This is a genomic window from Actinocorallia sp. A-T 12471 (assembly GCF_033875155.1).
Lineage (GTDB): Bacteria > Actinomycetota > Actinomycetes > Streptosporangiales > Streptosporangiaceae > Actinocorallia.
In genome coordinates this window covers 1-57,671 of sequence record NZ_JAWZTE010000017.1, presented here as the reverse complement: position 1 = coordinate 57,671, position 57,671 = coordinate 1, and the positions used below count along the sequence as shown (strand labels likewise).

Annotated in this window: 47 protein-coding genes and 1 other RNA gene; 31 read left to right on the top strand and 17 right to left on the bottom strand. The window is 71.2% G+C overall.

Annotation, left to right across the window (positions count from 1 at the left end; all coding sequences use genetic code 11):
* Window positions 1-1,205 precede the first annotated feature (1,205 nt).
* The 6 genes from R9X44_RS32690 to mtrA form a co-directional block, all read right to left on the bottom strand.
* The gene (locus R9X44_RS32690) at window positions 1,206-1,895 is read right to left on the bottom strand and encodes a response regulator transcription factor (protein ID WP_319818232.1); all 690 of its coding nucleotides are present in this window, start codon (window positions 1,893-1,895) and stop codon (window positions 1,206-1,208) included.
* Between the two features lie 69 nt (window positions 1,896-1,964).
* On the bottom strand, window positions 1,965-2,669 hold the full coding sequence (gene hpf, locus R9X44_RS32685) for a ribosome hibernation-promoting factor, HPF/YfiA family (protein ID WP_319818231.1): 705 nt from the start codon (window positions 2,667-2,669) through the stop codon (window positions 1,965-1,967).
* A 398-nt stretch (window positions 2,670-3,067) separates the two neighbouring features.
* Window positions 3,068-4,039 (bottom strand): ComF family protein, encoded by a 972-nt coding sequence (locus R9X44_RS32680; protein ID WP_319818230.1) that lies wholly within the window; start codon window positions 4,037-4,039, stop codon window positions 3,068-3,070.
* Window positions 4,040-4,190: 151 nt separating this feature from the next.
* On the bottom strand, window positions 4,191-5,966 hold the full coding sequence (locus tag R9X44_RS32675) for an LpqB family beta-propeller domain-containing protein (protein ID WP_319818229.1): 1,776 nt from the start codon (window positions 5,964-5,966) through the stop codon (window positions 4,191-4,193).
* Window positions 5,963-7,540, bottom strand: a complete 1,578-nt coding sequence (gene mtrB, locus R9X44_RS32670; protein ID WP_319818228.1) for an MtrAB system histidine kinase MtrB — start codon at window positions 7,538-7,540, stop codon at window positions 5,963-5,965. Before mtrB ends, R9X44_RS32675 begins: the two co-directional genes overlap by 4 nt.
* A gap of 31 nt (window positions 7,541-7,571) precedes the next feature.
* The gene (gene mtrA, locus R9X44_RS32665) at window positions 7,572-8,249 is read right to left on the bottom strand and encodes an MtrAB system response regulator MtrA (RefSeq protein ID WP_344838804.1); all 678 of its coding nucleotides are present in this window, start codon (window positions 8,247-8,249) and stop codon (window positions 7,572-7,574) included.
* Between the two features lie 249 nt (window positions 8,250-8,498).
* Here mtrA and R9X44_RS32660 point away from each other — a divergent pair, with 249 nt between their 5' ends.
* From R9X44_RS32660 to secA, 6 genes are all read left to right on the top strand, one after another.
* Window positions 8,499-9,470, top strand: coding sequence for a hypothetical protein (locus R9X44_RS32660; RefSeq protein WP_319818226.1), 972 nt, complete (start codon window positions 8,499-8,501; stop codon window positions 9,468-9,470).
* The gene (locus R9X44_RS32655; RefSeq protein WP_319818225.1) at window positions 9,467-10,087 is read left to right on the top strand and encodes a DUF4129 domain-containing protein; all 621 of its coding nucleotides are present in this window, start codon (window positions 9,467-9,469) and stop codon (window positions 10,085-10,087) included. Before R9X44_RS32660 ends, R9X44_RS32655 begins: the two co-directional genes overlap by 4 nt.
* Window positions 10,084-11,256, top strand: a complete 1,173-nt coding sequence (locus R9X44_RS32650; protein ID WP_319818224.1) for a DUF4350 domain-containing protein — start codon at window positions 10,084-10,086, stop codon at window positions 11,254-11,256. The genes R9X44_RS32655 and R9X44_RS32650 overlap by 4 nt, the downstream gene beginning before the upstream one ends.
* Window positions 11,253-12,260 (top strand): MoxR family ATPase, encoded by a 1,008-nt coding sequence (locus R9X44_RS32645; RefSeq protein WP_319818223.1) that lies wholly within the window; start codon window positions 11,253-11,255, stop codon window positions 12,258-12,260. The genes R9X44_RS32650 and R9X44_RS32645 overlap by 4 nt, the downstream gene beginning before the upstream one ends.
* On the top strand, window positions 12,260-13,552 hold the full coding sequence (locus R9X44_RS32640) for a DUF58 domain-containing protein (protein WP_319818222.1): 1,293 nt from the start codon (window positions 12,260-12,262) through the stop codon (window positions 13,550-13,552). Before R9X44_RS32645 ends, R9X44_RS32640 begins: the two co-directional genes overlap by 1 nt.
* Window positions 13,553-13,796: 244 nt before the next feature.
* Window positions 13,797-16,541: a preprotein translocase subunit SecA gene (gene secA / locus R9X44_RS32635; RefSeq protein WP_319818221.1), complete on the top strand. Its 2,745-nt coding sequence runs from the start codon at window positions 13,797-13,799 to the stop codon at window positions 16,539-16,541.
* A 59-nt stretch (window positions 16,542-16,600) separates the two neighbouring features.
* Here the strand turns inward: secA and R9X44_RS32630 are convergent, their stop codons facing one another.
* Together R9X44_RS32630 and R9X44_RS32625 are read right to left on the bottom strand one after the other, a co-directional pair.
* Window positions 16,601-17,026, bottom strand: a complete 426-nt coding sequence (locus R9X44_RS32630; protein ID WP_319818220.1) for an Rv3235 family protein — start codon at window positions 17,024-17,026, stop codon at window positions 16,601-16,603.
* Window positions 17,027-17,113: 87 nt separating this feature from the next.
* Window positions 17,114-17,869, bottom strand: coding sequence for a GntR family transcriptional regulator (locus R9X44_RS32625; RefSeq protein WP_319818219.1), 756 nt, complete (start codon window positions 17,867-17,869; stop codon window positions 17,114-17,116).
* 194 nt (window positions 17,870-18,063) lie between these two features.
* Here R9X44_RS32625 and R9X44_RS32620 point away from each other — a divergent pair, with 194 nt between their 5' ends.
* From R9X44_RS32620 to R9X44_RS32600, 5 genes are all read left to right on the top strand, one after another.
* Complete coding sequence (locus R9X44_RS32620) at window positions 18,064-19,107, top strand: SIS domain-containing protein (protein ID WP_319818218.1); 1,044 nt, start codon at window positions 18,064-18,066, stop codon at window positions 19,105-19,107.
* A gap of 190 nt (window positions 19,108-19,297) precedes the next feature.
* The gene (locus R9X44_RS32615; RefSeq protein WP_319818217.1) at window positions 19,298-19,627 is read left to right on the top strand and encodes an HPr family phosphocarrier protein; all 330 of its coding nucleotides are present in this window, start codon (window positions 19,298-19,300) and stop codon (window positions 19,625-19,627) included.
* Complete coding sequence (gene ptsP, locus R9X44_RS32610) at window positions 19,620-21,296, top strand: phosphoenolpyruvate--protein phosphotransferase (protein ID WP_319818216.1); 1,677 nt, start codon at window positions 19,620-19,622, stop codon at window positions 21,294-21,296. The genes R9X44_RS32615 and ptsP overlap by 8 nt, the downstream gene beginning before the upstream one ends.
* Window positions 21,297-21,617: 321 nt before the next feature.
* Window positions 21,618-22,160 carry an RNA polymerase sigma factor gene (locus R9X44_RS32605; protein WP_319818215.1) on the top strand — a complete coding sequence of 181 codons (543 nt, stop codon included), beginning with the start codon at window positions 21,618-21,620 and terminating at the stop codon, window positions 22,158-22,160.
* Between the two features lie 2 nt (window positions 22,161-22,162).
* Window positions 22,163-22,918, top strand: a complete 756-nt coding sequence (locus R9X44_RS32600) for a hypothetical protein (RefSeq protein WP_319818214.1) — start codon at window positions 22,163-22,165, stop codon at window positions 22,916-22,918.
* 310 nt (window positions 22,919-23,228) lie between these two features.
* On the opposite strand, the gene R9X44_RS32595 is transcribed toward R9X44_RS32600, so the two are convergent.
* Entirely contained in the window at window positions 23,229-24,521 is a 1,293-nt protein-coding gene (locus R9X44_RS32595; RefSeq protein ID WP_319818213.1) for a helix-turn-helix domain-containing protein, read from the bottom strand.
* A 137-nt stretch (window positions 24,522-24,658) separates the two neighbouring features.
* Between R9X44_RS32595 and R9X44_RS32590 the strand changes: the two genes are divergently transcribed.
* Genes R9X44_RS32590 through R9X44_RS32575 form a run of 4 tightly spaced genes read left to right on the top strand, consistent with a single transcriptional unit; the run spans window position 24,659 to window position 27,920 of the window.
* The gene (locus tag R9X44_RS32590; protein ID WP_319818212.1) at window positions 24,659-24,793 is read left to right on the top strand and encodes an albusnodin family lasso peptide; all 135 of its coding nucleotides are present in this window, start codon (window positions 24,659-24,661) and stop codon (window positions 24,791-24,793) included.
* A 48-nt stretch (window positions 24,794-24,841) separates the two neighbouring features.
* Complete coding sequence (locus R9X44_RS32585; RefSeq protein ID WP_319818211.1) at window positions 24,842-26,698, top strand: albusnodin/ikarugamycin family macrolactam cyclase; 1,857 nt, start codon at window positions 24,842-24,844, stop codon at window positions 26,696-26,698.
* Entirely contained in the window at window positions 26,695-27,417 is a 723-nt protein-coding gene (locus tag R9X44_RS32580; protein ID WP_319818210.1) for a lasso peptide biosynthesis B2 protein, read from the top strand. Before R9X44_RS32585 ends, R9X44_RS32580 begins: the two co-directional genes overlap by 4 nt.
* Window positions 27,414-27,920, top strand: coding sequence for a GNAT family protein (locus R9X44_RS32575; RefSeq protein ID WP_319818209.1), 507 nt, complete (start codon window positions 27,414-27,416; stop codon window positions 27,918-27,920). Before R9X44_RS32580 ends, R9X44_RS32575 begins: the two co-directional genes overlap by 4 nt.
* Before the next feature lie 138 nt (window positions 27,921-28,058).
* Here R9X44_RS32575 and R9X44_RS32570 read toward each other — a convergent pair whose 3' ends face one another.
* Together R9X44_RS32570 and R9X44_RS32565 are read right to left on the bottom strand one after the other, a co-directional pair.
* Entirely contained in the window at window positions 28,059-28,841 is a 783-nt protein-coding gene (locus R9X44_RS32570) for a DUF6912 family protein (protein ID WP_319818208.1), read from the bottom strand.
* Between the two features lie 59 nt (window positions 28,842-28,900).
* Window positions 28,901-29,806: a LysR family transcriptional regulator gene (locus R9X44_RS32565; RefSeq protein WP_319818207.1), complete on the bottom strand. Its 906-nt coding sequence runs from the start codon at window positions 29,804-29,806 to the stop codon at window positions 28,901-28,903.
* Between the two features lie 334 nt (window positions 29,807-30,140).
* Here R9X44_RS32565 and R9X44_RS32560 point away from each other — a divergent pair, with 334 nt between their 5' ends.
* Window positions 30,141-31,007 carry a sulfotransferase gene (locus tag R9X44_RS32560; protein WP_319818206.1) on the top strand — a complete coding sequence of 289 codons (867 nt, stop codon included), beginning with the start codon at window positions 30,141-30,143 and terminating at the stop codon, window positions 31,005-31,007.
* Between the two features lie 7 nt (window positions 31,008-31,014).
* On the opposite strand, the gene R9X44_RS32555 is transcribed toward R9X44_RS32560, so the two are convergent.
* Window positions 31,015-31,671, bottom strand: a complete 657-nt coding sequence (locus R9X44_RS32555; RefSeq protein WP_319818205.1) for an HAD family phosphatase — start codon at window positions 31,669-31,671, stop codon at window positions 31,015-31,017.
* An 85-nt stretch (window positions 31,672-31,756) separates the two neighbouring features.
* Between R9X44_RS32555 and R9X44_RS32550 the strand changes: the two genes are divergently transcribed.
* Complete coding sequence (locus R9X44_RS32550; protein ID WP_319818204.1) at window positions 31,757-32,953, top strand: acyl-CoA dehydrogenase family protein; 1,197 nt, start codon at window positions 31,757-31,759, stop codon at window positions 32,951-32,953.
* On the opposite strand, the gene R9X44_RS32545 is transcribed toward R9X44_RS32550, so the two are convergent.
* Window positions 32,934-33,953, bottom strand: coding sequence for an N-acetylmuramic acid 6-phosphate etherase (locus R9X44_RS32545; protein ID WP_319818203.1), 1,020 nt, complete (start codon window positions 33,951-33,953; stop codon window positions 32,934-32,936). The two genes, R9X44_RS32550 and R9X44_RS32545, sit on opposite strands and share 20 nt — an antisense overlap.
* Window positions 33,950-34,885 carry a MurR/RpiR family transcriptional regulator gene (locus R9X44_RS32540; protein WP_319818202.1) on the bottom strand — a complete coding sequence of 312 codons (936 nt, stop codon included), beginning with the start codon at window positions 34,883-34,885 and terminating at the stop codon, window positions 33,950-33,952. The genes R9X44_RS32545 and R9X44_RS32540 overlap by 4 nt, the downstream gene beginning before the upstream one ends.
* A 63-nt stretch (window positions 34,886-34,948) precedes the next feature.
* Between R9X44_RS32540 and R9X44_RS32535 the strand changes: the two genes are divergently transcribed.
* From R9X44_RS32535 to R9X44_RS32505, 7 genes are all read left to right on the top strand, one after another.
* Window positions 34,949-36,025, top strand: coding sequence for an N-acetylglucosamine kinase (locus tag R9X44_RS32535; protein ID WP_319818201.1), 1,077 nt, complete (start codon window positions 34,949-34,951; stop codon window positions 36,023-36,025).
* A 111-nt stretch (window positions 36,026-36,136) separates the two neighbouring features.
* A complete protein-coding gene (locus tag R9X44_RS32530; protein WP_319818200.1) occupies window positions 36,137-37,777 on the top strand; it encodes a glycoside hydrolase family 3 protein in 1,641 nt (546 codons plus the stop codon).
* Window positions 37,778-37,847: 70 nt separating this feature from the next.
* Entirely contained in the window at window positions 37,848-38,330 is a 483-nt protein-coding gene (locus R9X44_RS32525; protein ID WP_319818199.1) for a hypothetical protein, read from the top strand.
* 51 nt (window positions 38,331-38,381) lie between these two features.
* Entirely contained in the window at window positions 38,382-40,010 is a 1,629-nt protein-coding gene (gene pruA, locus R9X44_RS32520) for an L-glutamate gamma-semialdehyde dehydrogenase (protein WP_319818198.1), read from the top strand.
* 279 nt (window positions 40,011-40,289) lie between these two features.
* Window positions 40,290-40,997 carry an HAD family hydrolase gene (locus R9X44_RS32515; protein WP_319818197.1) on the top strand — a complete coding sequence of 236 codons (708 nt, stop codon included), beginning with the start codon at window positions 40,290-40,292 and terminating at the stop codon, window positions 40,995-40,997.
* Window positions 40,998-41,526: 529 nt separating this feature from the next.
* Window positions 41,527-43,164 carry a serine/threonine-protein kinase gene (locus R9X44_RS32510; RefSeq protein WP_319818196.1) on the top strand — a complete coding sequence of 546 codons (1,638 nt, stop codon included), beginning with the start codon at window positions 41,527-41,529 and terminating at the stop codon, window positions 43,162-43,164.
* A 155-nt stretch (window positions 43,165-43,319) separates the two neighbouring features.
* Window positions 43,320-48,125 carry an NAD-glutamate dehydrogenase gene (locus tag R9X44_RS32505; RefSeq protein WP_319818195.1) on the top strand — a complete coding sequence of 1,602 codons (4,806 nt, stop codon included), beginning with the start codon at window positions 43,320-43,322 and terminating at the stop codon, window positions 48,123-48,125.
* A gap of 113 nt (window positions 48,126-48,238) precedes the next feature.
* Here the strand turns inward: R9X44_RS32505 and R9X44_RS32500 are convergent, their stop codons facing one another.
* Both R9X44_RS32500 and R9X44_RS32495 read right to left on the bottom strand, forming a co-directional pair.
* Window positions 48,239-49,174 carry a hypothetical protein gene (locus tag R9X44_RS32500; RefSeq protein WP_319818194.1) on the bottom strand — a complete coding sequence of 312 codons (936 nt, stop codon included), beginning with the start codon at window positions 49,172-49,174 and terminating at the stop codon, window positions 48,239-48,241.
* Window positions 49,175-49,247: 73 nt separating this feature from the next.
* A complete protein-coding gene (locus R9X44_RS32495; RefSeq protein WP_319818193.1) occupies window positions 49,248-50,270 on the bottom strand; it encodes a hypothetical protein in 1,023 nt (340 codons plus the stop codon).
* A 119-nt stretch (window positions 50,271-50,389) separates the two neighbouring features.
* On the opposite strand from R9X44_RS32495, the gene prfB reads away from it, so the two are divergent.
* On the top strand, window positions 50,390-51,511 hold the full coding sequence (prfB, locus tag R9X44_RS32490; RefSeq protein WP_319818192.1) for a peptide chain release factor 2: 1,122 nt from the start codon (window positions 50,390-50,392) through the stop codon (window positions 51,509-51,511).
* 31 nt (window positions 51,512-51,542) lie between these two features.
* Here the strand turns inward: prfB and R9X44_RS32485 are convergent, their stop codons facing one another.
* Complete coding sequence (locus R9X44_RS32485; RefSeq protein WP_319818191.1) at window positions 51,543-51,728, bottom strand: hypothetical protein; 186 nt, start codon at window positions 51,726-51,728, stop codon at window positions 51,543-51,545.
* A 166-nt stretch (window positions 51,729-51,894) separates the two neighbouring features.
* Here R9X44_RS32485 and ftsE point away from each other — a divergent pair, with 166 nt between their 5' ends.
* The 6 genes from ftsE (at window position 51,895) to ssrA (ending at window position 57,350) form a co-directional block, all read left to right on the top strand.
* Window positions 51,895-52,584 (top strand): cell division ATP-binding protein FtsE, encoded by a 690-nt coding sequence (gene ftsE / locus R9X44_RS32480; protein WP_319818190.1) that lies wholly within the window; start codon window positions 51,895-51,897, stop codon window positions 52,582-52,584.
* A gap of 13 nt (window positions 52,585-52,597) precedes the next feature.
* Complete coding sequence (gene ftsX, locus R9X44_RS32475; protein WP_319818189.1) at window positions 52,598-53,503, top strand: permease-like cell division protein FtsX; 906 nt, start codon at window positions 52,598-52,600, stop codon at window positions 53,501-53,503.
* 9 nt (window positions 53,504-53,512) lie between these two features.
* Window positions 53,513-54,418, top strand: coding sequence for a S41 family peptidase (locus R9X44_RS32470; protein WP_319818188.1), 906 nt, complete (start codon window positions 53,513-53,515; stop codon window positions 54,416-54,418).
* A gap of 19 nt (window positions 54,419-54,437) precedes the next feature.
* Complete coding sequence (gene smpB, locus R9X44_RS32465; protein ID WP_319818187.1) at window positions 54,438-54,914, top strand: SsrA-binding protein SmpB; 477 nt, start codon at window positions 54,438-54,440, stop codon at window positions 54,912-54,914.
* A gap of 1 nt (window position 54,915) precedes the next feature.
* Window positions 54,916-56,877: a penicillin-binding transpeptidase domain-containing protein gene (locus tag R9X44_RS32460; protein WP_319818186.1), complete on the top strand. Its 1,962-nt coding sequence runs from the start codon at window positions 54,916-54,918 to the stop codon at window positions 56,875-56,877.
* A 99-nt stretch (window positions 56,878-56,976) separates the two neighbouring features.
* Window positions 56,977-57,350, top strand: a transfer-messenger RNA (tmRNA) gene (gene ssrA, locus R9X44_RS32455).
* The last annotated feature ends 321 nt before the right edge of the window (window positions 57,351-57,671 follow it).

The window sequence follows — 57,671 nt, the reverse complement described above, 5'->3', positions numbered from 1 at the left end:
CGCCCCGCTGTTTTCTCCGGCCTGCTTGCCTGGCGGCTCGCAGATCTTCGGAGGGGCCGCGCTCGCGCCCTGTTGGTCCCTGCGGCCTGCTCGCCTGGCGGCTCGCGGGCCTCCGGAGGAGGCGCGCACGCGCGCGATCAGCGCGACTCGCCGGGCCTCTGGCCCTCCGGTGTCCGGACGCTCATGGCTCCCGGGTGCTTCCCTCCGGGTCCGGGGGCCTATGGCGCAGCACCAGGACACCCGATCAGGGGCCGCTCGTCGCTGCTCCGCGGCAACGGGCATCTGCCGTCCTGCCGCTTCTCGCTGGCCGTTCGGGTCCTAGGGCCCTACGGGCAGGGCCGGAGTGCTTGATTGTGCGGCTTCGCTGCGACGGGCGCTAGGGATCCTGCGCTGCTCTTTGGCCTGGGGGCTACCGGCAGCATCTGGCACCCCGATTGGCGCTCGCTTGTCGTGGCTTCGCCGCGACGGGACCTTGCGATTGGGCGCGGTGCTTCGGCCTCGGGGCTGGCGGCGGCGTTGGGGCACCTGATCGGTGCTCGCTTGTTGTGGCTTGGCGGCGATGGGGGATTGCGGCTGTGTGCTGCGCTTTGGCGCTGGGTCTGGGTAGCGGCAGGGAGGTCGGTCGCTCTGGGGGTTTTACGCGCTCTGGCGGGTGGGGTGAGCTGGAGGCTCCGAGGGCTTCGCTCGGAGGAAGGGGGCTCGGGGTGGGGCGGCGGCCGGGGGAGGCGCGGCTGTGCGGCGCGGGAGCCGGGGCCTCGGGGTGGGGCCTGAGGCGGGGTGAGCCTGGGAAGGCGCGGCTGTGGGGTCTGGGCCTTGGGGCGGGGCTGTGGGGCGGGCCGCCACGGGGGTGGACGAGCCGGGGCCTTAGGCAGGGGCGGCGCGGTGATGTGGCGTGGAGTCGCCTGCCTTGGGCGGGCGGTGTTGGGGTGCGGGGTCGCTTGCCTTGGGGGCACCGTGGGGGTGGACGGGCCGGGGTCTTAGGCGGGGACCGGGCGGCGCGGATTCGCTTGCCCTGGGGTGGGGGCGGTGCGGTGCTGTGGCGCGGGGGCGCCTGCCTTGGGGTGGGGCGCCGTGGGGGACGGGCTTGGGCGGGGGTGCGTGCCTTGGGGTGGGGTGCCGTGGGGGTGGACGGGCTGGGGCCTTCGGCGGGGCAGGGCGGGGCGGGGAGGTGTTGGGTGGGGGCGCTTGCCTTGGGGTGGGGTGGGTCAGGTTATTTCTAGGAGTTTTTCGCGGACTGCGTAGACGACGGCTTCCATGCGGGAGTGGAGTTGGAGCTTTTCGAGGATGTTGCGGATGTGGTTCTTGACGGTGTTCTCGGAGATGAAGAGTTCTTTGGCGATCTCGCGGTTGCCGAGGCCGCGGGCGACGAGGCGGAGGACTTCCATCTCGCGGTCGGTCAGGCGGGGGGCGGGGACCTGTTGCTGGCGCTCCTCGGAGCGGCGGGCCAGCGCGGTGAACTCGCTGATCAGCTTCGAGGCCATCGAAGGGCTGATCAGGGACTGTCCGCCGTGCACGGCCCGCACCGCCTGGGGGACCTCGTCGATGGCTATCTCCTTCAGCAGATAGCCGCTCGCACCCGCCTTGAGCGCCTCGAAGAGATCCTCCTCCTCGTCGCTGATCGTCAGCATGACGATCTTGGCGCTCGGCACCGCCTCCTTGATGGCGACGCACGCCTCGATGCCGCCGCGGCGCGGCATCCTGATGTCCATCAGGATCACGTCGGGCAGCAGGTCGCGTGCCTTGTCGACGGCTTCCAGCCCGTCTCCGCCCTCGCCGACCACCTCGATCCCGTCCTCACCGGACAGGACCATCTCCAGACCCCGCCGGAACAGGGCGTGGTCGTCCACGATCAGGACTCGGATCGGATCGGTGCGAGGTTCGGGGATCTCGCTCACTCTTCCTCCCCCATATGGGATACCTAGATCATGGCACGCGAGGGCGGGTGACGGGTTGTTAACGCCGCATCACTCGTCAATGAGACGGATGACGCCGTAGTCCCAACCCCGCCTGCGGTAGACGACGCTGGGCAGACCGCTCTCCTTGTCAGAGAACAGGAAGAAGTCGTGGCCGACAAGTTCCATTTCGTAGAGGGCCTGGTCGATGTTCATCGGCTCGGCCTTGTGGGTCTTCTCGCGGACGATGACGGGGCAGTTCCCGTCCTTGTCGATGGTGAGCAGCTCCTCCTCGAGGTCGGGGCGCTCGAATCCGTCCGGGCTGCGCTCGGACACCGCGATGCCGGTCGCGGCGGCGACCCGGGCGATCTCGGCGCGGGCCGGGGCTGGGGCGCGCACCGGCTCGGGCGTGGGCGGCAGGGTGGACGGCATGGGCTCCATGCCGTTCATCTTCGGTGGGGTGCGGGTGCCGTAGTGGGTCTTGCGGCGGTCCGCGACCTTCCGCAGCCGCGCGTCCAGCTTGTCCAGGGCCATGTCGAGCGCGCCGTAGCGGTCGTCTGACGCCGCCTCGGCCCGGATGACCGGACCACGGGAGTGCAGGGTCAGCTCGACCCGCTCCTTCTGGTCCGCCATGCGCGGGTTGCGCTCCGAGCTCACCTCGACGTCGACCCTGATGATCTTGGAGTCGAGCTTCTCCAGCTTGGCGAGCTTGCTGTCGACGTGCCGCTTGAAGCGGTCGTTCACGTCGGTGCGTCGGCCCTTCACGATGATGTCCACGTATGGACCCCCCTTCTCAATCGAGATAACGGACGGTCTGGAATTCGAAGTTCCAGATGTTTCCGTTGGTGGAGGAGCACCCGCCCGGCCGACCTGGTCTTCGACCCCACAATCGCCTGCTGAGAGGTTCGCAGCCCATGCCACTACTGCTCTTCTCCCGTGGCGGCGGATATCTGATCCGCCGGCGGGGCAGGACTTACTTCTAAGCCGCACCGTGATCACTCGACAAAAAGTCGGCTTACGTGGACCGCTTCGCCTGCGACTGGCATCGGCTAGCTCGGTACGCCGTCCCCCTGCGGGGACGAGCCCACCGGCGCAACCACGGACCCGGGCGGGTGCCATGTCAGCACGCTAGCCCCTTCAGGCCCGAATGTCATCGGGGCGGAAGGCGGCAAATCTCACGGACGGTGATCGACTTGTCTGCGGTAACGCCCTGAGGCAGGGGTCAAGGTGCAGGTCGGGGGTTGTGACGCCCCGGTGAGTTTCCCGGATTCTTGGGATTTCCCTAACCTGGCGTTACTTTTTGTGGTGATTCTTCCTTTCAATACCGTGGTGAGAAGAACAGCTGCCTGTACGTTCGCGCCGGCTTCGGTGAGCGCACGGTGCGCCTCGCGGAGTGACGCGCCGGTGGTGGCGACGTCGTCGACGAGGAGGACGCGCGCGCCCGCGACCTTGGGCGACGCCCGCATCGCGCCCCGCAGGTTGCGCCGCCGTGCGACGGGCCCGAGACCGCCCTGGTCGGCCGTGCCCGGACGGCGCGACAGCGCCCGGACGGCCCGCGCGGGCCTGCCCCGCGCCCGCAGTTCGACCGCGACGGCCTCGGCGAGCTCCCGGATGGCGTCGCGCCCCCTGCGCCGCACCGAACGCCGCCCGGAGGGCACCCCGACGACCCACACCTCGCCCTCCCCGCGCGCCTCGAGGGCGCGGACGGCGAGGCGGGCAAGGGCTGCGGCCAGCGGAGACGTGAGGGCGGCGCGGCCGCGTTCCTTGTGCGCGATGACCAGACGGCGCAGGACGCCCTCGTGTGCGCCGAGCGCCCAGACGGAAGGGTCGGCGCGCTCCCGCCCGGCAGCGGCGGCCTGAGTGCCGGTGAACAGGGGGACGGCGATGCCGGGCGACCCCAGCGGGACCGCGCATCGCGCGCACAGCGCGCCCCCGGGCGCACGGCATGACGCGCAGGATCGCGGAAGCAGCAGATCCGCGAGGGCGGGCAGCAGCCCGAACGCCGCCGCGAGTCCGGGGACGGCGAGCGCGACGAGCCCGCCGAGCCCAAGCAGCGTGAGCAGGAGGGACAGATCGAGGGCGGGCGTGACGAGGGCGGGCCTGACGAGGACCCCGGTGACGTCGCTGAGCAAAGTTGAGATGACCATGCGCACATCATGCGCCGCCGCAAGCACCAAAAACGGCCCACGTCAAGATCTGTGGATAACTTTTTTCGGCCGACTCCGGCCTTGCGCGAGGCCCACGAAAAGACCCCTCCGGCAGGACCCCAGCGCGCGGTATCCACCTGAATAGGCGGGGTCAGCCCGGGTACGTCGGCGAGGACCCGGTGACGTCGCAGTCCCAGGTGGAGAAGCGCGGCTCCTCGTTCGGGGTCTGGACGCACGTGGTCGGCCCGTCCCGCTCCTTGGACTCGACGCCGAGCAGGATCGCCTGCCCCGGCGCGGCGCTGATGCTCACCGGCGTGCCCTCGAAGCTGCCGCCGACGGGGCTGATCGCGCCGCCGCTGATCGGCACCTCGTAGGGCAGGACGCTGCTCGACGTGCCGGACATGCCGAGCACCGCGAGGGTGTCCGAATCCCGCCAGGCCAGGTCCACGAGGCCGGACAGTTCCGCGTTGATCGGGTGGAACCGCCCGACGGCGTAGCCGGTCGGCGTCGGCGCGATCCGGGAGATCTGGATCTCGGTCTTGAGCGACCCGGAGACCAGCGCCGCGACCCTGACGCCGTCGTGCGCGATCCGCAGCGCCTTGATCTGCCCGCCGACGTTCGGCAAAGGCACCTGGACGGCTCTGACGGCCCCCGGCGCGCGCAGCCAGAGCGTCGATTCCGAGCCCTTGTTCTGCACGATCCACAGGTACCCGTGACGGTCCCAGGACGGCCGCAGCAGCGTCGCCCCCTCCTGCGCCTTCAACACCTCGGCGACCTTGCCCGTCGAGGTCTCCCCGACGTACACGGACTTCCCGGACACCGCCGCGAACTCGCGCCCGTCCAACGCCACCGCAGGGGTGCGGAAGCTGCGGCTGCGCAAGGACGGGAACGGAGCAGGCTGCTTGCCCTGGAGCAGGGACAGCCGCCCGTTGCCGTCGAGGAGGTACTTGATCGCGGCGATCTCGTTGAACGGCGCGTCCGGCCCGAGCGAGGACCAGCGGCTGAGCGTCTGGACCTCGAGGCCGTCGCTCGTGCGCTGGGTGCGCCCGTCGATCTGCAGCCGCAGTGACTGGACCTCGGTGAGCTGCCCGAGCGTCCACATGAGCTGCGCCGACATCTGGTCGACGTTCCCCGACGCGGCCTCCGCGCTGAGGTTGACGGTGATGACGTCGTCGTCGGCGAGCGCGACCTTCCCGCCGAGCAGCCGGGTGCCGGCCGGGAAAGCCGACACGACGGCTCCGCTCAGCCAGGGCGTCGTCTGGCTGAGCAGCGACTTGACGAGCTGGCTCGGCAGGTCCGAGCGGTTGAGCTGGGGCAGGAACACCGCGTCCGGGACGAGGCTGAGCCCGTCGGGCGCGAGGTAGTACAGGTTCGTGGTGCGGAAGGCGCGGTCCACGTCGCTGCGCCGCAGGACGAGTTCGATGGCTTCGCCCGGCGCATACGAGATACGCCATTCGCCCGACTTGTTCTGCCGCAGTGTGAACGTCACGTCATGGGCGTGCGCCCCCGCCGCGACGTACTGCCCGGACGACGTGATCCGCCCGAGCCTGTCCCCGACGATCTGGACCATCGCGACGCCGTTGCGCTCCGAGACCGACATCGGCCCCTGGAAGGCGGCGTCGTCAAGGACGTTCACGGTAGGCCGCACCGCGGTATCGAACTCGACGTCCTCGGCGAGGTAAGAGCGGAAGGTGGCGCGGTCGTTGTCGAAGTTGGCCATGGCGACCAGATAGCCCTCGACCACCTCGACCGCTGTCCAGCCCTGCTTGGGCCGGGTCGGGTCGATGCGTACGTACGGCTCATCGAACGGCTCGGTACGCGCGTCGTTGGTGTGCGTGTACACGCGTCCGCCGGTCGGCAGGGACGCGCAGCCGGAGGCGAGGACGAGGGCGGCGAGCCCCGCCGCGAGCGGACGGAGGCGTCTCATTCGGCTACCTCGAGATCGGTGATCGCGGTCCGGTTCAGCTCGACCTCGGCGGGCACGAGCGGCAGCGGCGAGCCGCGCAGCTCGGAGCCCGCGACGCGCGGGAGTGACAGCCGGAACTGGGAGCCGACGCCGGGCTCGCCCCACGCCTGGAGCCAGCCGCCGTGCAGCTGGGCGTCCTCGCGCGAGATCGACAGGCCAAGGCCCGTGCCGCCGATGGTCCGCGCCCGCGACGGGTCGGCCCGCCAGAACCTGTCGAAGACCTGCTGGGCGTCGCCGGGCCGCAGGCCGGTGCCGTGGTCGCGCACGGCGAGCGCGACGGCGTCGCGGTCGGCCGCGACGGTGACGACGATGTCGCCGCCCTCCCCGTGCTCGACCGCGTTGAACAGCAGGTTCCGCAGGATGCGCGCGACGCGGCGGCGGTCGACCTCGGCCATGCACGCCTCGCCCGGCAGCTTCAGGACGATCTTGCTGCCCCGCCGCTCGGCCACGTCCTCGACGTCACCGACGGCGTTGAGCACGAGTTCTCGGACGTCCAAGGACTCCGCGTCGAGGGTGGCCGCGCCCGCGTCGTGCCGGGAGATCTCAAGGAGGTCCGACAGCAGGGACTCGAAGCGCTCCATCTGGCTTTGCAGGAGTTCGGTGGACCGGCTTACGCCCGCCTGGAAGTCCTCGCGGTGCTCGTACAGCATGTCCGCGGCGATCTTCATGGTGGTGAGCGGCGTACGCAGCTCGTGGGAGACGTCGGAGACGAACTGGCGCTGTACCTGCGACAGCGTCTCCAGCTCGTAGATCTTCTCCTGCAGGGTCTCAGCCATGTCGTTGAAGGAACGGCCCAGCTTGGCGAGGTCGTCTTCGCCGCGTACCTTCATCCGCTCTTCAAGCCGCCCTGCGGCGAGCCGCTCGGCGGACTGTGCGGCCAGGCGTACGGGGATGACGATCTGCCGCGTCACGACCGACGCGATCGCCGCCAGCAGCAGCGCGAGAGCCACCCCGACGCCTACGAGGGTCCGCTGGACGATGCTTATCGTCTTCTGTTCCTGGTCGAGCGGGAACAGGTAGTACAGCTCGTAGGGGCCGTCCTTGCCGCCGACGATGAGGGCGGGCTCCGGGTCGTGGTACTGCCGCCCGAGCTCGCCGATCGTCCAGACCTTCTCGCCGGGGGGCGCGTCCTGCAGGGCCTTGCCGAGCCTGCGCGGGATGCTCGACGGGTCCAGGTCGTTCGTGGGGACGCCGCCGTTGGTCTTCTCGCGGGTGTCGCGCAGGTACACCTCGTACAGCCCAGACGGGCCGCTGCGCGCGGCGAGCTCCTTGGCGACCTTCTCGGCGACGCCGCCGTCGCCGGGGGTGCGCTTGAGGATGCCGAGGCCCTCGTTGAGCTGCTGGGAGGCGGCCTCGGCCTTGCCGTCGAGCAGTGCCGTGGTGATCTGCTGCATGAGGAACACCCCGAGCACCACCGCGACGATCGTGGAGATGAGCAGGGTGGAGGTGACCACCCGGACCTGGATGGAGCTCCGCCAGCGCACGTAGGAACGCCGCCAGAGGCCGGCGACGAGGCGCCGCAAGGTGGTCTTCATCGGGGGGTGGTCCTCGCTGCGCTGGGACGGGCTAGGCCGGGCCGGCCTTGTAGCCCACGCCGCGCACGGTCACGACGATCTCGGGCCGCTCGGGGTCCTTCTCGATCTTCGCGCGCAGCCGCTGGACGTGCACGTTGACCAGCCGGGTGTCGGCCGCGTGCCGGTAGCCCCAGACCTGCTCGAGTAGCACCTCGCGGGTGAAGACCTGGCGCGGCTTGCGGGCCAGCGCGACAAGCAGGTCGAACTCCAGCGGGGTCAGCGGGATGTGCTTGTCGCCGCGCTTGACCGAGTGGCCCGCCACGTCGATGGCGATGTCGCCGATCTGGAGGGTCTCGGGCGCGGGCTCGTCGGTGCGGCGCAGCCTGGCGCGCACCCGGGCGACGAGTTCCTTGGGCTTGAACGGCTTGACGACGTAGTCGTCGGCGCCGGACTCGAGGCCGAGGACCACGTCGACGGTGTCGCTCTTGGCCGTCAGCATGACGATCGGGACCCCGGACTCGGCCCGGATCTGGCGGCACACGTCGATGCCGTCGGCCCCGGGGAGCATGAGGTCGAGCAGGACGAGGTCGGGACGGGTCTCCCGGAACGCCTCGAGGGCCTTGTCCCCGTCATGGACGAAAGAGGGCTCGAAACCTTCTCCTCGCAGGACGATGCCGAGCATCTCCGCGAGCGCCAGGTCGTCGTCGACGACCAGTACACGTCCCCTCATGCGCCCTCTCAAGCCGATCTGTTGGGAGGCTGAGCCGCCGTCGCGCCGCCACCGGATGCCAGGTGAGCCACAGGTTACCCGCGTTTTACCGGTAGCAGTGCCGCTAATCACCGAAAGCCCGGTGATCTAGCGTTCGTGCCCTGTACTCTGCGTTCCGATTCGCCTACAACACGCGAGATTTGCACCACCTGGGGAGGGGCAGGAGTTGGGGATCTCCTGGATTTAAGGACACATGGCAGGATGGCCCCCGTGCGAAGCGACCGGGCCGAACTGCTCGGCGGGGAGATCCCGCTGCGGCCGCTAAGCGCGGCCGAGATGCTGGACGCGGCCCTCGCCCTGCTGCGCCGGTCGCCGCGCGCTGTGCTCGGCCCGGCCCTCGTGGTGGTGGGGGCCGTCCAGGTCGCGGTGACCCTCGCCGGCTACTTCCTCGTCGGCGGCGACGCCACGGGCGAGGTGACGCCCAACATCCTGTTGCGTTCCTTCGGCTCCCAGGCCGTGCTGTTCGTCGCGGGCTGGCTCGTCGGCTCGGTGGCGGTCCTCGTCCTTGCGGGTGCGTTCGGGCCCGCGATAGCGCGCGGGTACTTCGGGTTGCCGATCACCTTCGGGATCGTGTGGCGCGATGTGCGGCCGTCTGTGGTCAGGCTCGTGGTGCTGGCGTGCGTCGTCACCGCCGGGTCGCTGGCGGCCGGAGGGGTGCTGCTCGTCCCGTTCGTGCTGGTGGCCGTGAGCGACGGCTCGCCCGCGCTGGGGATACTCGCCGGCGTGTTCGGCTTCCCGGCCGCCGCCGCGGTGGCCGTCCTGCTGTATGTGCTGGGGTGCCTCGCCGCGCCCGCCCTCGTGCTTGAGCGCAGGGGTGTGGGCGACGCGCTGTCCAGGTCGGTCAAGCTGGTGCGCGGGCAGTGGTGGAAGACGTTCTTCGTGCTGCTGCTGACCGCCGTCCTTGTGTTCCTTATGGGGATCGCGTTGCGGCTGCCGTTCATCTTCGGGGACCTTCTGTTCTTCGGTAGCGAGCCGCAGGGCTGGCGCGTCATCGGGTCACTCGCCTTGGACACCGCCGGACGCATCTGTTCCGCCGCGATAACGACGCCGTTTAACGCGGGCGTACTCTCCCTGCTGTACCTGGACCGGCGCAACCGCAGGGAGGGCCTGGACCTGGAGATCCAGCAGAGGGGCGAGGTCCGCGACGAGGACCCGCTCGCCCCCTGGGCGGTGCGGGCGTGAGCGCGCTCGACCCGGTGACCCGGGAGCGGGCCCGTGAGCTCGCCGAGCGGGAGCTGGAGAAGGCGGTGTACCACCGCGACCGGCCCTCGTTCCTCGACCGGATGCTCGACCAGATCAGGGAGTGGCTCGACGGGCTCATGCCCGACCCGCCCGCGCCGGGCCCCGGCCAGGGCAGCGGCGGGCTGACGATCGTGGTCCTGCTCGTGCTCTTCGCGGTGGTCGTCGCGGCGGTGCTGTGGTGGATGCGCGGCAGGCGCAACCCGTCGGGGAGCAAGGCGCTGCTTGACGACGAGCCCACCCGCGCGGCCGACCACCGGACGTCGGCCGAGGCGCTGGCCGCCGAGGGGCGGTACGCCGAGGCGATCCGCGAAAGGCTCCGCGCGATAGCGCGCGACCTCGAGGAACGCGCGATCCTTCAGGCGCGTCCGGGGCGGACCGCCCTTGAACTCGCCCTTGAAGCCTCGTCTCTGCTTCCCGTGGACCTCATGCCTGGGGCGCGCGTCTTTGACGACGTCTGGTACGGCGACCGTCCGGGGACCCCTGAGGGCTACGCCCTCCTCGTCGACCTTGACGCGTCAGTACGCGCGGCCAAGCCCCGGCCCTTGGAGGCGGTGTGACGGCGACCGCCGAGACGGCCGGGACGGGCGTCGCGAGCGCGGGACAGGTGGCCGGAGCCAGGTTCCGGCGCTGGCGCGGGATCGTCGGCGCGGTCCTGGCGGTCGCGGTCCTCGCCGTCCTGCTCGCCGCGCTGCGGCCCGCCGCCACCAGCGGTTACCTCGACCCCGAGGACGCCACCGACTACGGCTCGCGCGCGCTCGCGGAGATCGTCCGGCAGAACGGGACCGCCGTTGACGTGCGGCGCTCGGCCGCCGACGCGGTCGCCGAGGCGGGCGCGTCACGGCTGCTCGTGGTCACCCGCGACGAGCGGCTGACCGCCGACGACGTCGCCGCGCTCGCCGCCTCGAAGGCCCCGCTGCTGCTGATCGAGCCGAGCGCGGCCGTGCTCAGGGAGCTCGCGCCGGAGATCGAGGAGACGACGCGGGCCACCGGCACCGCGATGCCGGACTGCCCGCTGGCCTCCGCGGCCGGGAGGGTCGACTTCGGGACTGCCTCGGTCTACTCCGCCCCCTCCCACGCGACGGTCTGCTACCGCTATGAGGAGTTCGCCCGGGTCGTCCAGGTGACGACCCCGCGCGCGGTGACGGTCGTGGGCTCCGGCCTGCCCTTCACCAACGACGCCCTGACCGACGAGGGCAATGCCGCGTTCGCCATGAACCTGCTCGACGCCCAAGGCGGCGTCGTCTGGCTCCTGCCCCGTCTTCCGGCCGAGGGGCAGGACGTCGTGGGCGAGGAGTCGTTCATGGACCTCGTACCGCCCGGCGTACGGCTGTTCTTCTGGCAGATCCTCATCGCCGTCGTGCTCGCCGCGCTTTGGCGGGCTCGTAGGCTCGGACCCGTCGTGGTGGAACGGCTGCCCGTCGCGGTGCGCTCCGCGGAGGCCGTCGAAGGGCGGGCGCGGCTCTACCGGGCCGCGCACGCGCGCGACAGGGCGGCGCTCGCCTTGCGCAGCGCCGCGCGGGAGCGCCTTGTGCCGCTGCTCGGGCTGCCGCGCAGCGCGGCCGGTGAGCTCGACAGGGCGGCCGAGGTGAGCGCGCTTGTCGCCGCGCGTAGCGGCATCGAGGAGCAGACCGCGCGCTGGGCGCTGTACGGTCCTGACCCGGCGGACGACCGGCAGCTCCTCCAACTGACCGACCTTTTGGACGAACTGGAAAGACGGGTGCGATGAGCGACGAGACTGTGCTGGACGCGGCATTCCCCCGGCCGGGAGGCGCGTCGTCGGGGTCCGCGGCCCAGGCGCGCACCGCGCTCGCGGCGCTGCGCGGCGAGGTCGCCAAGGCCGTCGTCGGCCAGGACGCCGTGGTCACCGGGATGGTGATCGCCCTGCTGTGCCGCGGCCACGTGCTGCTGGAAGGCGTCCCCGGCGTCGCCAAGACGCTGCTCGTGCGGACCCTTTCCCGCGCGCTTGACCTTGAGTTCAAGCGCGTGCAGTTCACGCCCGACCTGATGCCCGGCGACGTCACCGGCTCGCTGATCTACGACGCGCGCACGTCGGAGTTCGAGTTCCGCCGGGGCCCGGTCTTCGCGAACCTGCTGCTCGCCGACGAGATCAACCGGACGCCGCCCAAGACCCAGGCGTCCCTCCTCGAGGCCATGGAGGAGCGGCAGGTGTCGGTGGACGGCACCCCGTACCCGCTGCCCGATCCGTTCGTCGTCTGCGCGACCCAGAACCCGATCGAGTACGAGGGCACGTACCCGCTGCCGGAGGCGCAGCTCGACAGGTTCCTGCTGAAGCTGACGGTCCCGCTGCCGAGCCGGGACGAGGAGATCGGGGTCGTCCAGCGGCACGCGCTCGGCTTCGACCCGCGCGACCTCGCCGAGGTCAACCCCGTCGCGGGCGTCCACGACCTCAACGCGGGCCGCGACGCGGTGCGCACCCTGCACGTCGATCCGAAGATCATCGCCTATGTGGTCGACCTGTGCCGGGCGACGCGGCAGTCGCCGTCGCTCCAGCTCGGGGCGTCCCCGCGTGGCGCGACCGCGCTGCTGAACACCGCGCGGGCCTGGGCGTGGCTGTCGGGCCGCGACTACGTGACGCCCGACGACGTCAAGGCGCTCGCCCGTCCGACGCTCAGGCACCGCGTCCAGCTCAGGCCCGAGGCCGAGCTCGAGGGCGCGACCGCCGACGGCGTGCTCGACGGCGTCCTGGCGACCGTCCCCACGCCCCGGTAATGGCGGTCACCGGAAGGCTCGCGCTGCTGGCCCTGGTCGCTAGCGCGCTTCCGCTGTTCTTCCCCTACGGCTGGGTCGTGCTCGCGGTCCTTGCGCTGCTCGTCCTCGCGGCGGCCGTCGACTTCGCCCTTGCGGGCAACGTACGCGGCCTCAACCTGCACCGGACGGGAGACACCGCGATCCGGCTCGGGGAGAGCGGGCAGGTGGGGCTGATCGTGGAGAACCTCGGCAAGAGGCGGGTGCGCGCGGTCGTCCGTGACGCGTGGCCGCCGAGCGCCGGGGTGACGCCGCGTACCGCCGACGTGGACGTGCCCCCGGGGGAACGCCGCCGTATCGACCTCACCCTCACCCCCACAAGGCGGGGAGACCGCTCGCCGGTCTCGGTGACCGTCCGCTCGACGGGTCCGCTCGGGCTCGCCGCACGGCAGCTGCCCCGGCCCGCGCCCTGGACCGTCAGGGTGCTGCCCGGCTTCCCCTCGCGCAGGCACCTGCCAGCCAAGCTGCGCAGGCTGCGCGAGCTGACGGGCCAGCAGGTGGCGCTGATCAGGGGCCAGGGCACGGAGTTCGACTCGCTGCGCGAGTACGTCGCGGGCGACGACGTCCGCTCGATCGACTGGCGCGCGACCGCGCGGCGCGGCGACGTCGTCGTCAGGACCTGGCGGCCGGAGCGGGACCGGCGGATCTTCCTGATCCTCGACACCGGCCGCACCTCGGCGGGCCGGGTCGGCGACATCCCGCGCCTCGACTGCTCGATGGACGCCGCGCTCCTGCTCGGCGCGCTCGCCTCGCGCGCGGGCGACCGCGTCGATCTCCTGGCCTACGACAGGACCGTCCGGGCGCGGGTCGAGGGCGCGTCACGGACCGATCTGCTGCCCGCGATGGTCCGCGCGATGGCCCCGCTGGAGCCCGAGCTGATCGAGTCCGACGCGGCGGGCATGGTCTCGGCGCTGCTCGCCGGATCGCGTCAGCGCTCCCTCGTGGTCTTGCTCACCGAACTCAACACCGCGGCCATGGAGGAGGGGCTGATCCCGCTCCTTCCCCGGCTCACCTCGCGCCACCTCGTGCTCGTGGCCGCCGTCGCCGACCCGCGGGTGGCCGAGATGGCCGCCGCGCGCGGCGACCTCGCGGCCGTCTACGACGCGGCCGCCGCCGAGCGCGCGCGGGCCGATCGCCGCAGGCTGACGGCCGAACTGCGCGGCTACGGCGTCGAGGTCGTGGACGCCGGGCCCGACGAGATCGCCCCCGCGCTCGCCGACGCCTACCTCGCCCTGAAGGCCGCGGGACGCCTGTGACGGCCGGGGCCCGCCGGGCGCCCGGACGCGGCGGCCCGTGGCCGTTTGCGGCCACGCCCAGGGAACCCCGCCAAGATCCCCGACGTTACGAATTGCGCGTGAGGGTGACCTGCACCATCCTTGACCTCGCCTAGGATGGACAGGCTACGAGTGGTATGCGCGGGAGGCGCTGTCCCTTCCTCTGCCTCGCCAAAGGACAGGCTGCGATCCGCGCGGCTATCCGATCTGCAAGGAGCTTCCGAGAGTGCCAGCTATCGTCGACAAGATTCTTCGCGCAGGCGAAGGCAAGGTCCTGCGCAAGCTCAAGCGGATCGCCAACCAGGTGAACTCCATCGAGGACGAGTTCACCGAGAAGACCGACGCCGAGCTGCGCGAGCTCACCGACACCTACCGCGAGCGGCTCGCCGAGGGCGAGACCCTGGACGACCTGCTGCCCGAGGCGTTCGCCACGGCGCGTGAGGCGGCCCGCCGGGTGCTCGGCCAGCGCCACTTCGACGTGCAGGTCATGGGCGGCGCCGCGCTGCATTTGGGCAACATCGCCGAGATGCGCACCGGCGAGGGCAAGACCCTCACCTGTGTGCTGCCCGCCTACCTGAACGCGCTCGCCGGCAAGGGCGTCCACGTCGTCACGGTGAACGACTACCTGGCCAAGCGCGACGCCGAGTGGATGGGCCGCGTGCACCAGTTCCTCGGCCTCGAGGTCGGGGTGATCCTCGCCAACATGACGCCCGAGGAACGGCGCAAGGCGTACAACTCCGACATCACCTACGGCACGAACAACGAGTTCGGCTTCGACTACCTGCGCGACAACATGGCCTGGAGCCTTGACGACTGCGTGCAGCGCGGCCACTTCTTCGCGATCGTGGACGAGGTCGACTCGATCCTCATCGACGAGGCCCGCACCCCGCTGATCATCTCCGGCCCCGGCGACCAGAACTCCAAGTGGTTCGCGGAGTTCGCCAGGATCGCCCCGCGCCTGCGCCGCGCCTCGGCGGCCGACGCCGACGACGGCGACTACCAGGTGGACGAGAAGAAGCGCACGGTCGGCATCCTGGAGACCGGCGTCGAGAAGGTCGAAGACTGGCTCGGCATCGACAACCTGTACGACGCGACGAACACCCCGCTTGTCGGCTTCCTGAACAACGCCCTGAAGGCCAAGGAGCTGTACAAGAAGGACAAGGACTACCTCGTCGTCAACGGCGAGGTCCTGATCGTCGACGAGTTCACCGGCCGCGTGCTGCAGGGCCGCCGCTACAACGAGGGCATGCACCAGGCGATCGAGGCCAAGGAGGGGGTGGCGATCAAGGACGAGAACCAGACCCTCGCCACGATCACCCTCCAGAACTACTTCCGCCTGTACGGCAAGCTCGGCGGCATGACCGGCACCGCGCAGACCGAGGCGTCGGAGTTCAACAAGATCTACAAGCTCGGCGTCATCCCGATCCCGACGAACCGGCCGATGCAGCGCGTCGACATCGCCGACGTCGTCTACAAGACCCAGCTCGCCAAGTTCGAGGCAGTGGTCAAGGACATCGTGGAGCGGCACGAGAAGGGCCAGCCGGTCCTGATCGGTACCACCTCGGTCGCCAAGTCCGAGATGCTGTCGAAGATGCTCAAGAGCGAGGGCGTCCCGCACCAGGTGCTGAACGCCAAGCACCACGAGAAGGAGTCGGCGATCATCGCCGAGGCGGGCCGCAAGGGCGCCGTCACCGTCGCCACCAACATGGCCGGTCGTGGCACCGACATCATGCTCGGCGGCAACCCCGAGTTCCGCGCCGACCTCGAGCTCCAGGGCCGCGGCCTCACGCCGCTGGAGACGCCCGAGGAGTACGAGGCGGCCTGGCCCGAGGCGCTGGAGAAGGCCAAGGAGGCCGTCAAGGGCGAGCACGAGCTCGTCGCCGACGCGGGCGGCCTGTATGTGCTGGGCACCGAGCGGCACGAGTCGCGCCGGATCGACAACCAGCTGCGCGGCCGCTCCGGCCGGCAGGGCGACCCGGGCGAGTCCCGCTTCTACCTGTCGCTCGAGGACGACCTGATGCGGCTGTTCAACTCCGCGCGGGTCGAGGCGATCATGACCCGGCTGAACATCCCCGACGACGTGCCGATCGAGGCCAAGATCGTCTCCTCGGCGATCAAGTCGGCCCAGCACCAGGTCGAGCAGCAGAACTTCGAGATCCGCAAGAACGTCCTGAAGTACGACGAGGTGCTGAACCGCCAGCGCCAGGTCATCTACGCCGAGCGCCGCCGCGTGCTCGAGGGCGCCGACCTGCACGAGCAGGTGCGGCACATGATCGACGAGGTCGTCGACGGGTATGTCGCGGGCGCCACCGCCGAGGGCTTCGCCGAGGAGTGGAACCTCGACATGCTCTGGAAGGCGTTCAAGCAGCTCTACCCGATCTCCGTCACCGCCGACGAGCTCATCGAGGAGGCCGGCGGCGAGGTGCAGAACCTCAGCGCCGAGTTCCTTGCCGACAAGATCCGCGAGGACGCCCAGGCCGCCTACGACAAGCGCGAGGAGGAGCTCGGCTCCGAGGTCATGCGCGAGCTCGAGCGCCGCGTCGTCCTGACGGTCCTCGACCGCAAGTGGCGCGAGCACCTGTACGAGATGGACTACCTCCAGGAGGGCATCGGCCTGCGCGCGATGGCGCAGCGCGACCCCCTGGTGGAGTACCAGCGCGAGGGCTACGACATGTTCGCCTCGATGATGGAGGCGATCAAGGAGGAGTCCGTCGGGTACCTGTACCACCTTGAGGTCGAGGTGGAGGAGCAGCCCGCGGCCGCGTCCGTCGGGGCCAAGCCGGTCACCGTGGCGGCCAGCGCGCTCGGGCAGCCGGAGCCGAAGAAGCTCGACTTCTCCGGCCCGACCGCCGAGGGCGAGGTCGAGCACAAGACCGAGGGCACCGAGGCGTACGAGGGCGTGTCCCGCAACGACCCGTGCCCGTGCGGCAGCGGCAAGAAGTTCAAGCGCTGCCACGGCGGAGCCCGCTAAGGCACATCGCTTAATACGAACGCCGTCCTCTCTTGCGAGAGGGCGGCGTTCGTGTGCGCTCACCAGTTCAGCGCGGTCTCGACGGCCGCGCACCGCCACACGCCGCGGCGGCGCACGAGGCGGACGGCGACGGGCTGGATCCGTCCGGCGACGATGACCGTCGCGGTGACCTCCGCGACGCCGGGGCGCGGGCGTTGCACGCGCCGGTTGCGGATGCGGGGTGCCGTCGCGAGGACGCGGCCCGCCGGGTGGCGCTGCCGGGACAGGACCTCGGCGAGCTCGACCGTCGACAGCCGCGCGAGCTGCGGGAAGGGCCGCAGCCCGGCGAACACCTCGGCCGCGATCCAGATGACGCGTTCGGCGGCCTCCTCGAGGCCGTCGGCGTCCGGGGCGAGGGCGAGGTTGCCTTCGGTGCGCGGCTCGTCCCCGCCGTCTTCGTCCTCGATCGGCGGCGGCACCAGCCGAAGCACCCTGACCCGTCCCATGCCCTGCCTCCTCTCGGACGCCGCCTCGCGCGGCGCACGTCCGAACAGAGCGGGAGGAGGGTCAGCGGATGGTCAGCGGCGGGTAGATCATTGGGCGGCCCTGGGGTCGGCGGGCTGCCGGGGGAGGTCGAGGGTCGTGTGGAGCTGGTAGCGGTCGGCGCGGTAGGTCGACTCGGTCAGCTCGGCGCAGGTGGAGTGCAGGTAGGAGCGGCGGCGCAGCAGCAGGACGGGGCTCGGCTGCGGCAGCTGGAGCAGTTCGGCGTCGAGCGGGGTCGCGATCGCCGCCTCGATGGTCTGGTCGCCGGAGTCGAAGGAGATGCCGTAGCGGCGCTCCAGAAGGTCGTAGAGCGACTGTCCGGCCAGGCGGAAGGTGAGGAGGTCGGGGGCGAGCGCGGCGGGGATGTGGCAGCGCTCAACGGCCATGGGGGCGCCGTCGGCGGTGCGCAGGCGTTCGAGCACGTGGACGTAGGCTCCCGCGGCGAGGCCGAGCGCGCGGGCGACGTGGCCGGAGGCGGGGACCGTCCGGTGGTCGAGGTCGATCGCGCCGGGGGTCATGCCGCGCGCCTTCATCTCGGCGGTGAACGACGAGCTGAGCCGCACGGGCATGTCGATCTTCGGCCGGGCGACGAAGGTGCCCTTGCCGGGGACGCGGTAGAGGCGGCCCTCGGAGACGAGCTGGTCGACCGCCTGGCGGACGGTCATGCGGGACAGGCCGTACCGCTGGCACAGCTCGCGCTCGGACGGCATGGGCGCGTCAGGCTCGGCCCCGGCCTCCTCGATCAGATCGACGAGCAGGGCGCGGAGCTGAACGTACTTCGGGACCGGGCTTGTCGCGTCGATCAATGCGTGACACCGCCTCGCTGGAAGGGCTGCGTTCTGAGAAGACGTTTGCGAAGAAACCGCCCGCTGTGGGGCTGTCCTCTCATGCTTTCACAACGGTAAGGTTCGTACTGGTCTAGTCCAGACCGGACCAATGCCGGGCAAAGGCTTCTCCCCGGCGTTCAGGTAAGCCTTCCAGTACTTCTTCAGGAGGACGCATGACCAGCCGGATGCGCCACGAGATCGGTGAACAGCCGGACGCGCTGCGCGAGACCGTCGCCGCGCTGCTGCCGGAACTCGACGCCGTGCGGGCCGCGGCGGGGCGTACGCGTCAGGTGCTGTTCATCGCGCGGGGATCGTCGGATAACGCGGCCGTATACGGGCGCTACCTGGCCGAGGCGTACGCGGGACGGCTTGGGACGCTCGCCGCGCCGTCGATCGCGACCGCGTACCGGCGCAAGCTGGATCTCGACGGAGTGCTCGCCGTGGCGATCAGCCAGTCCGGGCGGACCGAGGAGATCGTAGAGACGATGCAGTGGGCGCGTGACTGCGGGGCCGTCACGGTCGGGGTGACCAACGGGGAGGGGTCGCCGCTCGCGGAGGCGGCCGATGTGGCGTTGCTCACCAGGGCGGGGGAGGAGCTCGCCGTCCCGGCTACGAAGACGTACACGACGCAGCTCGCGGCCCTCGCCGTCCTCGCCGTCGGGCTGGGGGCCGAGGTGGACGTCGCCGATCTCGCGCGGGTCCCGGACGAGGTCGAGCGGCTGATCGAGGAGACCGAGGGGTCGGACGCGCTCGGCCTGATCACCGCGGAGCTGGCGAAGGTCCCGGGGACCGTCGTCTCAGCGCGCGGGGTCGCCTTCGGTAGCGCGCTTGAACTCGCGTTGAAGCTCAAGGAGGCGTGCTACCTCCACGCGATGGGCCTCTCCTACGCGGACCTTCTGCACGGGCCCATCGCCGTCGTGGACGCCGAGACGCCCGCGCTCGTCCTCGGCGCGGAGACCGGGCCGACCCTTGAGGGGACCGTCGCGCTCGCCGTCCGGGTCACCGGGGCCGGGGCGCGGGTGTACGGGATCGGCGGCGGGGCCGCGCTGGCGGCGGCGTCGTCGGTGGCGCTGCCGGGGCCGAGGCTGCCCGAGTGGGTCGCGCCGCTCGGCCTGATCGTCCCAGGCCAGCTCCTGGTTGAGCGGCTGGCTCGGACACTAGGTATTGATCCCGACAACCCTCGCGGTTTGCGTAAAGTAACGCAGACCGGAGCATAGGCTGGGAATGTCCCTGGCAAAGGGTGTCGTTGGAAGAGGTGAGCCCTTCACCAGGGTCGACTCCAAAATGTCCCATCGAACCATCCGCCGTTCACCTGTGTGGACCAAAATCCCGGACGGCGGCGCTTCGAACCGAAGCGGGTGAGCGATCAGTCGATCGTCTGGAACAATCCACCCTCGAAGGAGGATCATGGCTGAGCGTCATGTGCGGGTCGAGTCCCACGTCGGACTGCACTCAAGGCCGGCCGCGGAGTTCGTCAAGGCCGCGGCGCAGGCGCCGATGGAGGTCACCATCGGCAGGTTCGCCGAGGTTCCGGTGAACGCCAAGAGCATTCTCGGCGTCCTCGCGCTCGACGCGCGGACCGGCGAGCAGCTGAGGCTGTGCGCGGAAGGAGACGGCGCCGAAGAGGTGCTCGACTCCCTGTGCGCGATCTTCACCGAGGCGAACGCGTCGAACGCGTCGAGCGAGCTCGCCGGCGCGGGCGTCGCGGAACAGGACCTCGCGGAGCCGAATGCGTGAGTTCACGGGGACCGGCGTCAGCCCGGGCGTGGGAGTCGGCCGCGTCCGCGTCATGACAGGGACCGTCCCCGTACCGCCCGCGGAGCCGTTCACCGGCGACCGCGTGGCAGAGACCGCACGGGCGCTCGCCGCGCTCGAGGACGTCGCGCGGGAACTCGAGTCCCGCGCCGCCGCCGCGGGCGGCGAGACCCATGACGTCCTCGCCGCGCAGGCCCTCATGGCCCGCGACCCCGACCTGGCCGGAGAGGTCACCGTCGGCGTCTCGGCGGGCCTCAGCGCCGCGCGGGCGGTGTACGAGTCGTTCGGGTTCTACCGTGAGCTGCTCGGCGGCAGCGGCGCCTACATCTCGGCGCGCGTCGCCGATCTTGATGACGTGCGCGACAGGACGGTCGCGCGGCTCATGGCCTTCGCCGTGCCCGGCGTCCCGGACGCCGACGACGAGCACTACGTGCTGATCACCCAGGACCTCGCGCCCGCGGACCTCGCGCTGCTCGACCCCGAGCGGTGCGTCGCGTTCGTGACCGAGGAGGGCGGGCCCATCGGGCACACCGCGATCCTCGCGCGCGCGATGGGCATTCCCGCGATCGTCGCTTGCGCGGGGGCGCTCGAAGTACCGGACGGGGCCTACGTCCTCGCGGACGGGGCTTCGGGGACGCTTGTGCTCGACCCCGACCCCGCGCGGATCGAACGGGCCAGGGCCGCCGAGAAGGCGCGTGCCGAGGCCGTCGGGAGCGCCGCAGGGCCAGGGCGGACCAAGGACGGCTGGTCGGTGCCGCTGCTCGCCAACGTCGGCGGGCCCAAGGACATCCAGCCCGCGCTCGACAACGGGGCGGAAGGTGTCGGGCTTTTCCGGTCTGAGTACCTTTTTCTTGACGAGGCCGTGCCGCCCAGCGAAGAGCAGCAGATCGCCGCATACCGGGCGGTGCTCGAGGCGTTCCCGCGGGTCGTCGTCCGGGTGCTGGACGCCGGGGCCGACAAGCCGCTGTCGTTCCTGCCGCCCGCCGCCGTCGAACCCAACCCCGCCCTCGGGGAACGCGGGCTCCGGCTGCTGCGCCGTCACCCTGACGTGCTGCGCGGCCAGCTCCGCGCGCTCGCCAAAGCCGCCGAAGGACTGCCCGCCGACAGGCTCAGGGTCATGGCGCCGATGGTCACCGACGCCGAAGAGGCGCGGGTGTTCACGCGCGCCTGCCGCGAGGCGGGCATCCAGCAGGCCGGGATCATGATCGAGGTCCCCGCCGCGGCCGTCCGCGCGCACGACATCGCCGAAGAGGTCGACTTCTTCAGCCTCGGCACCAACGACCTCGCCCAGTACGTCTTCGCCGTCGACCGGCAGGTCTCCAGCCTCACCCGCCTCCAGAACCCATGGCGGCCCGCGCTGCTCGACCTCATGGCGCACGCCGCCAAGGCCGCCACCGAGGCCGGGAAGGGCTGCGGAGTGTGCGGCGAGGCCGCCGCCGACCCAGTCATGGCGTGTGTCCTCGCCGGGCTTGGCGTCACGAGCCTCAGCATGAGCTCCCCCTCCCTCCCCCTCGTCCGCGCCGCCCTGGCCGCCCACACCTACGCCGAATGCCAGGAAGCCGCCCGCGCCGCCCGAGCCGCCCGCACGGCTGGTGCCGCCAGGGCAGCCGCGCGCAGCGCGCTGCCCGCCCTGGAGACCCTCGGACTCTGAGGTTTAGGGCTAGTTGCCCTAACGCCCCGTGAGAGTCCCACCCCAGCCGAGGCCACAACCTCGATCCTTGACGTCCCGCGAGGGTTCCACCTCAGCCGGGGCCACGGCCTTTGAGTGGAAGACCCCAGAGTGATTGGGCGCGTCGCCGTCTGGACCGGAGGACTTGTGAGCCGCTAGGCGAGCAAGTTCGGAGGGAAGACGGCGACTTGAGGCGCCCAATCACCGCGACGCCGGAGGCGGCGCCATTAAACACGGAACGCTTTTTGGGGGATCGGGAGAGAGGGGGGTGTGGAACTGGTTACCGGAGTTGGGGATGGGGAGTTGGTCCGGGGCTCGTTGGAGGCGCCGGAGCGGTTCGCCGAGTTGTTCGATCGGTATGCGCGGGACGTGCACGGGTATGTGGCGCGGCGGCTCGGGGCGCAGTATGCCGACGACGTGGTGGCCGAGACGTTCCTTGTGGCGTTCCGGCGCAGGGAGCGGTTCGACGCGTCGCGGGACAGCGCTCGGCCCTGGCTGTACGGGATCGCGACGAACCTCGTGGCCCGGCATCACCGGGCGGAGAAGAGGTTCCTGCGGGCGCTCGAGCGGACGGGGGTCGACCCCGTCGCGGAGGCGTTCGACGAAGGGGTCGTCGCGCGCGTGGACGCGGGGGAACAGCAGCGGGCTCTGGCGGGGGCGCTGGCGCGTCTCTCGCGCGGGGAACGCGACGTTCTGCTGCTCGTCGCGTGGGGCGGGCTCAGTTACGAGGAGGTGGCCCGGACGCTCGGGATCGCGATCGGGACCGTCAGGTCACGGATGCACCGGGGACGGGTGAAGGTACGCGCGGCGCTAGGCGGCGTCGACCCAACGGCAGGCGAGGACTAGAGATGAGGACGAACATGGGCAACACCGACGAGATCGCGGCCTTGCAGACTTTCCGGGCGGACCTGCCCGAACTCGGCGAGCGGGCCGAGGCCGCCGCGCGCGCGGACCTCCTGGCCAACCTCGCGATGCGCCCGACGCCGCGCCGGCGGCCCGTGCTGCGCATCGGCGTCGGCCTGGCGACGGCCGCGGCGGCAACCGCCGTGTGGGCGTCGGCGGGCCAGCTGACGACGGACGGCGAAGCGCGCTACAGCAACGCGGCGGTCGAGGTCGCGAAGTCCGACGACGGCTGGACGATCGAGATCAAGGACGGCTCCGCCGACCCCGCCGCCTACCGCGAGGCCCTGACCGGCGCGGGCCTCAACGTCGACCTCGACTTCGTCTCCGCCCTGACCCCCCTGTCCGCCCCCGACCCCGACACCCTGGACGACGGCCTCCTGGCCTCAGAGATCCGCATCCAGGACTGCGCCAAGGGCGACCGCCCGGAGAACTGCGACGTCGTCGTCGTCACCAGCGGCAAGGCCAAGGACTCCGACAAGGCCGAGACCCTGCGCGGCCTCACCGTCGCCGAGGCCGTCAAGAAGGCCGAGGACCTGAACCTCGGCGTCTCCTTCGCCTCCGGCACCCTCAACGCCTCCGGCAAGGGCACCATCCACATCCCCGCCAAGCCCTGGACCCCCTCCGACGACGCCAAAATCAGCGGCGCCTACCTCTCCACCCCCACCAAACTAACCCTCATAACCGAAGAAACCCTCCCCTAAGCCCCACCCCCGGCCCCGGCCCCGGCCCCGGAACCTCAGCCCAAGCAAGGTTCCACCTAAGCCGGGGCCACGGCCTCGAAACCTAACGTTCAGCGAGGGCTCCAGCCCGCCGGGCCCACGGCCTCGTGACCTAACGCTGCGCGAGGGTTCCAGCTAAGCCGGGGCCACGGCCTTTGAGCGGAAGACCCCAGAGTGATTGGGCGCGTCGCCGTCTGGACCGGAGGTCTGTGAGCCGCCAGGCGAGCAGACCGGAGGGAAGACGGCGACTTCCCGGCGCCCAATCACAGGCCGAGCGGAGCGAGGCCCAAAATCACCGCGCGGCAATATATGCAACTAGCGCGGCCACGGACGGCCGCTGGAGTTCCTCGGGGCTTTGCCGGCCCGCGACCCGCAGCGCCCGGCGAGCACGGTCGAGGTCGCCGTGCGCGGCCCACGCACGGGCTGTGTCGACCGCGTAGCGCGCGAACCGCTCGGCGGTCGGCAGCGCCTGCGGGCGGACTCGGCGTGCCGCGGCAAGAGCAGCGCCGGGCTCGCCCAGCGCGTAGTGGACGCTGATCCCGTACACCAGCACCTCATCGGCGGTCAGCCGTCCCGGGCCGGTGCCGGTGCCGGTGGTGTGCCGTCCCGCTTCCGCGAGGAGGTCGACGGCTCTGTCGCGGTCACCGCTCTGCGCGGCGGCGTAGCTCGCCGAGCACAGCAGCGCGCCGGTCGTCGCCGCCCGTCCGGGGGCATGCTCGGTGATGTCGGCCGCGGTGGTGGTGAGCAGGTCGACGGCGCTGTCGTGGCGGCCGGCACGGCGCATGGCGATCGCCACAGCCCGCGCGGCGCCCGCGGTGGCGATCGGGTCGCTGCTGCCCCGAGTGATCTGGAGCGCGCGGTCGGCGCTCACCCAGGCGACGTGCCCTTGGTCGGCCTTGGTCGCCAGATCGGACATGAGGATGTAGGCGTCGGCGAGGACGAGCGACGCCGCGTCGCGGTTGGTTCCGCCGGTCTCCGCGACGGTGGCGTGGGCGGAACCGATGAGTTCGGCGAGCCCTCCCGCGAGCTCGGCATAGCGGCAGGCGCCGAAGTCGGTGCGGGCCCGGTGGAGCAGGGCGCGCAGGCGAGCGAGGGGCAGCGGCTCGCCGTCGGAGCGCAAGAGCATGCGCTCCAGGCCCTGAGCGATGCCGTCGGCGGACTCCGCGGCCTGTGCCGGGGTGGCGATGGAGACACCGGCCAGCGCCGAAAGGCCGAGCATCTCCCTGCGCCGCACGCGGTCTCCATCCTCTGCCGTATCCCGTGCCCTCAGCGTAAAGCCAGGGCGCAGCTCTCGCACGGCCATCACGGGATGCGCCTCGCCGGCGAGTCCGAGGTGGTGGAGCGGGATATCGAGCGCCGCCGCGAATCGGCGGAGCGTGGGGACGTCCGGGTGGCTCTTGCCCCGCTCGTAGCGGGACACCTGCGAGCCGGAAAGGCCACAGCGGGCGCCGACGTCGGCCAGGGTCAGTCCCTGATCGAGGCGGGCCGCACGGATGACGGCTCCTGGCTGGCGGTCGAGCGGCAGCGGAGCGGCCCGGCGTGACTGCGGCATCGGCCCGTCCTCGGGCTGGTCCGGTCGGGCCACCCAGTCTACGTTCCGTCCTTGTCCGATCACCGGCTCTTTGCATGAGACGCACACGTTCGCCGTCGTATGCAAAGCCGCCTGGCGGGCCGCCGGGTACGCGGTGAACCTTAGGTCGTCCGTCCGAATTGGAGGTAGTCATGCGAATCCAGCAGACCAACGCCCAGACCCCGATCCTGGTCGACCTCGGCGCCCTCGCCGAGGTGACCCTCGGCGGCAGCGCCTCGAACAACGAGAACAAGCGCCAGACCTACGCGATGGCCATCGTCCGGTAGCGGTGCCCCCTGCCGGGCGGGCACCGCATCCCGCCCGCCCGGCTCCCGATGCACCGAAGGTCCGCGAGCGCGAGGACAGAACAGATGAGAGCAGTAGGCGGTTGCTCACCCGGTCCCGTACATGGAGCGGCACCGGTTCCGGCGGGGGCGCGGATGGAGGTCGCGGCCCCCGCTCCGATCTGGTCGACGGGAGGCGGCCAGATCCTGCCCCTGCGGATCGAGACGGCGGAGCACCGGACCGTCGCGGTGATCGGGCCGTCCGGAGCGCCGGACGAGGCGCTCCGCCGGTGGGCGGGCCGGGGCGTCCCCGACGACGCCGCATGGTCCTGGCCCGGATCCTACGTCGTCGTCGCCGTAGACCCCCGAACGGTGACGATCTGGACCGACCTTGCCTCGGCCGTCCCGCTCTACTGGACCCGCACCGGCTCGCGGATCGCCTGGTGCACCAGCTCCCGGTTCCTGGCCGGGCTCTCCGGCAGCGAGGTCGACGTCGGCTGGCTCGCGACCCGGCTCATCACCCCCGGCCACGCCGGACTCGGCGGCCGGTCCGCGTTCGCCGACGTTCGGCTCCTCCCACCAGGGAGCCGCATCGTCCTGTCCGGCGGGCGCACCCCCTCTGTCGAGCGAATCTGGGAGGCCGAGACGCACAGCGGCGGCGGCAGCGCGCCGACGCGCCGGTTCGGCGAGGCATTGCGGCGAGCCGTCGAGTTCCGGGTCCGCGACGCGGCGCGGCCGAGCACTGACCTGTCGGGAGGCAAGGACTCCTCCTGCCTGGCCGCGCTCGCCGCCGCGGCGCTCGCCCCCCACGGGCGTGCCGTCCAGGCCGTCACCCTGCGCCCGGCCGGCGTACGCCGCGGCGGCGATCTCGACTTCGTACCGGCCGTCGCCGCCCTGCCCGGGGTGGAGCACCACTGGACCGACTTGACCAGCCCCGACCTGCCCTACACCGGGCTGGGCGCGGACATCCTTCCGGGCCTGGACGAGCCCGCGCCCGGCACGATCGGCGCAAGGTTCTTCACCCGCCACCTGCGGCGGGCGCGCGCGCTCGGCAGCGACCTGCACATGACCGGGGACGGCGGTGACTCCCTGCTCAGCCTCCCCATCGCGTACCTCGCAGACCTGGTGCGAGAACGCAGGCTCGTCCGGCTGCTACGCGACTGCCACGGGTGGGCGCAGCTGTACTCGACCTCGCCTGCGCGACTGCTGCGCGCGGCCCTCAACGCGGCCCCGGCGACCACCGCGACCGCCGCCACCGCGACCGCAGCCGCGATCCGCTCCGTCCCGGAGGGCTGGGCGTTCTCCTGGTACCCGCAGACCGCCCGCCCCTCATGGGCGACCCCCCGGGCCGTCGACCTCGCCGCCGAGCACTGGCACCGCTGGGCCGCCACCGGCCCCGCCGCGCTGACCGCCACCGAGACGTGGTGGCGGGACCTTCACGACGTCGGCCGTACCGCCGCCGCCGACGTCCACCTCGCTGACGAGCTGTGCGCGGTCTCCCTGCACAATCCGTACCTCGACTCCGCCGTCGTCCACGCCGCGGCGGCCGTCCTGCGCCCGACCACGAGCCCATGGCAGTACAAGACCGCTCTCACGACCGGGCTGCCCGGACTCCTGCCTGAACCGGTCGCCTCCCGACGGACGAAGGGCGACGCGACGGCCGACCACATCCACGGCCTGCGCGCGGCTCTGCCCGCGCTCCTCGACCTCGCCGACGGTCGCCTGGCCGCCGCCGGGCTCGTCGACCCCGACGCCCTGCGCGCGGCCCTGAAGCTGGCCGCTGCCGGTATCCCGTTCTGGGCCGACCGGATCGAGCCGGTCTGCGCGGCCGAAGCGTGGCTCGCCTCGATCGGCGACCCGATCCACTGGACCGTCGCGACCGCCGCCAAGAGGGGGCCGCGGCGATGACCCGCTACCTGACCGCCGACCCCGGAATCCTCGCGATCGGCTACCCGGACGCGACCGTCCTCATCCATCCGGGCCGCGAGAAGGTCTGGACCCTGCACGGCCCCGCACACGACCTGTGGAACCAGGGCGGTCCGCACCTCCAGGACCCCGGTACCGCCGATGTCGACGGTCTGGTCAAGGCCGGAATCCTGCACCGGACCGAACGGCCCGCCCTGTGGACGCCGCCGCTCCCCGGCTTTGACAACGGCCCGGCCCAGTCCACCCACACCGTCGAAGTCGCCCTTCCCCCGCCTGCGGGGCCGCTCGCCGGCAGGGTCGCCGCCTGGATCGTCCTAGCCGCGGTGGCGGCGATCGCCGGGCGCGGGCGCCGCCCTTTCGCCCGCCACCTGCGGATGGTGTCCGCCGCGAACACCGCCGCCCGCCTCCTGCGCAGCACCCCGGCCTCTTCCGCCGAAGCCGCCCGCATCGTCGCGCAGGTACGGCAAGTCGCCGCAACCGTGCCCGCCCGCACCGCGTGCCTGGAGATTACGACCGCCGCGGTGCTCCTGCTCGCTGCCCGGCGGCGCACGGCGGTATGGTGCCACGGAGCTCGCCCCGGCCCGCTGACGGTCCACACCTGGCTCGAAGACGCGAACGGCGAACCTGTCGCCGAGCTGCTCGGCGACACCCACACCGCGACGCTTCGGATCCCGGCGTCCCACCCCGAAAGGCACACGTGATCGCACCTGCGGCGGTGAGGCTCGGGCCGTTGCGCCTTGACCTCATCGACACCTACGTGTCCTGGGACAACGACCCGGAGATCATGCGCGGGCACGGCCGCGTCCAGCCGGTCGACCGCGAAGAGCGCCTCGCCGGGCTCCACGCGCAGCTCGCCGGTGACAACGCGCACTTCACCGTCTACGACAGCGACGACACCCCCGTCGGCACCATCACCCTCGGCGTCGACCACGCTGTGCGCGCAGCCGAGTTCTCCATCGCGCTCGGGCCAGAAGGTCGCGGCCGCCGCCTCGCCGCCCCGGCGACCCGCGCCGCCGCCGACCATGCCTTCGACGAGCTGGCCTTGCGGAACGTGCTCCTGACCGTCCTGGAGCCCAACATCGCCGCCCTCCGCGCCTACCAGCGGGCCGGATTCCGCACCGTCGGCACCCGCCGCGACAGCGGCCTGTGGGACGGCGAGGTCTGCAACGAGATCATCATGGACATGATCCCCACCGACCGCTGAACCCCGACACCAACGCCAACACACCCAGCCCGGGCCTCAGCCCCCCGCAAGTTTCCAGCCCAGCCGGGCCACGGCCGCAAAACCTAACGTCCAGCGAGGGCTCCACCCCAGCCGGGCCACGGCCTCGAAACCTAACGTTCAGCGAGGGTTCCAGCCCGCCGGTCCCACGGCCTCGTGACCTAACGCTGCGCGAGGGTTCCAGCTAAGCCGGGACCACAGCCTCCGAGCGACCCCCCGTGAGATTTCCAGGCCAGCCGGGGCCACGGACGTTGAGTGGAAGACCTCAGAGTGATTGGGCGCGTCGCCGTCTGGACCGGAGGTCTGTGAGCCGCCAGGCGAGCAGGCCGGAGGGAAGACGGCGACTTGAGGCGCCCAATCACAGGCCGAGCGGAGCGAGGCCCAAAAAACACAGCGCCCAAATAAGCGCAATTCTGGGAGCTCCTGGGTGGCGTACCACATGAGGTCGTGGCCTTCGGCGCCGTCTACGGTGAATTGGGCGTCGGGGTCGCCTTGGTCGGCTGCGCCGAGGGCTTGGGCGGCGGCTTGGACGTCGGGGGCGGCCTGGGGGTCGTCGACGTGGGCGGAGACGACCTTGCGCATGGGGATGGGGTCGCGCAGGCGGACTTCGGCGCGGTCGCTTTCGCCGAGGTTCTCGTAGCCGCCCTCGTAGGCGACGGAGCCGTCGGGGACTTCGGCGGCGAGGACGACGCGGCGGCTCGGCGCGTCGGGGTCGCCGGCGAGGATGCGGAGGCTGGCGCGGGCGGCGGCGAGCATCGCCGCGTACTCGAGCTCCTCGGTGTCGCCGTCGGCGTACCACTCCCGCAGCGCGGGCGTCACCGCATAGGCCCGGTGGACGGTGATCTCACCGTCGGCCAGCGCACGGGCGAGTTCCGGCAGCGTGGACGGAAGATAGACGCGCATCCCCCAAGTGTGGCATTGCCGGGACGCGGCTCGGGCCCAATGGGCGCGTGACGGCGAGGTCAGCAGGCCCGCGCGAGGGCGAGGAGGTCGCGCGCCGGCCCGGACGGCTGCGGCCCGGGCCGCCACACCGCGCGCAGGCGTCGGGTGAGGGAGACGTCCGCAAGGGGCACCTCGACCAGACGACGGGTGGCGAGTTCCTCGGTGAGCGCGAGTTCGCTCAGCACGCACGGCCCGGCCCCGCCGGCGGCCGCCGACTTCACCGCAGTCGTGGAGGCGAGTTCGAGCAATGGCGGCGCGTGCCACGACAGCGCCGCGTCGAGGACCTGACGCGTCCCCGACCCTTCCTCGCGCAGGATCAGCGGCGTCGCGGCGAGCTCGTCCGCGCTGACGGCCGCGCGCCGCCGCGCCCACGGGTGCGCGGGCCCGACGGCCACGACGAGCCTGTCGCCGCCGATCTCGACCCCCGACAGCCCGGACGGCATCGCGAGCCCCTCCACGAAGCCCAGGTCCGCGTCCCCGCCCAGCAGCCTTTCCACGACGAACTGGGAGTTTCCCGCCAGAAGCGACACAGCAGTGTCGGGCCGGGCTGCGCGCAGTGCGATGAGCCACCCGGGCAGCAGGTATTCGGCGATCGTCATGCTTGCGGCGACGGTGAGCCGCGAGTCGCGGTGCGAGCGCAGCGCCTGCGCGCCCGCGTCGAACGCCTCAGCGGCCTCGACGATGCGGCGGGCCCAGTCCGTCACGAGGACGCCGGCGTGGGTGAGCGTGGAGCCGCGCGGCGAGCGCTCCACGAGCGGGACGCCGAGCATCCGCTCCATGGTCCTGACGCGGCCGCTCGCGGCGGGCTGGGAGATGCCGAGCTCGGCCGCCGCGCGGCCGAGGCTGCCGAGCCGGGCCACGGCGAGCAGCAGTTCGAGCGCCGCGAGGTCGGGCACCCGGTGCCCGAGCGGACCGCGTTCCCCCATCGGGCCAGCTTATGACGCCCCCGGCACGCCCCAGGGCATAAGGCCGCCTTATGAGTCCATAGGCGCAAGGCGTCTGGTGGAACGGTCCGCGGCCCGGGACAGTGGTGGCAGGCAGCGCGCCAGCTGCGTATCGCGACCGCGTCGATGTGAGGGATCGGCCCGGCCCCGCCCTTCGGGGCGTTCGCGATGGCGCCGTCCGCGGCCGGGGAACGCCGCCCGGCCGCGGGCGCGCCAGGGGCCCTGTTCACACGGGTTCATCGTCGGAAACCGACGTTCACGGGAAGTCCACGCACAGTTCGCCGACGCGTAGGCAACCCCTTCTACGTTCTGCCGGATGAACTGGCGAAACGTGGTGCAAGGCCAACTCGTGCGACGGACGGGCTACGAGCTGCGCAAGGCAGTCCCGAAACAAGCCGCGCCTCCACCCCCGCCGGTAGAGCGCGAGGAGGCGAGGCCGCCCAAGTTCCCCGAAGTCGACAGGTTGCTACGCCAACCCGTGTTCCTGCTGTCTTCGGTCCGCTCGGGCTCGACCCTCCTGCGGATGATGCTGAACAGCCACCCACGGGTGCACGCCCCGCACGAGATGCACCTTCGCCGCCTTGGCGTCGAGTTGAAGTCGCCGCCTCTGAAGCTCGCCATGGAGGGCTGCGGCCTGCGCAGGACGGACCTCGAACACCTCCTGTGGGACCGCGTCCTGCACCGGGAGATGGTCCGGCACGGCAAGGACGTCCTGGTGGAGAAGACCCCGAGCAACGTGTTCGGCTGGTGGCGCATCCGGCAGTGCTGGCCGGACGCGAGGTTCGTGTTCCTCATCCGGCATCCGCTGTCGGTCGCGCGCTCCTGGCACGAGGCCGACCCCGCCGAGCGCCCGATGGACAAGGCGATCCCGCACACCCTGCGGTTCATGGAGGCGGTCGAGCGCTGCCGCACCCTCCTGCCGGGCCCGACGTACCGGTACGAGGACCTCGTGGCCGACCCGGAGAAGGTCACCCGCGACCTGTGCGGGGAGATCGGCGTGGAGTGGACGCCGGAGATGCTGGAGTACGGCGCGCGCGACCACGGCCCGGTGGCCAAGGGCATCGGCGACTGGCGCGACAAGATCGTGACGGGCCGGGTGCAGCCGGGACGCGCGCTGCCCGACCCGTCGGAGGTCCCCGACGAGCTCGTGCCCATCGCCAGGACCTGGGGCTACCTGGCCTGACGCGGCCCTACAGCGGCAGCCCGAGCGCGGAAAGGGCGGTCCGGGTGCTGTGCGGCGTGGTGTGCAGGACGCCGGTGAGCCCGAGCGACTCGGCGGCGGTGATGTTCTCGGCGATGTCGTCGATGAAGACGCACTCGGCGGCGCGCAGCCCGAGCGCGTCGAGGGTGTGCGCGAAGATCTCGGGGGCTGGCTTGCGCATGCCGACCTCGCCGGAGATCACGACGGCGTCGAAGAGCCCGCCCCACAGGTCGCGCGGGTAGGTGTTGCCCCACGAGTTCGACAGCAGCGCGGTCTGGAGGCCGTTGGCCTTGGCGGTGTGCAGCGCCTCGTACATGGGCTCGACCGGGTGGAACGCGGCGAACATGCGGTCGAGCAGCCCCTCGGCGGGCACGGCGTCCCCGTCGACGGTGACGAGTTCGGCGGCCAGGAGCCGTTCGAACTCCGCGGGCGGGAGCGTCCCGTCCTCAAGGGCGTGGATGAGATTCCCGCCGGAGTAAGCCGACGCCGCGTGCTCGCCCGCGTACGCGGTGGTGAACCAGGTCCGCATCGTCGTCTTGTAGGAGGCCGCGTCGATGCGATCGGCCTCGAGCCAGATCTTGATCGCGTCGTGGAGCGGGGACGTGAGCACTCCGCCCCAGTCGGTGATCACCGCGCGAATGGTCATACCGGACATCGTATGAGCTGACCCGCGAGTCACTTACGGCGGCCCCGGTAAGTGCCGGCTGACCGGCGGGTGCGAGACTTCCGGCATGGACTTCGAACTGAGCCCGAAAGCCGCCGAATACCAGGCCAAGCTGCTGGAGTTCATGGACTCCCACGTCTATCCGGCAGAGCAGGTCTACGCCGAGTGGCGCGCGGTCAACGACCCGCACGCGCTGCCCCCGATCGTCGAGGAGTTGAAGGCCGAGGCGCGCAGCCGCGGCCTGTGGAACCTGTTCCTGCCCGACCTCGGCGGCCTGTCGAACCTGGAGTACGCGACCCTCGCCGAGATCACCGGGCGCAGCCCCGACATCGCGCCCGAGGCGCTGAACTGCCAGGCCCCCGACACGGGCAACATGGAAGTCCTGCACATGTTCGGCACCGCCGAGCAGAAGAAGACATGGCTCGAGCCGCTGCTGAACGGCGAGATCCGCTCGGCCTTCGCGATGACCGAGCCCGACGTCGCCAGCTCCGACGCCACCAACATCACGCTCAGCATCGTGCGCGACGGCGACGAGTACGTCATCAACGGCCGCAAGTGGTGGATCAGCGGCGCGGCCGACGAGCGCTGCAAGATCTTCATCGTGATGGGCAAGACCGACCCCGACGGCCCCGCGCACCGCCAGCAGTCGATGGTGCTCGTGCCGCGCGACACCCCCGGCTTCACCGTCGTGCGCGACCTTCCCGTGTTCGGCCGGCACGACCAGCACGGCCACTGCGAGCTGCGCTTCGAGGACGTGCGGGTGCCCGCGTCGAACCTGATCGCCGAGGAGGGCGACGGGTTCCTCATCTCCCAGGCGCGCCTCGGCCCGGGCCGCATCCACCACTGCATGCGCGCGCTCGGCATGGCGGAGCGCGCCCTCGAGCTCATGTGCCGCCGGGCCGCCGACCGCGTCGCGTTCGGCAAGCCGCTGGCCGCGCAGGGCGTCGTCCAGCAGCAGATCGCCGAGTCGCGGATGGCGATCGAGCAGGCCCGGCTGCTCACGCTCAAGACCGCGTGGCTGATCGACAGGCACGGCGCCAAGGGCGCGCGCACCGAGATCGCGGCCATCAAGGTGGTGGTCCCGCGGATCGCGCACGAGGTCATCGACCGGGCGATCCAGGTTCACGGTGGGGCGGGGGTCTCCGACGACACGCCGCTCGCGGCGATGTACACGTGGGTCCGTGCGATGCGGCTGTTCGACGGCCCGGACGAGGTGCATGTCCGGACGCTGGCCAGGCAGGAGCTCAGGCCGTATCTCTCCTGACGTCCCCCAGGAGCAGCAGCGCCTCCCTCACCGCGCCTCCCGCGTCCTCCAAGGCGCGGGCGGCGCGGGCGGGGGGAACGTCGGCGAGCAGCGTGACGAGCGCGACCCGGGTGTCGCCGCCGGCCTCGGCGAGCGCGTGCTCGCAGGTGCGCGCGTCGAGGCCGGTCGCCTCGACGAGGATGCGGATGAGGCGTCTGCGCAGCTTGGAGTTGAGCGCGTTGACGCTCACCATCAGGTTCGAGTAGGTGCGGCCGAGCCGGATCATGACGGTGGTGGAGAACGCGTTCAGCACCATCTTCGTCGCGGTGCCCGCCTTCATCCGCGTGGAGCCGCTGATCACCTCGGGGCCGGTGTCGAGCGGGACGTGCACGTCGACCTCGCGCCCGAACCACGACGACGGGTTCGCCGAGATCAGCCCCGTCGCCGCGCCGATCTCGGCGGCGTGCCGCAGCGCGCCGACCACGTACGGCGTGGTGCCGCTCGCGGCGATGCCGATGGCGACGTCGCCGCGGCGCAGGCCCGCCGCGTCCGACGCGCCCAGCGCCACGTCGTCCTCGACGCCCTCGACCGCGCACGACAGCGCCCGTGTGCCGCCCGCGTGGTGCGCCACGACCCACTCGGGGGGCGTGCCGTAGGTCGGGGGGAGCTCGGCGGCGTCGATGAAGCCGAGACGGCCCGACGTGCCCGCGCCGAAGTAGTGCACCCGGTTCCCCCGGCGCAGGGCCGCGACGGCCAGGTCGGCGAGCTCGGCGATCTGGGGGAGCACCTCGGCGACGGCCTTGGCCACCCGCTCGTCCTCGGTGTTGATCCGGCGCAGCACCTCGAGGGTCGGCAGGGTGTCGATCTCGGCGGTCCGGGGGTTGCGCCGCTCGGTCGGGAGGTCGATCGGCAGGTTGACGGTCCGCTGCGCGCCGGGAGTCCGCTCGTTCTTCGGCAGCTCGTTCTTCGGCAGGTCGGGGGGGATGTTGGCGGGGGCGGGGGGGCTTGTCGGATCGGTCATCGCCTCTTCCTCTCCGGCCGGACACTGCGGCCGTGGACTGCGGTGTAGGTGGCTTCCAGGGCCTGCCTGGTCGGCTCGTAGGTCTGCCGCGCGACGCCGACGAACACGCAGTCGATGACCGTGAGCTGGGCGAGCCTGCTCGCCGTGGCGCCCGAACGGAAGGTCGTCTCGCGTGCCGCCGTCGTCAGGACGAGGTCGGCGAGCTCGGCGATGGGGCTCTTGGGGAAGTTGGTCAGCGCGATGGTCGTCGCGCCACGCCCGGCCGCCACGTGCAGGGCGTCCAACGTTTCGACGGTGGTGCCGCTGTGCGAGATGCCTACTGCTACGTCTCCCGGCTGGAGAACTGCCGCACTCGTCAGCATGATGTGTGCGTCGGACCACGCATAGGAGGTGTGGCCGATGCGGTGCAGCTTCTGCTGGAAGTCGAGGGCGACGAAGGCGCTTGCGCCTACGCCGTACACGTCGACGCGGCGGGCCGCCACGACCGTGTCGATGACCCGTGCCAGGGTCGTGAGGTCGAGTTGCGCCGCGGTCTCCTCCACCGCGCGGGCGTCGGCGAAGGTGACCTTCTCCACCACGTCTTCGAGAGAGTCATCCGGTCCGATGTCACTACCGACCACCCTTCCGCCGGAAGCGGACTGGGCGCGCCCGGCCTCGGTGGCGAGCGTCAGCCGCAGCTCCGGGTATCCGTTGAAGCCGATCGCCCGGCAGAACCGGATGACCGTGGTTTCCGAGGTCCCGCACGCCTGGGCCAGCTCGGTGATGGTCGAGCCCGCCACCCCTTCGGGGTCGTCGACCACCCGCTGGGCGACCCGTCGTTCCGCGGGCGGGAGGGACGGCAGCAGTGACCGGACTCTGACCACCGTGCTCAGTGGAGGTGCTGCGTGTCCCGCTTCCTGGTGTCCCGTGTCTTGACCTTCGGGTTTCCTCATGGAAGAAAGTTTCTTACAAGGGGTTTGTCGCGTCAACGCCTAAGTCTTTACGGACGTGATGTGATGAGTGATTTCGCCAGCCCGAACGACGTGCCGGGCTCCGGCGGCCTGACCGGTCTGCTGACCGCGCCGCCGTCCGGCAGGGAACCGTACGTCGTGGGGATCGACGCGGGGGGGACGCACACGCGGTGCGCCCTGGCGACGCTCGACGGCACCGTCGTCGGGGAGGGAAGGGGGCCGGGGGCCAACCCGAACTCCGGAGGGGACCCGGAGCGGGCCCTGGGGGAGGCGCTGGCCGAGGCCATGGCGGGGTTCGACCCCGCCTCGGTGCGCGGCGGCGTCTTCGGCATCGCCGGGGCCGGTGCGGCCGGGCGTCCCGTGCTCGTCTCGGCGTCCCAGCGCGCTTGGGAGAAGCTCGGTATCGCCGGGCAGCCCGAGGTCTTCACCGACATCGCCATCAACTTCGCGTCGGGGACGACCGCGGCGTCCGGGATCGTGGTCTTCGCCGGGACCGGCGCGGGCGCGGCGGTCATCCGTGACGGCGAGATCGTCGCCCGCGCGGACGCCTACGGCTATCTCCTCGGGGACGAGGGCTCCGCCGTCTGGATCGGACGCCAGGGGGTAAAGGCGGCACTCGCCGCAATGGATGGCAGAGGGCCCGAAACTCTACTATCCCGGATGGTGCCCGAGGCGCTGCTGGGACCCGAGGTGCTCGCCGGCCTCCGCCCCAGGCCGCTGGTGCTGGCCGGAAGCGGCCACGAGCCGACGGGATTCGGACGCCCCGCGCCGCCGTCGGCGATGCCCCAGGCGATCCTCAAGGAGGTCTACGGGGCCCCGCCCGCCGCGCTCGGCAAGGTCGGGCCCGTCGTCAGCTCCGCCGCCGAACTCGGCGACGAGGTCGCCCTCAGGATCGTCCGTGAGGCCGCCGACTCCCTCCTGCTCGACGTCGACGCGATCACCCCCGCCCTGGGAGACCCGGCCGCACCCGTCGTCATGGCGGGCTCGGTGCTCGGCGGCGGCATGGTGGCCGACCTCGTCAGGGCGGGGCTGCGCGAGCGGTTCTCGAGCGAGCCGTGCCAGGCCGGCGACGGGGCCGCCGGGGCCGCGCGGATGGCGATCCGCCGTCTGGCCGTGGCCTGAACCGGCGGCCGTCCGGGCAGGTTCGGGCAAAGGCGCCCCCGCCCGGAGTGTGGGACGGCGTCGGACGGTGCGGACGGGTACTACCCTCCCCTGTGCATGGGGGGAGTCGTCATGAGGACACGTATTTCCGCACGGCCCGGCGCGCGGCTCACCGCCGTGGCCCTCGCCGGGTGCACCGTGCTCGCCGCGTGCTCGGCGGGGTCGGGGGACGGGAACGGGCGGGTGGACCAGCCGACGGCGACGCCCACGCCCGACCCCGTCCCGCTCGCGGCGACCCTCGTCGCGCAGATGACCGTCTCGGAGAAGGTCGGCCAGCTGCTGCTGCCGACGGTCAGCGACGCCGCCGCCGGCGCGAAGCTCGTCAAGGACTACGGCATCGGCGGGTTCATCTACTTCCCCGGCAACCTCAAGACCCCGCGCAAGGCCGCCGAGCTGTCCGAGGCGTTGCAGGGCGCGTCGAAGATCCCGCTGCTGCTCGGCGTGGACGAGGAGACCGGCATCGTCTCCCGCACGGTCTTCGCGACCCCGTTCCCCGGCGCGATGGCGCTCGGCGCGACCGGCGACCCCGAGCTGGCCCGTCAGGCGGCGCTGACGACGGGGGCCGAGCTGAAGGCCGTCGGGGTGAACCTCAACTTCGCGCCGGTCGCCGACGTCAACGTCGACCCGCGCAATCCCGTCATCGGGGTCAGGTCGTACGGGTCGGATCCGGCGTCGGTCGGGCAGTTCGCGGCGGCCGCCGTCGACGGGTACCGGACGGCGGGGGTCGCGGCGGTCGCCAAGCACTTCCCCGGGCACGGCGACACCGCCGTCGACAGCCACACCGGGCTCCCCGAGATCGACCACACCGTCAAGCAGTGGCAGGAGCTTGACCGGCCGCCGTTCCAGGCGGCGATCGAGGCGGGCGTCGACGCGATCATGACCGGGCACCTGGTCGTCCCGGCGCTCGACAGGTCGAAGAAGCCCGCGACGATGTCGAAGAAGATCCTCACCGGGGTGCTGCGCGAGCAGATGGGGTTCCGTGGCGTCATCGTCACCGACTCGCTGTCGATGGCGGGGGCGCAGGTCGAGGGCGGCGCGCCCGAGGCGGCGGTGCGGGCGGTGCTGGCCGGGGCGGACATCCTGCTCATGCCGCCGGACCCGGTGAAGACCCATGCGGCACTCCTCAAGGCGGTCAAGAAGGGGCGGATCTCGCAGAACGCCCTTGACGCCGCCGTCATCAGGGTCCTCACGCTGAAGGAGAACCGGGGGCTGTTCGCGGGGACCGCCGCAGACCCGGCCGCGGCCGCCGCGGCGCAGCGGACGCCCGAGCACCGGGCGACGGCGCTTGACGTGGCCACCCGGGCGGTGACCGTCATCCGGGACAAGAAGGTGCTGCCGCTCAAGGGCAAGGTCTTCGTTACCGGGCCGGAGGCTGACAAGATCACGGCGGCGCTCAAGGCGGAGGGCGTCAAGATCGGCGGGGCCGAGTCGCCTACGCACGTCGTTACGAGCATTACGCCTACGTCGGCTACCGCGTCTTCGCTTAGCGCGCTGGCGGGGCGGCGCAAGGTCGTCGCGGTGGTGCTCGGGAGCCCGTACGGGCTGCGGCACACCGGCGACGCGCAGGCGGCGGTCGCGACGTACTCGTCGAGCGCGGTGTCGCTGCGCGGGCTGGCCAAGGTGCTCACCGGCAAGGCCGTGCCGCAGGGCAGGCTGCCCGTCGACGTGCCCGGCGGGCCGGACCGGGGGACCGGAATCACCGCGGCGCTGTAGGCCCGCGCGCCAGGGTTGGACGCGGGCCCTTTCCCGGCGGTAGGTTCACCGGCGCGGAAAGGGGTCTGACGTGCTGGCGAGAGCTGTCGTCGCGGGATGCGCGGCGCTGCTGCTCGCCGCGTGCGCGGCCGAGGCGGAACAGGTGATGCCGCCGATCACGCCGGAGCCCGAACTCCCCCTCTTCCAGGACGGCGGCGGCGCGTCGCCCGACGGGACCGCGGCCCCTTCGGGCGGGACCAAGGCGCGCAAGGTCCTCCAGCGGGTCCTACGCGGCGCTGGAGCGGGCCGTAAGAAGGTATGCGCCAATGTGGCCCCGGCTTACGCCCGTGACGTCCTGGGCGGCCCCTGCGCGTCCTGGGTGAAGGGGTTGTCGGCGGAGGACCGGGAGAGGCTGCGCGCGGTGAAGGTGGGTCGGCCGGAGGCGGGGGAAGGCGCGAACGTCTGGGTCTTCAAAGGCTCGGAGTTCGTATGGCCGCTCGGGGCTGCGGCGGCCCCGGGCGTCGAGAGGTATGTGATGCGGTTGAAGGGCAAGCGCTGGGTGCTGGCCGGCTGAGTCATGTGACGGACGGTTGAAGTGTCCGTCACATGGGGTAGTGACCGGATCATGGATGCCGTCACCCACGTCCCCGCGCCGCACAACGAGCCGGTGAAGTCGTACGCGCCGGGCAGCGCCGAGCGGTCGGCCCTGGAGGCCGAGATCAAGGAGCTCGGCTCGGCGAGCCTCGAGCTGACGCTGACGATCGGCGGGAAGCGCAGGCCGGGGGCCGGACGGCCCATCGACGTCGTGGAGCCGCACAACCACGGGCACGTCCTCGGACGGATGAACAACGCGACGCCCGCCGACGCCGCCGCCGCGATCGAGGCCGCGAAGGCCGCCGCGCCCGGGTGGCGCGCCCTCAGCTTCGACGACCGCGCCGCGATCTTCCTGCGCGCCGCCGACCTCCTTGCCGGGCCGTGGCGGCAGGTGCTCAACGCCGCGACCGTGCTCGGCCAGTCCAAGAGCCCGGTGCAGGCGGAGATCGACGCGGCGTGCGAGCTGATCGACTTCTGGCGGTTCAACGTCGCGTACGCGCGGCAGATCCTGTCCGAACAGCCGGGCAACTCCCCTGGCGTCTGGAACCGGATGGAGTACCGGCCGCTTGAGGGGTTCGTGCTGGCGATCACGCCGTTCAACTTCACGTCCATCGCGGGGAACCTTCCGACGGCCCCTGCGCTGCTCGGCAACGTCGTCGTCTGGAAGCCGTCGCCTACGCAGCAGTTCGCGGCGCACTTCACGATGCGGCTGCTTGAGGAGGCGGGGCTGCCGCCGGGGGTCGTCAACCTGCTGACGGGCGACCACGAGGCGGTCTCCGAGGTCGCCGTCACGCACCGGGACCTCGCGGGCATCCACTTCACCGGGTCCACGGGGACGTTCCAGCGGCTGTGGGGCGAGGTCGGCGCGAACATCTCGCGTTACCGCTCGTATCCGAGGCTCGTGGGGGAGACCGGAGGCAAGGACTTCGTTGTCGCGCATCCGAGCGCCGACCCCGCCGCGCTCGTCACGGCGCTCGTGCGCGGCGCGTTCGAGTACCAGGGGCAGAAGTGCTCGGCGGCGTCGCGCGCCTACATCCCGCGCGGCATGTGGCGGGAGATCAAGGACGAGCTCGTCGCGGCGACCGAGGCGCTGACGATGGGGAACGTCGCGGAGGACCTGTCGCTGTTCATGGGCGCGGTCATCGACGAGCGCGCCTTCGCCAAGCACCGGACGGCCATCGAACGGGCCGGGACGAACGGGGTCGAGCTCGTCGCGGGCGGGCGTTACGACGACAGCCAGGGCTACTTCGTCCGCCCGACGATCCTCACCTCCGACGACCCCGCCGACGAGATCTTCACCAAGGAGTACTTCGGCCCGATCCTCGGCGTCCACGTCTACGACGAGGCGCGCTACGACGACATGCTCACCCAGATGGAGTCGGTCTCCGACTACGCCCTCACCGGCTCGATCATGTCCCGCGACCGCGCCGCCGCCGCCCACGCCGCCGACCGCCTCCGCTTCGCCGCCGGCAACTTCTACATCAACGACAAACCCACCGGCGCCGTAGTGGGCCAGCAACCCTTCGGCGGCGCCCGCGCCAGCGGCACCAACGACAAGGCCGGCTCCCTCTTCAACCTCCTCCGCTGGCTGAACCCCCGCTCCCTAAAAGAAACCTTCAACCCCCCCACCAACCCCACCTACCCCCACATGCACCGCTAACCGCCAACAACGTCCCGGCCCAGCCAGGCCCACAACCCCGTGCCCTAACGTCCCCGCAAGGGTTCCACCTCAGCCGGGCCCACGGCCTCGTGCCATACACGCCCGCGAGGGTTCCACCTCAGCCGGGGCCACGGCCTCTGGCCTTACTCCCCAGAGTGATTGGGCGCGTCGCCGTCTGGACCGGAGGTCTGTGAGCCGCCAGGCGAGCAGACCGGAGGGAAGACGGCGACTTCCCGGCGCCCAATCACCGGCCGGACGGAGTCCGGGCAATAATGCACTGTGCGTCGTCATCGGTTGGTTCTGTGGAATGTGGATTTGACGCTTGTGGATGCGGGGAGGGTTTCGCGGGAGGCGTATGCGGAGGCGTTTCGGGAGGTCACGGGGGCGGCGATGGTGCGGATGGCGCCGCAGGCGGGGCGGACGGAGTCCGAGGTGGTGTTCGAGACGTTGGCGTTCAACGGGGTCGTCACCGATGACGATCATCTCGACGCGTTCACCGCGGCGTTGGAGCGGGCGTTCGCGGTGCGGCGGGACAAGGTGCGGGCGCACGCGCGGGCGCTGCCGGGGGCGGCCGAGGCGCTTGAGGCGGCGGCGCGGCTGCCGGGCGCGGTGCAGTCGGTGCTGACGGGGTCGCTCGAGGCGACGGCGCGGATCAAGCTCGCCGAACTCGGGCTCGACCGGCATCTCGACCTGTCGGTGGGCGGGTACTTCTCGCCGGTCTACCCGAAGGGCGCGACGATCGAGACGTCGCGGATCAAGGCGGCGGCCGCCTACAAGACGACGATCGCGGAGTCCGCCACGGTCCTGGTCGCCGACCACCCCCTCGACGTGCGGGCCGCCCAGATCGCCCGCGCGCGCTGCCTCGGCGTCGCGACGGGCGCGGCGACCGAGACCGAGTTGCGCGCGGCGGGCGCGGACGAGGTCGTCCCGACCCTCGCCGACACCCGCGCGGTCATCGCCGCACTCGACCGCCTCACCCGTCCCTGACCGTCCCTGACCGTCCTTGACCGGGCGTTTTCCCGGGCCTTTTCCGGACGTCATGGGCGGTACTCCACGCGGCGTTCCCGCGCGTCTTGGCGCGACGTCACCAAACCGCGACGGTTCCGTCGCCGTGCCGTCACCCTTTCCTCACGAAGCACTCGCACCCCTCCTGCGCCCGAGGTCAAGGCGTCGTCGACCCCCGTGGATTTCTGACGGGACGGCGACCGCGCACGTCAGAGCCCCACCGGAAGTTCCCCACATGGCACAATGTGAGGTAAGTCACCGACGCGGGGAGCGGGGATCAGGAAAATCCAGGTCAGGTCCGGCGCGGGAAAGTAATTCTCGGCTCCGGGCAACGGTTGGGGGGTCTTGGGGCGTCCTGTGCTGTGGTGGTGCAAAAAGGTGCTCTACTGCGCCCGCACACCCCACAGCTGTACAGTCCATGCGACACACGGGCGAGTGCGGCGGGGTGAGTGCCGGGCTCGGTGCACCTTGAAGGGTGCCGTAAGGCGGCGACGACGGGGGAAGACCAACGATGGTGGCGGAGCTTCGGTCCAATGATCCGCTGCGCCTTGGCCAGTACCGGATCGAGGGCCGGCTCGGCGAAGGCGGCCAGGGGGTCGTCTACCTGGGCCGGCACGAGGACGGCGGGGAGCCGCGCGCGATCAAGCTGCTGCACCTCGAGGCCGACGACAAGGCGCGCGCCAGGTTCCTGCGCGAGGTCGAGGTCGCGAAGAAGGTCGCGCCGTTCTGCACCGCGCGCCTGTACGACGTCGGCTCCGACGGCGACCAGTTCTACACGGTCAGCGAGTACGTCCCCGGCCCGAGCCTCCAGCTGCGCGTCCAGCAGGACGGCCCGCTCGACGAGGCCGACCTGGAACGCCTCGCGGTCGGCACCGCGACGGCGCTGGTCTCGATCCACCAGGCCGGGATCATCCACCGCGACTTCAAGCCGCACAACGTCCTGCTCGGCCCCGACGGCCCCCGCGTCATCGACTTCGGCGTCGCCAAGGCGCTCAGCTCCTCCACGACCCTGACGAGCCGGGTGATCGGCACCCCGTCGTACATGTCGCCAGAGCAGGTCGAGGGCGAGGAGGTCAGCACCGCCGCCGACGTGTTCTGCTGGGCGTCCACGATGGTCTACGCGGCCACCGGGGAGCCGCCGTTCGGCCAGGACACGATCATGGCGGTGATCAACCGCATCGCCAACCACGAGCCCGAGTTGGGATCGCTCCAGGGTTCGATGCGCGCCCTGATCCTCGACTGCCTGGCCAAGAACGCCGAGGACCGCCCGTCCACCCGCGACGTGCTGATGCGGCTGCTCGGCCACGCCGACGCGCCGACCCCGGTGATCGCGAGCGGCGACGAGCCGACGGCCGCGATCCTGAACGCGGGCGCGGCCCTGGCCGTCCAGGCCGATCCGACGGCGACGTCGCTCGACCCGTCGCGGACCGCGGTGGGCGGCGTCAGCCCCGCCGAGTGGGCCGCGCGCGGCGGTGAGCTTCCGGCGGCTCCGGGCGTCTACCCGAGGCGCGAGGCGCGCAAGGCGCGCCGCGCGGCCAAGGTCCCGTGGTTCATCACGGCGGCCGCGGTGTCCTTCGCGGTGTTCACCGCGGGCGGCGCGGGCTTCGTCATCTACAAGATCTCTTCGACGTCGGCCCAGGCCGAGCCGTCGGCCCCGTCCGCGCCCGGCACGTCGACGGACGGCACCCGCAGCCGTCCCGCCGACGCCCCGAGCACGTTCAAGACGACCGACCCGAGCGGCGTGGAGACGTACTACACCACGACCCCCACCCCGACGAAGCCGTCCGAGACCCCCTCGGACAAGCCGACGAAGCCAACCCCCAAGCCCTCCCAGACCACCAACGACCCGGACCCGACCGAGCCCCCGGACCCCCCGGACCCGCCCACGGATCCCCCCACCACCCCCCCCCACCCAGGACCCCGACCCGCCCACCACCCCGCCCACCACCGCCGAACCCGGCACCGGCGGCGGCGCCGAACCCTAACCCACGGCCGCCCGGGGTTCCCCGCGGACCGCCCAGGGCACCCCGTGCGGGGTGCACGAACGCTGCCCACGCCGCACTGTCCTGCATGGTCACCGGGAGAGGTCCGCGCAAAGGGCACCCGTGAGGGTTGCAAGGAATGCTGGGCCGGGCTTCTCTCCCGATAGTGAAGACACCGGGCCTGGCGGCCGTGCGCGCCCAGTGCTGTCCCGTAGGCCCCCCGGGCCGGAGGGGCAGCGCTGGGCTTTATGGCGCACGGCCGCCAGGCCCAGACAATAGGCTTGCTTGCATCACAACGGAGTGATGAAAGGGACGCTCGACCATGGGCACATTCGACGATGCCAAGGACGATCTGTTGCGCCGGGCGGCGCAGACGTGCGCGAAGCCGCACGAGATCGAGCAGGTCCTTGACTTCCTTAGGCTTTATTACCGGCAGGTTCCCCCCGAGGACCTGCTGTCCCGCGATCCGGCCGACGTGTGCGGGCCGGCGCTCGGGCACCGGCACTTCGGTGAGCGCCGCAAACCCGGGCAGACGCTGTTGCGGGTGTTCACCCCCGGTGTCGAGGAGTACGGCTGGGACCCGGGGCACAGTGTGGTGCAGGCGGTCACCGACGACATGCCGTACCTGATCGACTCGCTGACGATGGAGCTGAACCGGCACGGCCTGTCGGTCCACCTGATCGTGCACCCCCTGATGGGCGTCGACCGGGACGCCGACGGCAGGCTCGTCGCGTTCCGCCACAGCCGCGACATCCTGGACGACGTGGACGAGTCGTGGCTCCACATCGAGATCGACCGCACGACAGAACCCGACGTCCTCGCTGAGCTCAAGGCCGACCTCGAACGCGTCCTGAAGGACGTCTACATGGCCGACGAGGACGAGCCGATGATGCAGTCGCTCGCCGGCCAGATCGCGCTCGACGTGCGCGACTCCCCGCCGCCGCTGCCCGACAAGGAGATCGCCGAGGGCGTCGAGCTGCTCGACTGGCTCGCCGACGGCCACTTCACCTTCCTCGGCTACCGCGACTACGACCTGTCAGACGACGGCACCACGCTCGTCCCCGTCCCCGGCACGGGCCTGGGCATCCTGCGCGAGGAGAAGCAGGAGTCCGGCAGTTTCGCCGCGATGCCGCCCGAGGTGCGGGCCAAGGCGCGCGAGCCGAAGATGCTGATCCTCACCAAGGCCAACAGCCGCGCGACGGTCCACCGGCCGCACTACCTCGACTACATCGGCGTCAAGCGGTTCGAGGGCGGCGAGGTCGTCGGCGAACGCCGGTTCCTCGGGCTTTTCACCCATGTCGCCTACTCCGAGTCGATCTCCCACATCCCGGTCCTCAAGCGCAAGCTTGACGAGGTCCTCCAGCGCGCCGAGGTCACCCCCGAGTCCTACGACGGCCAGGACCTCATCGAGATCCTCGAGGACTACCCCCGCGACGAGCTCTTCCAGACCTCGGTCGACGACCTCGTCCGCATCGCTATGGGCGTGCTGCGTCTGCGCGAGCGGCGTCGGCTGAAGCTGTTCCTGCGCAAGGACGACTACGGCCGTTACATGTCGTGCATGGTCTACCTCCCGCGCGACAGGTACACCACCCAGATCCGGCTGCGCATCCAGGAGATCCTGCGCCGCGCGTTCGACGGCGTCGCGGTCGACTACAGCGCCCAGGTCACCGAGGGCCAGCTGGCCAGGCTGCACGTGGTGGTGCGCGGCGCGCGCGGCCGTGAGCTGCCCGACGTCGACCCCGACGAGCTGGAGACCAGGCTCGCGGCCGCGACCCGCTCGTGGTCGGACGACCTCGCCGAGGCGATCGTCGCCCAGGTGGGGGAGGAGCCGGCCCGCGCGCTGTCGGCGCGGTTCGGTGAGGCGTTCCCGGAGGCTTACAAGGCCGATTTCCCGGCCCGTACGGCGGTCGCCGACCTCCGCAGGCTGGAGACCCTCGACGAGTCCGCCGAGACCACCATGAGCCTCTACGAGCCGTACGAGGCGGGTCCCGGCGAGGTGCGGCTGAAGATCTACCACCGGGGCGAGCCGATCTCGCTGTCGCATGTGCTGCCGCTGCTGCAGAACATGGGCGTCGAGGTGGTGGACGAGCGCCCGTACGAGATCAGCACGAGCGACCGCAGCCGCTTCTTCATCTACGACCTGGGCCTGCGCCACTCCGTCACGGACGTGGAGGAGGGCCGCCTCAAGGGCCTGTTCCAGGAAGCGCTCATGGCGCTGTGGCGCGGCGAGGTCGAGAGCGACGGGTTCAACGCGCTCGTCCTGCACGCCGGGCTCACCTGGGAGCAGGCGATGGTGCTGCGCGCGTACGCCAAGTACCTGCGCCAGATCGGGACGAACTTCACCCAGCACTACATCGAGGACACGCTCCGGGGGAACCCGGCGATCACCAGGCTGCTCGTGCGGCTGTGGGAGTCGCGCCTCAACCCCGCGCTGACGGCCGGCGCGCAGGAGCGCAGCGACGCGATCGCCGAGGAGCTGTCCGGCATGCTCGACGAGGTCGCCAGCCTCGACGAGGACCGCATCCTGCGCAGCTTCTACGACATGATCCGCGGCACGCTGCGCACCAACTTCTTCCAGCGCCGCCCGTACCTGTCGCTGAAGTTCGACCCCTCGCGCATCCCCGAGCTGCCCGAGCCGAAGCCGAAGTTCGAGATCTTCGTCTACTCGCCGCGGGTCGAGGGCGTCCACCTGAGGTTCGGGTCGGTCGCGCGCGGCGGCCTGCGCTGGTCGGACCGGCGCGAGGACTTCCGCACCGAGATCCTCGGCCTGGTCAAGGCGCAGGCCGTGAAGAACACGGTCATCGTCCCGGCCGGGGCCAAGGGCGGGTTCGTCGGCAAGCGGCTGCCCGACCCGGCGGTCGACCGCGACCAGTGGCTGTCGGACGGCATCGCCTGCTACAAGGAGTTCATCTCCGGCCTGCTCGACCTCACCGACAACCTCGTGGACGGCAAGGTCGTGCCGGCCCCCGACGTCGTCAGGCACGACGGCGACGACACCTACCTCGTCGTCGCGGCCGACAAGGGCACCGCGGCGTTCTCCGACATCGCCAACGGCGTCGCCGCCGACTACGGCTTCTGGCTCGGCGACGCGTTCGCCTCGGGCGGTTCGGTCGGCTACGACCACAAGGAGATGGGCATCACCGCGCGCGGCGCGTGGGAGTCGGTGAAGTACCACTTCCGCACGCTCGGCCGCGACACCCAGACCGAGGACTTCACCGTCGTCGGGATCGGCGACATGTCCGGCGACGTGTTCGGCAACGGGATGCTGCTGTCGGAGCACATCAGGCTGGTGTGCGCGTTCGACCACCGGCACGTGTTCGTCGACCCCGACCCCGACCCGGCGCTGTCGTTCGCCGAACGCCGCAGGCTGTTCGAGATGCCGCGCAGCTCGTGGGCCGACTACGACACCTCGCTCATCTCCGAGGGCGGCGGGGTGTTCCCGCGCTCGGCCAAGTCGATCAGGATCACCCCGCAGATGCGCGCGGCGCTCGACATCGGCGAGGACGTCGCGGCGCTGACCCCGTTCGAGCTGATCAGGGCGGCCCTGCTGGCCCCGGTCGACCTGCTGTGGAACGGCGGCATCGGCACCTACGTCAAGGCGTCGACCGAGAGCAACGTCGACGTCGGCGACAAGGCCAACGACCCCGTCCGGGTCGACGGCGGCGACCTGCGCTGCAAGGTGATCGGCGAGGGCGGCAACCTCGGCCTGACCCAGCTCGGCAGGATCGAGTTCGCCCGCCAGGGCGGCCTGATCAACACCGACTTCATCGACAACTCCGCCGGCGTGGACACCTCCGACCACGAGGTGAACATCAAGATCCTGCTCGACAAGGTCGTCCGCGACGGCGACCTCACGCTGCGCCAGCGTGACGCGCTCCTTGACGAGATGACCGACGAGGTCGGCGAGATGGTCCTGCGCGACAACACACGGCAGAACGTCGTGATCGGCGCGACGCGGTCGCAGGCCGCGAGCATGATGCACGTCCACGCCCGCTACCTGCGCAAGCTGGAGCGCGAGGGCAGCATCAACCGCAGGCTCGAGGCGCTGCCGGACGACAAGACGATCGCCGAGCGCCGCCAGGCGGGCCAGGGTCCGGTCTCCCCGGAGATCTCGATCATGCTCGCCTACACCAAGCTCACCCTCGACGCCGAGATCACCGGCTCGACCCTGCCCGACGACCCCTACCTCGAGGACTGGCTCGTCCAGTACTTCCCGTCGGCGCTGCGCGAGCGGTTCCGCAGGGCGATGGACGAGCACCCGCTGCGCCGCGAGATCATCACCACCCAGGTGGTGAACGACGTCGTCAACAACTCGGGCACCACGTTCATCTTCCGGTTGAACGAGGAGACGGGCGCGTCGCCGGCCGACCTGTCGCGCGCCTACCTTGTGGCCCGCGACGTGTTCGACATGCAGCGGTACTGGGCCGACGTCGAGGCCATCGGCGGGTCGGTCGAGCAGGCCGCGCAGATCAAGCTGCTGCTCGAGGCGCGCAAGCTCACCGAGCGGGCGACCCGCTGGCTGGTCGCGAACCGGCGGCCGCCGTTCGACATCCGCGCGTCCATCGCCAGGTTCCGCGACGGGGCGCGCACGCTCCAGACCGCCCTGCCCGGCCTGCTGTCCGGACGCGACCGCGAGGCGTTCGTGGAGCGGCGTGACATGTACGTCGAGTGGGGCGTGCCGCTCGACCTCGCCGAGCGCGCCTCGATCATGGTCGCCGCGTACTCGACGCTCGACCTCGTGGAGGTCGCGCACGAGACCGGCAAGCCCGTCGAAGAGGTCGCCGAGGTGTACTTCGACCTCGGCGACCGGCTCCAGCTCGCGCGGCTGCGCGAGCGGATCTTCGCCCTCTCGCGCGACGACCGGTGGAAGGCGATGGCCCGCTCGGCGCTGCGCGAGGACCTGTACGCCGCGCACGCCGAGCTGGCCAGGGACGTCCTGGTGAACACCCCGTCCGGCGACCCGGAGGCGCGCGTCGCGGCGTGGAACCTGCGCAACGAGGCGGCGGTGCGCAGGTCGGGCCAGATGCTCTCGGAGATCTGGGAGAGCGACAGCTACGACCTGGCGACGCTGTCGGTGGCGCTGCGCGCGATTCGCACGCTCGTCCGCGCCAGCACCCTGCCCGACTAGCGCGCGGTACCGAGCACGAAGGGCGCCCCCGGCGGGGGCGCCCTTCGCATTTCAACGCCGGTGCGGGACGGGGCAGCGGTCGAATCGCCCCGCATCGGCGCGCCGGGGGGCCGTCAGGAGGCGGTGGCCTCCACGGCCTTGCGGCTCACCGCGGCCACCTGCGCGTCGCCGGTCGTGGGGACCGCCGCGAGGTACTGGATGAGCGTGGTGGCGGTCAGGTTCTTCACCTTGCCCTTGGGCGCGAGGCCGAGGAGGTCGCCCGCGACGGGCACCTTGTCGCCCTTGTAGCTCTCCTCCTGGCGCAGCACGTACCAGACGAACGCGCCGCCGTCGTCGGTGCGCAGCGCGTACGTCGACGCGCTGGCGGGCGTGAACGTGGTGGAGAAGGCGACGCCCGCCTGGCCGAGCCCGCTGTCGATCTTCTGGATCATCGCGTGCGTGTCGGTCGTCTGCGGGCCCGCCGCCAGGCCCGCCGCCCCCGCGGCCTGCGGGCCGTCGGTCAGCAGCGTGGCGTGCGCCTCGGCGAGCTGGGCGGGCTGGAGGGCGAGGCCGTCGGTGGCCGACTCGGCGAAGCCCTCTTCGTCAAGGGTGACGCCCTTGAGCGGGGTCGTCTCCTTGCGCTGCGGGTCGGCGGCGAGCTTCCACGAGCCGCCGTCGCCCTCCTCCACGAACAGCAGCGCGTGCCGGGTGTCCGTGCCGGACTGGGCGTCGACGGCGAACCACCGCTGCTGGCCGCCGGAGACGCGCGGGATGTAGAAGATCGGGTCGGTGTAGGACACCGCCGTCGCCTTCTTGTCGGTCGCCTTCAGCAGCTTGTAGGCGGCGGTGTCCATCTCCAGCTGCGGCCCGGTCTCGACCGGCGCGAGCAGCGCGGGGTCGAGCGCGCCCGCGGCCTTGGCGGCCGTCGTCTGGTAGTCGGTGAGTACTGTCTTCGCCTTGTCCAGGGTCAGCGCTGGAGGCGCGTCGGCGTCGCCTGCCTTGTCCGCTCCGCCGCACGCGGAGCTGAGGATGAGCGGGATGACGGCAAGTGCCGTGTACGCAGTGCGCATGAAGTGCCTCGCTGGGTGATGGACTGTGCGTCGCCCGGAAGCATCGCACAGTGCATGGCCGATCACACTGCGTTCAGGATGAATTGATCCGAGTCACCGCGCCGCCGCGCGCTATGACGACGGCCTTGGGACGCTCGTCGCCGCCCTTGTGCACCGGCACGACCGCCGCGAACTGCAGGCTCCCGATCTCGTGCAGCGTGACGGCGTCGAGCAGTTCGGTGTCGCCGCCGGGCAGCAGGTGCGCGAACTCCTTGGGGGCAGGGACGGGCGCGGTGTCGGCGGCGTCGTCCCGTGCCGTCGCGGTGTCGCACGTCAGCGGGTAGAGCACGAGGGCCGAGCCGTCGGCGGTGCGCAGCGCGAACACCGGTAGGACCGGGACGGTGAACGTGCTCGTCCGCTCGAAGCCGTTCTTCGCGGCCTTCTGCGCCGCCTTCTGGTTCGCGGTGAACAGACCCGTCGTGTACGGGCCCTCCTTCAACACACGGGCCGAGAAGCTGCGCGGGCCCTCGTCGGCCACCGCGGCCTGGAGCGAGGCGACCGCGCCGGGGCTGGTGAGCAGGCCCTGCTGGTCGTCGGCGGCGACGCGGGCGGCGTAGCCGTCGTCGTCAAGGGGGACCTTGGGCAGCTTGACGCCCTTGCCGGGGGTGACCGCGAGGCTGAGCCTGAACCTCGACTCGGCGTTCTTGCGGATGAACGCCAGCAGCACCCGCTTGCCGTCGCGCTCGACCGAGGCGACGAACCACTGCGGGAAGCCCGTCACCCGGGGGACCCACAGCGTCGGTTTCCCGAAGGTGTGCCGCTTCGGCGCGGTTCCTGCGGCGGCCGCGGCGCGGAACTCGGCGGCGTCGACCGCGAGCTGCGAGTCGTCGGACCACGCCTGGGCGAGCAGGCCGTCGGCCGAGGCGCGGGCGAGGTCGTCGTTGACGGTCCAGGTGCGGAACGCCTCGGCGGCGCTCTCCGGCGTCAGCTCCTGGGCGGTCTCGGGGGCTGAAGCGCTGGTCACGGCCACCGGAACCGACGTGCCGCGCGACGGCGTCGGCCCCCCCGAGCAGGCAGCGGCGAACAGCAGGGCGGCGCAGATCGCGGAAATCCGCACGGCGCCCCCTTCTGGCGGTCTGGCGCGCGTGTCGCGCCGCGTCTCGACGGGTATGGCGTCAGATTGTGCCATCACCACGCGCTGCCCGGCGCGCCACGGCCAGCGGATAAGCTTGACGGGTGGCAGCCATCGACCCCATGGATCAGATCAAGGAGCTGGGCGCGACCCTCACCGGCATCGAGGCGGTGATGGACCTGGAAGTGATGCGGCGCGACATCGCCGAGTTGCGCGACCAGGCCGCCGACCCGGACCTGTGGAGCGACCAGGAGCACGCGCAGAGCGTCACCCGCCGGCTTTCCAGCCTGGAGAGCGAGCTGGGCAAGGTCGAGGCGCTGCGCGGCCGTCTCGAGGACCTCGAGGTCCTCTACCAGATGGCGGCCGAGGAGGACGACGCCGACACCCGCGCCGAGGCCGACGCCGAGCTCCAGACGCTGGCGACCGAGATGCGCTCCCTCGAGGTGCGCACCCTCATGTCCGGCGACTACGACGCCCGCGAGGCGCTGGTCTCCATCAACGCCCAGGCCGGCGGCGTCGACGCCGCGGCCTTCTCCCAGCAGCTCCAGCGCATGTACCTGCGCTGGGCCGAACGCCACGGCTACCCGGCCGAGGTCTACGAGACGTCCTTCGCCGAGGAGGCGGGCATCAAGTCCACCACCTTCGCGATCAAGGCCCCCTACGCCTACGGCACCCTGCGCGGCGAGCACGGCACGCACCGCATGGTCCGCATCTCCGCCTACGACAACCAGGGCCGCCGCCAGACCTCCTTCGCGGGCGTCGACGTCGTGCCCGTGGTCGAGCAGAGCGACCACGTCGACATCAACGAGGACGACCTGCGCATCGACGTCTACCGGTCGTCGGGGCCCGGCGGCCAGGGCGTCAACACCACCGACTCCGCGGTGCGCATCACCCACCTGCCCACCGGCATCGTCGTCTCGTGCCAGAACGAGCGCTCCCAGCTGCAGAACCGGGCGTCGGCGATGAACGTGCTCCAGGCCAAGCTGCTGGAGCGCAAGCGCCAGGAGGAGGCCGACGAGCTCAACAAGCTGCGCGGCGAGGGAACCAGCTCCTGGGGCACCCAGATCCGCTCCTACGTGGTGCACCCGTACCAGATGGTGAAGGACCTGCGGACCCTGCACGAGGAGGGCAACCCCGAGCGCGTCCTCGACGGCTGGATCGACGACTTCCTCGAGGCCGAGATCCGCTGGCTCCGCAAGGCCGAGGCCGGCGACGGCGACAACTGATCCGGGCCCGGCCCGGCTCAGCCCGTCTGGCTCAGCCCGTCAGGTGCGGCAGGGCCAGGGAGAAGGCGAGGAGCAGCAGCAGGAGCATGAAGACCATCAGCTGCTGAGGGGTCGGTCCGTGGTGGTGGAGACGGGCACGGGCCGCCCGGCAGGACGGGCAGTTGCCCTCTTCCACGGGGTGTGCGCATCGGGCGCAGATGAGGTGTTCACAGCTCACGGCGCGCCTCCCTTGCTCCGTCGCGGCGGCCTCCGATGACCGGCCTAAGCAGATGTCCGGAAGAAGGACTATCCATGCCAGTGTCACCCCTAGACTGCTCCAGAGCCAACTCCGAGGGGGACACCGTGGCCCATCAGCCCCTAGACTGGCGCACCGTGATGCAGCCGTGATCAATTTCGACAACGTCACCAAGGTCTACCCGAACCAGAACCGGCCGGCCCTCCAGCACTGCAACGTCGCCGTCGAAAAGGGCGAGTTCGTCTTCCTGGTGGGTCCGTCGGGGTCGGGCAAGTCGACGTTCCTGCGGATGGTGTTGAAGGAAGAACGCCCGTCCCAGGGACGCGTGTACGTGGCAGGCAAGGACCTGGGCAAGCTGACGAACTGGAAGGTGCCGCACCTGCGCCGCCGGATCGGGTGCGTCTTCCAGGACTTCCGGCTCCTCCCCAACAAGAACGTCGCCGAGAACGTCGCCTTCGCGCTCGAGGTCATCGGCAAGCCCCGCAGGTTCATCAACAAGGTCGTCCCCGAGGTCATCGACCTCGTCGGCCTCGACGGCAAGCAGCACAGGATGCCCGACGAGCTGTCCGGCGGCGAGCAGCAGCGCGTGGCCATCGCGCGCGCGTTCGTCAACCGCCCGATGATCCTGCTCGCCGACGAGCCCACCGGGAACATCGACCCGGCGACGTCCATCGGCATCATGAAGGTGCTCGACCGGATCAACCGGACCGGGACGACGGTGGTCATGGCCACCCACGACGCCGCCATCGTCGACGCCTTCCGCAAACGCGTCGTGGAGCTCGAGGACGGCAGGGTCGTCCGGGACCAGTCGCGCGGCGTCTACGGCCAGGCATACTGAGGAAAATTCCCCGATGAGACTCTACTTCGTGTTCCAGGAGATCTGGATCGGCCTGCGCCGCAACCTGACGATGACGATCTCCCTCGTCATCACGGTCGCGATCGCCATGGCGCTGTTCGGCACCGGCATGCTGCTCAAGAAGCAGGTCGACTCGTCCAAGACCTACTGGTACGACAGGGTCAACGTCTCGATCTACCTGTGCGCGAAGACCAGCTCCAACCAGGCGTGCGGCAAGAAGGAAGCGACCCAGAAGCAGCGCGAGGACCTCATCGCGACGCTGAAGGAGCTGCCCGAGGTCGCCGAGGTCGACTACGAGACCAAGGGCGAGGCTTTCGAGCGCTTCAAGGAGCTGTTCGCCAACACCCCCGGCATGATCGCCGCCGTCAAGGAGGGCGACATCCCCGACTCGCTGCGGGTGCGGCTCGTCGACCCCTCCAACTACGCCTCGGTGATCAGCGCGTCGAAGAACACCCCGGGCGTCGACCAGATCGTCAACGAACGCGAACTGCTCGAGAAACTGTTCCGCATCCTGGGCGGCCTGCAATGGGCTGCGCTGTTCATCGCGCTCATCCAGGTGTTCGCCGCGGTCCTGCTCGTCGGCAACACGGTCCGGCTCTCGGCGTTCAGCCGACGCCGGGAGACCAACATCATGCGGCTGGTCGGCGCGTCCAACATGTACATCCAGCTCCCCTTCATCCTTGAGGGCGCGATCGCCGGACTGCTCGGCGGCGTCATCGCGGCGCTGCTGCTGGTCGGCAGCAAGCTGCTGCTGATCGACAGGCTCCAGGAGTCGCTCCAGTTCGCCACCCAGCTCACCTGGACGCAGGTCGCGGGCGTCATCATCTTCTCGATGGCCGTCGGTGTGCTGCTGTGCGCGGGCGCGTCGTTCCTGACCCTGCGGCGCTACCTGAAGATTTAAGCTGCTGGGGTGTCAACGCCGCGGCGGTCAGTGCGCGGGGCGGCCGTGGTGGCCGCCCTGCTCGGCGCCTACACCCTCGGCGCGATGTCGGTCGAGCCCGCGCGGACCGGCTCGGCCGAGCCCGGCGCGTCCCCCGGCGGCGCGTCCCCGGACCGGGTGCTCGACGACGCCGTCGAGGCGATCGCGGCGGCCGCCGAAGGGCCGGTGAGCCGCGACAGGCTGCGCGAGGCCGCGCTGATGGCGATGGTGCGGGAACTCGGCGACCCCTGGGCGCGTTACTACCCGCCACAGGAGTTCGCCGACTTCACCGCATGGCTCGCCGGTGAGGGCAAGACCGTCAGGCCAGAGCCGGAGAGCGGCGACGTGAGCGTGGAACGCGAGGACGACCTGACCGTCATCCGGGTCGCGGTGTTCACGCGCGGCGTCGGCGAGCGGGTGCGTGAGGGCGTCGCGGGGAGTTCGGCGGTCATGCTGGATCTTCGCGGGAACCCGGGCGGGCTGCTGGCCGAGGCCGTCGAGACGGCTTCGGCGTTCCTCGCCGACGGGCCCGTCGTCACCTATGACGGCAACGACGCGCCGCCCGAGGTGATCACCGTCACATCGCCCGGCGACCCGCGTGTTCCCGTCGTCGTACTTGTCGACCAGGGCACCGCGAGCGCCGCCGAGGTCGTCGCGGGCTCCCTGCGCGACCGCGACAGGGCGGTGCTCGTAGGATCACCGACATTCGGGAAGGGGACGGTACAGGAGCCGGTGCGGCTCCCGGACGGCTCGGCAGTGGAGCTGACCGTGGGTCGCTATGAGACCCCCGACGGCCATAATCTCGAGGGAACCGGCGTCGAACCGGATGTGGCGGCCGAGGAGTCGGACGCAGAGGAGCGTGCCCGGACCGTCCTCAGGGGACTGGCCGGAGCCTAGGTAGGGGAGAGCAGAGCAAGTGCCTCGGGAGCAGGGCCAGAAGTACATCGCCCAGAACAAGAAGGCGCGGTACGACTACCACATCGAGGACACCTGGGAGGCCGGCATGGTGCTCACCGGGACCGAGGTCAAGTCGCTGCGCCAGGGCCGCGCGTCCCTCGCCGACGGCTACGCCGCGGTCGACGGGCACGGCGAGGTCTACCTGTACAACATCCACATCCCCGAGTACTCCCAGGGCACCTGGACCAACCACACGGCCCGCCGCACCCGCAAGCTCCTGCTGAACAAGCGCGAGATCAACAAGATCCTCAAGGAGACGAACGAGCCGGGATTGACGCTCATCCCGCTCGCCCTGTATTTCAAGGACGGCAAAGCCAAGGTCGAGATCGGACTCGCCCGCGGCAAGAAGTCCCACGACAAGCGGCAGACCATTGCCAAGCGCGACGCCGACCGAGAGATGGCTCGGGCGCTGCGGGCGCGGAACCGGGGTCGGTGAAGTGAGCAGGACACGCAGGATCGTCGGGGCGGGCACGACCGGGGTGATGCTCGCGGCGCTGCTGTCGGCGTGCGCGCAGGCGTCCCCGTTCACCACGGTCAAGGACTTCCTCGTCGCGTGGCAGGTGTCGAACTACGAGGCGGCCGCCTCGCACACCACCGGCGACCCGGCCGAGGTCGCGGGCGCGCTCGAGGCAGTCCGGACCCAGCTCGACGCGGCGTCGCTGCGGCTGCGGCTGCGCGCCGAGAGCACTCCCGGCGTCCCCGACGACAAGGGCCGCATCGACAAGACCGGCGCGGAGACCGCCGCCGCCCGCTTCCAGGTGCGCATCGACCTCGGTGAGAACGGCCGTCCGCTGGAGTACCAGGGTCAGTTGAACCTCAAGCGGATCGACGGGATCTGGAAGGTCATCTGGAGCCCGTCGGTGATCCATCCGCAGCTCCAGGAGGGCGAGCGGCTCGCCGTCGTCAACGAGGTCGCCGACCGGCAGGTCATCCAGGACAACAAGGGCCGCACGATGCTGCGCTCGGTGAAGACCGACGTGTTCGGCGTCATCCCCAACCGGCTCACCGACGTCGACGCCACGGTCGACGGCTTCGGCGACATCACCAACCAGGACAAGGACCGGCTCAAGGGCCGGATCTCCTCGGCCCCGCCGCGCGCGTTCCTCAGGCTCGCGGAGTTCCCGAACGACAGCCCAGAGGCGCGCAAGCTGCGCGCGGTCCCGGGCGTGGAGCTGCGCACCAAGGACCTGGAGACCCAGCCGATCCAGGCCGCGGAACTGATCGGGCACATCGGCCCGGCGACCAACGACGTGCTCAGCCAGGTCGGCGCGCCCTACCAGCCGGGCGACACCGTCGGCGCGTCCGGGCTGCAGCTGCTGTTCCAGCGGCGGCTCGCGGCGCTGCCGGCCGTCAAGGTCGTCATCCTCGACGCCAACGGCGCGCGCCGCAAGGAGATCCGCGACTTCAGCCAGGCCGACGCCGAGGTGGCCGTCCAGGGCCAGGACGACCTCACGCCGCGCGAGCCGATGCCCGTCCGGACCACGCTTGAGCGAGACATCCAGGCGCGGGCGGAGAACGCGCTCCGGGAGCTGGGAGTGCCCGCCTCGCTCGTGGCGATCCGCAGCCAGACCGGCGAGATCCTCGCCGCGGCGAACCACCTCACCGAGGGCAAGAACGCGGCATTCGAGGGGCTGTACTCGCCGGGGACGACCTTCTCACCCGTCGTCGCGGCGGCGCTGATGACCAAGGGCCAGAAGTCCGAGACCGCCTCGGAGTGCACCGAGGAGGAGACCGTCGACGGGGCCGTGTTCTCCGCGTCGAAGCCGCGCGCCAAGTCGAACCTCGGCCTGAACGTCGCGGCGGGCTGCCGGACCGCACTCGCCCGCGACGGGGCCACGCTCGACCCGGTCGCGATCACCACCGCGCTGGAGAAGTTCGGCCTCGACGGGCAGACCTCGTGGGACCTGTCGAACGTCAGGCACGCCAAGCCGCTCGGCCTGAACCCCGTCACCGAGGCCGACAAGGCGCGCTTCGCCGTCGGCGAGGGCGAGGTCAAGGTCAGCCCGCTCACGATGGCGCTGTTCGCCGCCGCCCTGCAGAACGGGACGTGGCGTGAGCCCCTGCTGATCCAGGACCCGCCGCCGAGCACGTCGGCCACCGCGCGGTTCGTTGAGCCGACCATGCTCAGGGAGCTGCAGAAGATCATGACGCTCGGCGTCAAGAAGGGGACCGCGAAATCGGCGGTCGCCGACCGGCGCAAGTACGGGGGCGGGCTCTCCTCGACCGTCACCGACGAGAGCGGCAAGACCGTCTCCTGGTTCGTCGGCTACTACCAGAACACCTACGGCATCGCCCTTGCCATCGAGGGCAAGGTCGACGCCGCCAAGATCGCGTCGGCGTTCATCAACGCCTCAAGCGCGCTGCCCAGCGGCGACGACGCGGGACCCCCGGCCTCCTGACCCCGTGCCCCGCCCCGCCCTCCCGGGCGGGGTGGGCGGGAATGCCGTTGGCGTCGGGAGCGTTGGGGAGATACGATTGGGCCGTTGATAACTGAACATGGGGGTGACTGGTTTCGACTGCGGTAGTCGTGCCAGGAGAAGCGGGCCGAGGGTTGCGATCACGACCTCGTAAATCCCGAGATCGCAAACCAACAAGTGCCAACACTAAGCGCACTGAGTTCGCCCTCGCCGCCTGAGGCGAGTTAGCGACTCTGTCGGCCTAGGAGAGTCTCCGACCTAGGATCCGGCATCGTTAGGAGACTCAACCCACCGCCCCGGTCGCGGGGGAGGTGGGGAAACCAAACAGCGACTGAGCCTGTCAGTGACTTGCCTGCGAGAGCACTGGGGCTGAGAAAACGCCACGCAAGGCTGCGCCCGGAGAAGACCTGTCTCACTGCTGTAGGACCAGGGTTCGATTCCCTGCACCTCCACAAATAACGAGCCGTGTTCGCACGCCGCCCCCTTCGGGGCCGCCATGCCCCCACAGCTCGCATCGGTCTCATCGGGGAGACACCCCCCGACCCCCATGCGGGTGAGACCCCCACCCCCCCATGACCGCACGCCCTTCCACACCTCCCGTGGAAGGGCGTTTTGCATACCCCCCAGCCCCCAAAAACCCCCAACCCCAACCCCAACCCCCAGGCCCCAGCCCCAACCCCCAGGCCCCAGCCCCAAGCCCAAGGCCCCAGCCCCAAGCCCAAGGCCCAAGCCCAAGGCCCAAGGCCCAAGCCCAAGGCCCAAGGCCCAAGCCCAAG

Excerpts from the sequence above, each read along its gene's own strand:
- R9X44_RS32680 (WP_319818230.1), bottom strand. The coding sequence starts at position 4,039 with ATGGTCATCTCAACTTTGCTCAGCGACGTCACCGGGGTCCTCGTCAGG.
- R9X44_RS32675 (WP_319818229.1), bottom strand. The coding sequence starts at position 5,966 with ATGAGACGCCTCCGTCCGCTCGCGGCGGGGCTCGCCGCCCTCGTCCTC.
- mtrB (WP_319818228.1), bottom strand. The coding sequence starts at position 7,540 with ATGAAGACCACCTTGCGGCGCCTCGTCGCCGGCCTCTGGCGGCGTTCC.
- mtrA (WP_344838804.1), bottom strand. The coding sequence starts at position 8,249 with ATGAGGGGACGTGTACTGGTCGTCGACGACGACCTGGCGCTCGCGGAG.
- R9X44_RS32645 (WP_319818223.1), top strand. The coding sequence starts at position 11,253 with ATGAGCGACGAGACTGTGCTGGACGCGGCATTCCCCCGGCCGGGAGGC.
- R9X44_RS32640 (WP_319818222.1), top strand. The coding sequence starts at position 12,260 with ATGGCGGTCACCGGAAGGCTCGCGCTGCTGGCCCTGGTCGCTAGCGCG.
- R9X44_RS32630 (WP_319818220.1), bottom strand. The coding sequence starts at position 17,026 with ATGGGACGGGTCAGGGTGCTTCGGCTGGTGCCGCCGCCGATCGAGGAC.
- R9X44_RS32620 (WP_319818218.1), top strand. The coding sequence starts at position 18,064 with ATGACCAGCCGGATGCGCCACGAGATCGGTGAACAGCCGGACGCGCTG.
- R9X44_RS32615 (WP_319818217.1), top strand. The coding sequence starts at position 19,298 with ATGGCTGAGCGTCATGTGCGGGTCGAGTCCCACGTCGGACTGCACTCA.
- ptsP (WP_319818216.1), top strand. The coding sequence starts at position 19,620 with ATGCGTGAGTTCACGGGGACCGGCGTCAGCCCGGGCGTGGGAGTCGGC.
- R9X44_RS32600 (WP_319818214.1), top strand. The coding sequence starts at position 22,163 with ATGAGGACGAACATGGGCAACACCGACGAGATCGCGGCCTTGCAGACT.
- R9X44_RS32590 (WP_319818212.1), top strand. The coding sequence starts at position 24,659 with ATGCGAATCCAGCAGACCAACGCCCAGACCCCGATCCTGGTCGACCTC.
- R9X44_RS32585 (WP_319818211.1), top strand. The coding sequence starts at position 24,842 with ATGCACCGAAGGTCCGCGAGCGCGAGGACAGAACAGATGAGAGCAGTA.
- R9X44_RS32580 (WP_319818210.1), top strand. The coding sequence starts at position 26,695 with ATGACCCGCTACCTGACCGCCGACCCCGGAATCCTCGCGATCGGCTAC.
- R9X44_RS32570 (WP_319818208.1), bottom strand. The coding sequence starts at position 28,841 with ATGCGCGTCTATCTTCCGTCCACGCTGCCGGAACTCGCCCGTGCGCTG.
- R9X44_RS32565 (WP_319818207.1), bottom strand. The coding sequence starts at position 29,806 with ATGGGGGAACGCGGTCCGCTCGGGCACCGGGTGCCCGACCTCGCGGCG.
- R9X44_RS32560 (WP_319818206.1), top strand. The coding sequence starts at position 30,141 with ATGAACTGGCGAAACGTGGTGCAAGGCCAACTCGTGCGACGGACGGGC.
- R9X44_RS32555 (WP_319818205.1), bottom strand. The coding sequence starts at position 31,671 with ATGACCATTCGCGCGGTGATCACCGACTGGGGCGGAGTGCTCACGTCC.
- R9X44_RS32550 (WP_319818204.1), top strand. The coding sequence starts at position 31,757 with ATGGACTTCGAACTGAGCCCGAAAGCCGCCGAATACCAGGCCAAGCTG.
- R9X44_RS32545 (WP_319818203.1), bottom strand. The coding sequence starts at position 33,953 with ATGACCGATCCGACAAGCCCCCCCGCCCCCGCCAACATCCCCCCCGAC.
- R9X44_RS32540 (WP_319818202.1), bottom strand. The coding sequence starts at position 34,885 with ATGAGGAAACCCGAAGGTCAAGACACGGGACACCAGGAAGCGGGACAC.
- R9X44_RS32535 (WP_319818201.1), top strand. The coding sequence starts at position 34,949 with ATGAGTGATTTCGCCAGCCCGAACGACGTGCCGGGCTCCGGCGGCCTG.
- R9X44_RS32530 (WP_319818200.1), top strand. The coding sequence starts at position 36,137 with ATGAGGACACGTATTTCCGCACGGCCCGGCGCGCGGCTCACCGCCGTG.
- pruA (WP_319818198.1), top strand. The coding sequence starts at position 38,382 with ATGGATGCCGTCACCCACGTCCCCGCGCCGCACAACGAGCCGGTGAAG.
- R9X44_RS32510 (WP_319818196.1), top strand. The coding sequence starts at position 41,527 with ATGGTGGCGGAGCTTCGGTCCAATGATCCGCTGCGCCTTGGCCAGTAC.
- R9X44_RS32505 (WP_319818195.1), top strand. The coding sequence starts at position 43,320 with ATGGGCACATTCGACGATGCCAAGGACGATCTGTTGCGCCGGGCGGCG.
- R9X44_RS32500 (WP_319818194.1), bottom strand. The coding sequence starts at position 49,174 with ATGCGCACTGCGTACACGGCACTTGCCGTCATCCCGCTCATCCTCAGC.
- ftsX (WP_319818189.1), top strand. The coding sequence starts at position 52,598 with ATGAGACTCTACTTCGTGTTCCAGGAGATCTGGATCGGCCTGCGCCGC.